Genomic DNA, 54,036 nt, shown 5'->3' with positions numbered 1-54,036 from the left:
AAAGATCGCGGCGTCCACCTCGCCGGACTTCGCCATCGCCAGCAGCTCGGCGCCCTTCGGGGCGCGCTCCGTCCATGGCGGATCCTGGCATTCCAGGACATGCGCGCCTTCGAAGGTGATCCAGCGCACGCTGTCCGACGCCACGCCCTGCAGGCCAGAAAGGCTGCCGCGCAGCCACATCGCCGTGGTCTGGCTGTAGGACCGCACGCCGACGCGCCGGCCCACCAGGTCCCTCGGCCCTTTCACGGGACCGTTCACACGGCACAACAGCGCCGCTTCCTGGAAGCGCGCGGCGAGCGTGACGGGGAGCAGCACCAGCGGCTTGCCATGGGCCTTGGCGATCAGGAAGGTCGCGATCGCCATCTCGCTGACGTCGTAGCGCTGTTCGCGGACCATTGGCGCAAAGGCGCGGTTCGGCACGGGCAGGTCGGCGAAGTCCAGCGCGACCGCATCCGACGCAATCGCGCCATCCAGCAGCGCCGCGGTGTGGGGGTACCGGCCGATCGCCGCCGTCAGGCGCAGCGTCACGCGCCGACCTCGCGGAAGAAGCGGTCCACGATGGCGTTGAACTCCGCCGCGCGCTCGAAATGGCCGGAATGGCCGGCCTTCGGCAGCATCACGGACCGCGCGCCGGGAATGGCGGCGGCCATCGGCGCACCCGGCAGGTCGAGAATGATGTCCTCCTCGCCCGGCAGGAAGAGCACGGGCGTCCTCGCCGAGGCGAACTCCGCGGGGTTGCGCGTGCGCAGCGCCCACAGCTTCGCGCGCATGGCTTCTCGATCCAGCCCCTGGGTCAGGCCGGCGATGTGGTTGTAGAGGTGGTGCAGCGCGGGCTGCTCCTGCGCCATGCGCTTGCCGGCCGCAGGGTTGATGCCGCGCGCCAGCAGCGCGGCGCGGCGCGTCTCGTGGTCGTTGGACGGGTGGGCGCCGGTCAGCTGGCGCGGATCGAGCGTGCCGGTCGTCGCGGCCAGCACCAGCGCCTTCACGCGGCCCGGCCGCATCAGTGCGTATTCGACGCCGGACCAGCCGCCCATGGACTGGGCGACGAAGCGGATGTCGCCGAGCTGCAGCCCATCCACCAGCGCCGCCACGTCGTCGGCGAAGAGCGTGGGGTCCGGCCCGTCCGCCGGCGCGGTGGAGGGGAAGAAGCCGCGATGGGAATAGGCGACGCAGGTGTAGCGGGTGGCGAAATGAGCGACCTGTTGCCACCAGGACATCAGCCCGCCGCCGAGCCCATGCGCGAAGACGATGACGGGGCCTTCGCCCGTGATCTCATAGGCGATGCGGCAGTCCGGGCGTTCGATGAAGCCTGCGCTGCGGCGGGGCGCCCGGTAGCTCATGCCAGCTGGTCCACGACATGCGGAAAGACCGCCTGGTAGCCCTCGCCGTACCTGATGGCCTTCTCGGAATTGCGCGCGGCCTGCGCGCCGCGCTGTAGCGCCACGCGGGTGTAGTACTCCCACAAATGCTCCTGGCCGGCCATGCACTCTATCGCTGCGCGCTTCTTCTCCCACACCGCATCGATACCGAGCAGCACGTCGGGTTTCCAGTTGCACTGCTCGGGCTGGTGCGGCTCGAACAGGAAGAAGGGCGGCGCGCCAAGCACCTTCTGGTGGGGGTTGTGGCCATGCGCCTGCGCCGTGATGCGCGCATTCTGCGCCCAGGCCGTCACTGACGGGTGGTCGTGGTTGTAGATGTCCTCCTTCGAATGGCTGAGGACGAACTTCGGGTGGATCGCGCGGTAGACGTCCACCAGGCGGAAGAAGGCCTCCTGCGTCAGGCCAATGGGATAATCGCCGAGGTCCCAGAACTGGATGTCATGCACGCCGAGAACCTGGGCGGCCTGCTTCGCTTCCTTCTCGCGTTCGGCCTTCACGCGCTCCAGCGTCATGCCCGGCAGCTTCCAGAGCTTGGCGCTCTCGCCCCGCTCGCCGTAGGACAGGCAGATGACGGTCACTTCCCATCCGCGCGAGGCGTGCAGCGCGATGGCGCCGCCGGCCCGCCAGACGAAATCGGCGGAATGGGCGCTGACGACGAGGGCGGTGTCGGGCATGGGGCTGGCTCCTCACTTCTGCGGATCGGTCTCACGCTGCCGGCCTGAAGCGGGCCGCCCGCGATCCGATCCGATGGCGGCGGGCACGCTCCGCCCTGTCGTCCTGGCCGCCGGGTTCTAGGCCGAGGGCGGTCCGCGTGTCCTATCGCATCTTCCGGCGGAGCTATCAGCCCCCGGCATAGCCGCCAAGACCGTCAGGGCAGGCGCTTCGCCATGAAGACCCGGTCGAAGCCGTCCTCCGTCCGGCGGGCGGTTTCGACGAAGCCGAGCCGGGCATAGAGGGCGATGTTGGATTCCATGCGCTGGTGGGTGAGCAGCCGGATCTCGGCCAGGCCGCGCCGGCGCGCCTCCGCCTCGGCGAAGTCCAGCAGCGCGCGGCCGAGTCCCTGGCCCTTCCAGGCAGGATCCACCGCGACATTGTCGAGCCAGAGATGGCCGGGCCCGTCCTGCAGCACGACGGCCCCGGCGATCACGCCTCCGCTCTCGAGCACGAAGGCCTCGCCGGCGGCCACGTGCGCGGCATAGTCGTCGTCCATCGGCGCGGGGCGGCGCCCGATCACGGCGAGCCAGGGCGCATAGGCCCGCTGCACCAGAGCGGCGACGGCCTCGGCCTCAGCCGCAACGGCGCGGCGGATCGCGCCTGTCAGGGCGCGCTCTCCGCGAGCCAGGCCATCGCCGCGTCCACGCCGCCAGGCGTGTGCGGCACGCCTTCCAGCCGCAGCCCGATCTCGGTCGCGGCCAGCGTGCCGAGGATCATCGGCTCGTTCAGGTCGCCGAGGTGGCCGATGCGGAATACCTTCCCGCCGAGCCGCCCGAGGCCGCCGCCCAGCGCGACGTTCATGGTGGCCACGCGGCGCCGGAGCTTCTCCGCATCGAAGCCCTCCGGCACCAGGATCGAGGTCACGGAATCCGAGACGCGTTCGGGCGAGAGGCAGAAAAGCTGCGGGCCATTGTTGCCGGACCAGTGCCGCACGCAGCGGCGCACCGCCTCGGCCAGGCGCGCGTGGCGCGCGATGACGTCGTCGAGCCCCTCTTCCTCGATCAGGCGGAGCGCTTCCTGCAGGCCGTAGAAGAGCGCGATCGGGACCGTGCCGATGAAGGATCGGTGGCGGCGCTGCAGCATGGTGGTCCAGCCGAAATAGTGCTTCGGCAGCCTGGACTTCGCATGTGCGGCCAGGCCCTTTTCCGACACCGCGGTGAAGCTGAAGCCGACGGGCAGCATCAGGCCCTTCTGGCTGCCGCCGACCGCGGCATCCACGCCCCATTCATCGTGCCGGTAGTCCAGCGAGCCCAGCGAGGAGATCGTGTCCACCAGGAACAGCGCGGGATGCCCGGTCTCGTCCAGCAGCGCGCGGATGCGCGGCAGGTCGAGCGTCATGCCGGTGGAGGTCTCGTTGTGCACGGCGCAAACCGCCTTGACGGCATGCGCGGCATCGTCGGCCAGCGCGGCGCGCAGCGCGCCGTAGTCCGCGCCGCGGCGCCAATCGGCCGCCAGCGTCTGCACCTCGATCCCGAGATCGGCCGCCATCTTCCCCCAGCTTTCGGAGAAGTGCCCGGTCTCGATCACCAGGATGCGGTCGCCCGGCGACAGCAGGTTGGTCAGCGTCGCTTCCCAGGCCGCATGCCCCGAGCCCGTGTACATGAAGAGATGCTGCTTCGTGCGCAGCACGCGCTTCAGACCATCGATGCAGGCGTCGTAGACCGCAAGGAAGTCCGGCCCGTTGAAGTCCACGGTGTGGTGGGTAACGGCGTGCTGGATGCTGTCCGGGATGTTGGTCGGGCCCGGATTGGCGAAGAAATGGCGGCCACGCGGCTTCATCGGGAGAATCCTGGACGTTTCGTCTGTTCTCTCATCAAGCGCCAAGTCAGTCCACCTTCACGTTGGCGGCCTGCACGACGCGGCGCCACTTCTCGGTCTCGCTCACGATGAAGGCCGTGAAAGCGCGGTGACCCAGGAAGGTCGGCGTGAAGGCCTGGTCGGCCAGACGCGCCCGAAAGTCCGGCTGGTCCAGCACCTTCGCGACTTCCTGCTCGATGCGGGTCACGATCGGCTCGGGCAGGCCGCGGGGGCCGAGCAGGCTGATCCAGCCCACGGATTCATAGCCCGCCACACCCTGTTCAGCGATCGTCGGCACATCGGGGAAGAAGGGGGAGCGCTGGGCGGAGGTGACGCCGATCGCGCGCACGCGGCCCTGCCGCACGACCTCCGTCACCGCGGCCAGCGTGTCCGACATTAGCGGCACCTGGCCCGCGATCAGGTCGGCCAGCGCAGGGCCCGATCCGCGATAGGGCACATGCGTCAGCTGCGTGCCCGTCATCGTCGCGAAGAGCTCCATGTTCAGGTGCTGCGTCGTGCCATTGCCGGAGGAGGCGTAGAAGATCCCGCCAGGATTCGCCTTGGCGCGCGCGACAAGGTCCTGGATGGACCGAACGGGGAAGTCGTTGTTCACGACGAAAAGCTGCGGGACGGAAGCGATCAGGCAGATCGGCGTGAGGTCGCGCGTGGAATCGTAGCCGAGGCGCGGAAACAGGCTCGGCGCGATGGTGGTCGGGCCGCTGCCGCCCATGACGATCGTGCTGCCGTCGGCGGGCTGCGTGACCGTGTACTCCATGCCCACCGTGCCGCCGGCGCCGGCGCGGTTCTCCACCACGACGGGCTGGCCGAGCAGCGGCTGCAGGCGCTCCGCCAGCAGGCGCATCAGGATGTCGCTGCCCTGGCCCGGCGGGAAGGGCATGACGATGCGCAAGGGCCGCGTGGGCGTCCAGCCTTGCGCCAGCGCAGGCAGCGCGAGCGTCGAAAGCCCCGCGGCCAGGATCGTGCGGCGTGAGGTCATCGCATCGGGCTCCAGCTCTGCTCCAGCAGCCGCAGCCAGTTGCCGCCGAGCAGCTTGAGGATCGTCTCGTCCGCCCACCCCCGCCGTATCATCGCGGCGGTGATGTTCGGGATGTCGTGGATGCGCTGGATGCCGCGCGGCTTGCTGATCTTCGCCGTCGCGAATTCCGTCAGGCTGCGGGCGTAGCCTTTGTCGCGGCTGGCATAGACCTGATACGGACCGGGCCGCGCGTGATCCAGGCTGAAGTCGCATCCGAGCCCGACATGGTCCTCGCCCACCAGCGCGATCACATGCGCAATGGCGTCGAGATAGTCCTCCACGCTTGCGTCGTTGCCCGCCCGCAGCCCCGGGGCAAAAAGGCTGATGCCGATGATGCCGCCGCGATCCGCGCAGGCCCTGAGCAGCGCGTCGGTCTTGTTGCGCGGCACGTCGTGCAGCGCGCGCGGCAGGACGTGGGAGATGCACACCGGCCGCCTCGACCAGGCGACGACGTCGAAGCTCGTCTTCTCCCCGACATGCGACAGGTCGACCAGGACGCCGACGCGATTCATCTCGTGCACGACCTCGCGCCCGAAGCCGGTCAGGCCGGAATCCGTCAGTTCGAGGTAGCCCGCGCCCGAATAGTTCTGCGTGTTGTAGGTCAGCTGCATGATGTTCACGCCGAGCTCCTTGAAGAGCCCGATGTCTTGCAGCCGGTCCTCGATCGGCGAGGTGTTCTGCCAGCCGATGCTGATCCCCGTGCGGCCTTCCGCCTTGGCGGCGTGGATGTCGGCTACCGTCTTCACGGGTCGCAGCAGGTCCTCGTTCTCCTCCAGCATCCGCTTCCACTGCGCGACGTTGTCGAGGCCCCCGCGCAAATCCTCCCACAGCACCGAGGCGCAGTTGACCGCGGTGACGCCGCCGGCGCGCATCTCTTCAAAGATCTTGCGGCTCCAGTTGCAGGTACTGAGGCCGTCGAAGACCACCGCGCGCGCATGCAGCACGGCGGCGCGTGCCATGATCGCGGGGTCCTCATGCGCCAGCATCATGCGGCCGCCTTCGCCAGCGCGCGGTCCACGAAATCCAGCCGGTCCTGGCCCCAGAACAGCTCGTCCTTCACGACGTAGGTCGGCGTCCCGAAGATGCCGCGCCGCTCGGCCTCCGCCAGGTTCGCGTGCCACTGCGCGACGTGCCGCGGCAGGGCGGGGTCGCGCACCAGCGCGGCGCCCTCCTCGCCGACCGTGGCGCGGGCGAGTTCCTTTAGCGTCTCGACATCCGCGATGTCGCGTTCCTCTGCCCAGAGCGCGCGCTGCACGGCGAAGGTATAGGCCTGCGCATCCAGCCCGGCTTCCTGTACGGCGATGACGGATTGCGCCGCCGTCTCGATCGTGCGGCAGGGGTAGAAGCGCGGCGTGAGATTCAAGGGCATGCCGAGATGCTCGCGCCAGCGCGCGAGTTCCAGCGCGTGGTAGTGCTGCCGCGGTTGCGCGCGCGTCCGCAGCGGGATGCCGCCATTGGCCTCGATCACGCGGATCGGGCGCAACACGACGCGTGCGCCGTGCCTCGCCGCGATCTCCCGCACGCGCGGCGCGCCGAAATAGGCCCATGGCGAGGAGATCCCGTAGAACACCAGAAGCTCAGGCGGCTGCGTCATTGTCCAATCCTATGGGCCCCTCCCAGGGCCTCCATTCGTCGCCGAGCAGTTCGGGCGTCGCATAGGCGTCGAAGGCCGCCGCGATCTTCGCGCGGTCCTCGACGAAGAGGCTGCGCGCCATCGCTTCCGCCAGGCGACGTGGGCCGTCGCTGACCGAGGGGATGCCGCTGGTCAGCTTGCCGTGCGACAGCACCGCGGGAAAGGTGAAGCAGGCGAGACGCTCCAGGCCAGGGCACGCCCCCGGCGTCCGCTGCTGGAACTCGAAGCCCGCGCCGAGATCGGGCGAGGCCGCGAGGCCCGGATCCTCCTCGCCCGGCGGCGGCGTGTAGCTGTCTGCCCATGTCCTGATGTGCGGCGCGATCAGCGCGAGCTCGGGCCGCGTCTCCGGCGCAATGGCGAAGCCGGTGGCGAGGATCAGGAAGTCGAACCGATCCACGCTTCGCGGTGTCGTCACGCGCAGCGCGCCGGCTTCCTCCCGCGCGTCCAGAATCGGGCTCGAGAAATGGAAGCGCGCATTGGTGTACCGCGACACCCGCAGCACGGATTGCCGCGGCGCCGGCAGTTGCGCGGCATTCGCGATGCGGAAGAAGCGCCACTTGTCCTCTTGCGGCAGCGCCATGAAGCCATGCGCCATGCCCTTGCTGCCGATGCCGGTGAACTTGTCGACGCGCGGCATCTCCACGCGGCGGATCAGCAGGTCGACGGACGCCGCGCCCGCTTCCAGCGCGCAGGCCGCGTTGTCCATCGCGGAGGCGCCTGCACCGATGACTGCGACGCGCTTGCCGCGCAGCGCGTCCATGTCGATGGGCTCGGACGAATGCGCCCAGAAGCGGCGCGGCAGGCGCGCGACCACTTCGGGAACCGCGGGCCCGCCCAACCCGTCGATGCCGGTCGCGAGGATCACGCGACGCGCGCGAAAGGTGCCATGCGCAGCGGTCTCGACCTCGACTGGCGCGTCGCCGCACGGCCGGATCAGCGTGACCTCCACGCCGTTCGTCACGGGCAGGTCCAGCACGCGGCGATACCAGACCATGTAGTCCATCCACATCGCGCGCGGGATGCGCTCCATCGCGTCCCATTCGGCGCGGCCGAACTGCGCCTCGAACCAGGCGCGAAACGTCAGCGAGGGCACACCGAGCGCCGGCCCCGCGACCTCCTTCGCGGTGCGCAGCGTGCGCATGCGCGCGGTGGTGACCCATGGTCCCTCGGTGCCGGCCGGCGCGCGGTCGAGGATGGCGAGGCGCGTGATGCCGAGGAAGCGCGCCGCGGCCGCCGCGACGAGGCCGTTGAGGCCGGCGCCGATCACGAGGACGTCGTGGACGCCGGGCTCGCCTTCGGGGACCCAGGGTTTCGGCGGAAGGTTGAGGAGGAGGAGATCGTTGCGGAGCCTCGCCTCCAGCGCGGGGAGGCCGATGGCGTCCTCGGGCGGGGCGGGGGGCGTCATGAGGGGTAGGCTAGGCGCGGTGCTGCGGTGCGGGAAGGGGCCGTGGGTGAGGGCCCCCCCTCCCTGCCTCCCCCGCAACCGCGGGGGAGGAGAAGCAGGGAGAGCGGGGTCGCTAGACCGCCGTGCCGCCGATGGTCAGGCCGGTCATCTTCAGCGTCGGCTGGCCGACCCCGACCGGCACGCCCTGGCCCTGCTTGCCGCAGGTGCCGATGCCGGGGTCGAGGCCCATGTCATTGCCGACCATCGCGACCTTGGTCAGCGCGTCCGGTCCGTTGCCGATCAGCGTCGCCCCCTTCACCGCCGCGCCGAGCTTGCCGTCCTCGATCAGGTAGGCCTCGGAGGCGCTGAACACGAATTTTCCCGAGACGATGTCCACCTGGCCGCCCCCGAAATTCACGGCGTAGATGCCGCGCTTCACGCTGGAGATGACCTCCTTCGGGTCATGCGCGCCGCCCAGCATCACGGTGTTGGTCATGCGCGGCATGGGGATATGCGCGTGGCTCTGCCGGCGGCCGTTGCCGGTCGGCGCGACGCCCATCAGCCGCGCATTCTGCCGGTCCTGCAGGTAGCCCACCAGGATGCCGTCCTCGATCAGCGTGGTGCGGCCTGAGGGCGTGCCCTCGTCGTCCACGGTCAGAGATCCGCGGCGGTCCGGAATGGTGCCGTCATCCACCACCGTCACGCCGGGGGCGGCGATGCGCTGGCCGAGCAGGCCGGAAAACGCGCTGGTCTTCTTGCGGTTGAAGTCGCCCTCCAGCCCGTGGCCGATCGCCTCGTGCAGCAGGATCCCCGGCCAGCCCGGGCCGAGCACGACCTCCATCTCGCCCGCCGGCGCCGGCACGCTGTCGAGGTTCACCACGGCCTGGCGCAGCGCCTCGTCCACCGCGGCCTTCCAGCTCGCCTCGTTCAGCACGCGGTCATAGGCGAAGCGCCCGCCGGTGCCGAAGCTCCCGGTCTCGCGGCGGCCGTTCGATTCCACCACGACCGAGACGTTCATCCGCACCAGCGGCCGCAGGTCGCCGACGCGCCGGCCGTCGGGGCGCAGGATCTGCACGGCCTGCCATTCGCCGGTGATGGACGCCATCACCTGCTTCACGCGGCTGTCCTTCGCGCGGGCATAGGCGTCGATCTCCTGCAGCAGCGCGGTCTTGGCCGCGAAATCCATCTGCGAAAGCGGGTTCAGCTCGGAATAGAGCTGCAGGTTGGTCGCGCGCGGCGCGACGTCGAGCGTGCCGGAATGGCCGGCCGCGACCGCCTTCACCGTCTCCGCCGCGCGCGCCAGCGCGGCCTCGCTGATCTCCGCGGCATGAGCATAGCCCGCGGCCTCGCCGGCCACACTGCGCAGGCCGAAGCCGCGCGTGGCGTCGAAGCTGGCGGAACGGATGCGCCCGTCCTCCAGGCTGATCGCCTCGCTCTCGCGATGTTCCAGGAACAGCTCGCCATCCTCCCCGCCCGCGGTCGCCTGGGCGACCAGGCGCTCGGCCGCGTCGCGGTCGAGGGAGGAGAAGAACAGCGTGTCGGTGGCGGCCAGCGCGTCGGTCATGAAAGTCCCCGGATGGAAGTCAGGCAGGCAGCGGGCCCGCCATCGCCGGCGCGGCCTTAAGCAGCACAGATGGGAAGCGCAGCAGCGCCACGGTACCCGGACCCTGCGCATCCTCCAGCGTCAGTGTTCCCCCCAACGCGGTCGTGAGCGCGCGCGCTAGGTGCAGGCCGAGACCCGATCCCTGGAAGCGCCGGGACAGCGCATTGTCCACCTGGGTGAAGGGCTCGAAGACGCGCTCGCGCAGTTCGGGCGCGATGCCGATGCCGGTGTCGGCGACGCGGATCGAAAGCCCCGCCGCGTCGGCCTCGGCCGAGACGGTGATGCAGCCGCCATCGGGGGTGAACTTCAGGGCGTTGGACAGCAGCTTGTCCAACACCTGGCGCAGCCGCAGCGGATCGCCGCGCAGCTGCGGCAGCGACGCCGGGATGGTGGTGGACAGCGCCAGGCCGCGCGCCGCCGCCGTGGCCTCCACCGCGGCCACGGCCTCGCGCAGCACCGCGTCGGCCACGAAGGGCTCGCGCGCGGTCTGCAGGGCGCCGGTCTGGCTGCGCGCGACGTCCAGGATGTCGTCGACGAGCTGCAGGAGGTGCCGCCCCGCCTCGTTCACCGCGGCCGCGTAATCAGCGACGCGGGTGCGGTCCTGTTCCGTCGCGATCGCCTCGGAGAAGCCGATTACGGCCGCCAGCGGCGTGCGGAGCTCGTGGCTCATCGTGGCGAGGAAGCGCGACTTCGCCTCCGACGCGGCCTCCGCCGCGGCGCGCGCGCGCTCCAGCTCGGCGCGGATCGCGCGGTCCTCTGTGACGTCGCTGTAGGTGATGACGAAGCCGCCATCGGGCGAGGGCTCGGACACGATATCAACCTGTCGCCCGTCCGGCCGCACGCGGCTGTAGTGCTGCGTGCGCGTACGGTCGCTGGCCTTCAGCCACGTCGCCATGTCGGTCGTCATCTCGCCGCGGGCGACCTGCTCGTCGAGTAGGTCGTCGATCAGCCGGCCCGGCGCCAGCTCCTCCAGCGGGACGCCGGTCAGCTCGGCAGTCTTGGCGTTGCGCGCCTGCACGCGCCGGTCCGGCCCATAGAGGATGATGCCGTGGCGCATCGTCGCCAGCATCGCATCCTGCATGGCGGCGCGGCGGCGCAGCTCGGCCTCGGCCTGATGGAGCGCGGTGACGTCGCTGTAGGTCACCACGAAGCCGCCATCCGGCGTCGGGTCCGACAGGATCTCCACGATCCGTCCGTCCGGCAGGTCGCGCTCGTAGCGCTGCTGGCGGCGCCGATCGAGCGCGAGCGCCTGCTCACGCTGCGCCGGCGTCAGCGCGCCATGCGCGACCTGCAGCTCCACCAGCTCGGTGAAGGAGCGGCCCTGGCTGATCAGCGTCTCCGGGACGCCGGTCAGGTCGCTGGTGCGGCTGTTCGCCGCGATCAGCCTTTCGTCGGGGCCGAACAGCGCGATTCCGTGGCGGATGGCGGCGAAGCTCGTCTCCAGCTCGACCGCACGCCGACGTAGCGCTTCCTCCGCGCGGAACAGCGCGGAGACGTCGGAGATGATCACGACATGGCCGCCATCGGGCAGCCGGGCGGAGCGGCTGGTGAGCGCCTGTCCGTCGGGGCGGATGCGCGTGATCGGCTCGGCGCCGACGGGGTCCGGGGCCAGGCGCCGGGCGAGCAGCGCCGCCGCTTCCTGTTCCAACATCTCGCCCGCGGCGACGCGTCGCGCCATCACCTCGTGGACGGTCTCGCCAGGGCGCACGGCAGCGTCGCCCAGGATGCGGCCATAGGCAGCATTGGCCAGCCGCGCACGGCGGTCGGGGCCATAGACCACCACGCCGTCCGGCAGCGATTCCAGGACGGAATCCAGGACCTCCGCCCGTTCCCGCGCCGCCTGCTCGGCACGGTGCAGAGCGGTCACGTCGGTGATGACGGAGACGAGGCCCCCATCGGGCAGCGGTGCGACTCGCACGGCGATGACGGTGCCGTTCGGCCGCTGGCGCACCACCTCCTCCGTCCCGCCGCCGCGCAGGGCGCGCTGCGCGGATGGCTCATAGGGACTGCCATACTCGCCCGCGGCGGCGCGGCGTGCGGTCAGCTCGTCGAGGTGGTCGCCGATGGCCGCCGGCGCGCCCTCCATGATCCGCTGATAGGCCGCGTTGAACATCGTCACGCGACCGTCGGGGCCGAAGACGCAGATGCCGTGCGGCATGGCGGAGACGATGCCGTCCAGCAGTGCGGCGCGCTGCCGCGCCGCTTCCTCGGCGCGGTGCAGGGCGGTGATCTCCGTGAAGACCGAGATCATGCCGCCATCCGGCAGCCGCGCCACCTGGCTTTCGAGAACCGTGCCGTTCGGCCGCTTGCGCCGCACGGTCCCGGCCGCGGCCCCCGGGGCGAAGCGGGCGACGAAGCGCGCAGCGGTCTCCTCATCGTACTCGCCGTCGCGCAGGCGTCGCTCGACCACTTCCTCGAGGGTTTCGCCGATGCGCACCGCGCTACCCTCCATCAGCCGGCCATACGCCGCGTTGAAGCGCTGCGCGCGGCGGTCGGCGCCGAAGATGCACACGCCCCAGGGCAGCGCCTCCAGCACGCCGTCGAGCAGCGCGGCGCGGCGCGTCGCCTCGTCTTCCGCGCGCTTCAGGGCGGTGACGTCGTCCACCTCCACCACGAAGCCGCCATCGGGCAAGGGGTGGCTCTCGAAGCGCAGCACCTCGCCGCTCGGCCGCTCCCGCGTGCGGGTGGAGCGACGGCTGCGGTCGCGCTCCATCCGCTCCGCCATCTCGGCGGCCGCGTCGGCATTGAGAAACTGGCCGCGCGCCACCTGGGCCGCCAGCAGATCCTCGTGCGACATGCCCGGCCGCAGCGTGCCGAGCGGCAGGCCCGTCAACGTCTCGAAGGCGCCGTTCACCAGGCGGATGCGATGCTCGCTGTCATAGGCGACGATGCCGCCGCTGAGGTGCGACAGCACCGTCTCGGCCATGCGCGCGCGCGCCTGCGCCTCGGCCTCGGACTGCATGAGGCCGGTGACGTCGTGGACGGCGCTGACATAGCCGCCCCCCGGCAGCGGGACCGACACGACCTCGCGCACGGTCTGGCCGTCCGCCGAGCGCAGCCGGCGCAGCGCCGGCCGCGTGCGGTCGAGCGCCAGGGCAGCGGCGACATGTGCCTCTGGGTCGCCCGGCCCGAGCAGGCCGCGATAGGCGAGAAGACGATAGAATTCCTGCTGCGGCGTGCCGGGCGGCATGCCCCCGCACCCGGCCAGGCGCCACAAGGCCGGGTTGGCGAGCAGCAGGCGCTGGTCGGCATCCACGATCGCCACGCCGTGTGGCAGCGCCTCGATGGCAGCCAGCAGGGCGGCGTGTGAGGTCATTTGCGGATCGGCCGCAATGCGTGCAGCGCGACCAATGCGGCCGTCAGCACCAGCACGGCCGTGGCCTGGTGCAGCGTGCCGAGGCCGACCGGCACGACATGCACCAGCGTCGCGACGCCCAGTGCGTATTGCAGCGCGACCGCGGCGCCGAGCGCCATCACCGCGCGGCGCGCGGATCCCGGAGGCAGGCGCTTCAGGCCGGCCCAGACCGCCCCGCCGGCGACCAGCACGGCGAGCGTCGCAAGGAGACGATGGTTGAACTGCACGGCCGCGATATTTACAGCGAAATTCTTCCAGACCGGTGAAAGATCCAGATAGCCCTCCGGCACCAGCCGCCCGTCCATGAGTGGGAAGGTGTTCCAGGTGAAGCCGGCGCGGGTCCCTGCCACGAAGCCGCCGGCCAGCATGGCCGCGGCGACGCACCAGCAGGTCACAAGCACCATGCCCCTCACGGGCCGCGAGGACGGCGCCGCATCCGGCTCCGGCCGCAGCAGGCCGAGCGCGGTCCAGAGCAGCGCGCCATAGATCAGCAGCGCCAGCCCCAGATGGATCACCAGGCGATAGGGCGAGACGGCGGTCCGGTCGGCCTCGAAGCCGGAGGCGACCATGTACCACCCCACCGCGCCCTGCAGCCCGCCCAGCGCCAGCAGCCCGAGCAGCCGCGGCTTGCAGCCCGGGGGGATCCGCCCGCGGACCCAGAACCAGACGAGGCCCGCGACGAAGGCCAGCCCGATCAGCCGGCCCCAGAGCCGGTGGATCCACTCCAACCAGAAGATCTCCTTGAAGCCTTCCAGCCCGAAGCCGGCATTCACCAACTGGTACTGCGGGATGGTGCGATAGAGGTCATAAAGCCGGTTCCACTCGGCCTCGCTCATCGGAGGCAGGGCGCCCGACAGCGGCGCCCACTCCATGATGGAAAGGCCCGAGCCGGTCAGCCGCGTGGCGCCGCCGATGGCGACCATGGCCCAGACCATCCCCGCGACGCCGAGCAGCCACCAGGCGACGGCCCGCGCATCGCGGCGGGACGGGCGCTCGTCCTCCGGCAGGGTCAGGGTGCGGACGTCGAAAGGCATCATCCTATAATAGGCATCGGGGTCGGCGCTGCCACAGCCTCGCGTTCGGGGCTGGCCCGCTGGACGCGCGTGCGCCCCCCTGCTACCCCGCGCCGCATGGCCCCCGACCTTCCGCCGGGGCCGGACCGGCCAACCAGCGCCGACCCGGCGCCGCCGGCGACGATCCTGCCGGATACGCCGCTTCTCTCGGTGGTGATCCCGATGCGCAACGAGGGGCCGAACGTGATCCCCCTCATCGAGGAGATCGCCGCGGCGCTGGCGGGCACCGCGCATGAGGTGGTCTGCGTGGACGACGGCTCCTCCGACGACACCGGGGCGCGGCTGCTGCAGGCTGCCTCGCGCTTCCCCGTGGTGGCGCTGCGCCACGCGCGGTCCTGCGGGCAGTCCGCCGCGGTGGTCAGCGGGGTCCGCGCGGCGCGCGCCGAGTGGATCGCGACGCTGGACGGCGACGGGCAGAACGACCCCGCCGACATCCCGAAGCTCTGGTCCCGCGCGCGGGCCGAGGCGGGAGCGGTGCTGGTGGCGGGCCACCGGGTCAGCCGCAAGGACACCGCGGTAAAGCGGGTCACAAGCAGGATCGCCAACCGCATCCGTGCGCGGCTGCTGGGCGACGCGACGCCCGACACGGGCTGCGGGCTGAAGGTGTTTCGGCGCGCGCTTTTCCTGGATCTGCCCCGCTTCGACCACATGCACCGCTACCTGCCAGCGCTAGTGCTGCGGGCCGGCGGGCGGGTGGTGAGCGAGCCAGTGAACCACCGCCCGCGGGTGCGCGGCGCGTCCAACTACGGGACCCTGGACCGCCTGCTGGTCAGCGTCTCCGACCTGATGGGCGTGATGTGGCTGCAGCGGCGCTGGAAGCGGCCCGCTGCCGAGCGGCTGACGCCGCCGGCGACCGAGCGGCTGACCGCGCCGCCTCGGTAGGGACGGCGATGGCCGAGGATCCGCGCCGTCGCCGCCAGGCGCTGCTCAAGCTCCTGCTCATGGCGGGTGGGCTGCTCGCGGCCGGGGCGCTGCTGCGCGAGATGGGCGGCGTGCCCGGCACGGCCTGGGTGGACGGCACGATCCGCGACGAGGGCATCTGGGGCGAGACGGTCTTCGTCGCCGTCGGCGCCGCGCTGACCGCGGCCGGGGCGCCGCGGCAATCCATCGCCTTCCTCGGCGGCTATGCCTTCGGCACGGTGCTCGGGACGGTCTTCGCCCTGACGGCGCAGATGCTGGGCTGCGCGGCGGCCTATGCCTGGGCGCGGCTGGTCGGGCGGCGCTGGGCGGAGCGGCGGCTCGCCGGCCGCTTCGGACACCGGCTGCGCCCGCTCCGCGACGTGCTGGCGGGCAGCCCTTTCCAGGCGACGCTGGCGCTGCGGCTGCTGCCGGTCGGGAACAACCTCGCGCTCAACCTGCTGGCGGGGATGACGGCGCTGAAAGCGGTCCCGTTCCTCGCGGCCTCGCTGGTCGGCTACCTCCCGCAGACCGTCGTCTTCGCGCTGCTGGGCAAGGGCATCCGGGTGGAGGGGGCGTGGCAGCTCGGCCTAGGTGCCGTGCTGCTGGCGGTGTCCTTCGGCCTCGGCGTCTGGATGTGGCGGCGGCACCGCGCGGCGCGGGCGCTGGAGGGTGGCTAGCCGGCCGGCGCCCTGACCTCCGACGCGCCGAGCGGGCGCGCCGCCTCGATCAGCGTCGCATTCCCCAGCGTCACCTCCGCGATCGCCCGCAGCGCGTCGCGCGTGAAGAAGGCCTGGTGGCCGGTGACGAGGACATTCGGGAAGGTCAGCAGCCGCGCCAGCAGGTCGTCGCCCAGGATCTCGTTGGACAGGTCCTCGAAGAAGACGTCGGCCTCCTGCTCGTAGACGTCGATGGCGAGGCCGCCGAGCCGGCCGGTCTTCAGCGCCTCGATCGCGGCCTCGGCGTCGATCAGCCCGCCGCGGCTGGTGTTCACCAGGATCAGGCCGGGCTTGGCCAGGGCCAGGGTTTCCGCGCGGATGATGTGGTGCGTCTCCGGCGTCAGCGGGCAGTGCAGGGTGATGATGTCGGATTCCGCGGCGATGCGTTGCGGGTCGGCATAGGTGACGCCGAGCGCCAGAAGCTCGGGGTCAGGGCGGACGTCATGGGCCAGGACGCGGCAGCCGAAGCCCGCGGCCAGGGCGCGGGCGACGAGGGCGCCGATCTTGCCCGTGCCGATCACGCCGGCGGTGCGGCCATGCAGGTCGAAGCCCAGCAGGCCCTCGAGCGCGAAGTTGCCGTCGCGCGTGCGCTGGTAGGCCCGGTGGATGCCGCGCACCAGCGACAGCAGCAGGCCGATCGTGAACTCGGCGACGGCATGCGGGGAATAGGCGGGCACGCGCGCGACCGCGATGCCGAGCCGCTCCGCCTCCCGGAGGTCCACGTTGTTGAAGCCGGCGCAGCGCAGCAGCACGGTGCGCGTGCCGCCGGCATGCAGGGCCTGCAGCACCGGGGCGGAGACGACGTCGTTGACGAAGACGCAGATGGCCTGCGCGCCGGCCGCGAGCGGCGCGGTCTCCGGCGCCAGGCGCGGCTCTAGATAGGCGATGTCGTGCCCGTCATTGGCCGCCTCAAAGGACCGGCGGTCGTAGGGCTTGGTGCTGAACATCGCGATGCGCATGCCGGGTCCTTCCGCGTCGGCCAGGCCTCGGCGGCCCGCGGCCCCGGGCGTGCGCCTGGCTCAGTGCAGCCTGAACTCGCCCCCGGCATAGCGCAGCTCGGCCGGCTTGATGAGGGCGGCGGAGGCGACGCGGACGGAATGCAGCGGGGCTTCGATCTCGCGCTTCCAGAACTCCAGGAACCGGCCGAGCTCGGGGAAGCGTGGCGCCAGGTCGTGCTTCTGCCAGATGAAGCTCTGGAGGACGCCCGGGTGGTCGGGCATGTGGTAGAGCAGCTCCGCCGTGGTCAGCCGCCAGTCCGGCAGCAGGGGGAAGCGGGCGAGGGGTTGGAGGCTGCTGAGGTCCATGCGTGTTCCCGTCCAGTGGCGATCAGAGACGCGTGATGGTTCCCTTCACGTTCCCGTTCCGGCGAGGCGGACTCGCCCGAAGGGGTGGGAAGCATGCCATGACGCTTTGGGGACAACGCAAGAAAAACATTAGGGTTCAACGTGTTAGCACTCGCACTACTGGAGTGCTGCCGACGCTTGACGCCGGCGCGAGCCTGGCCTAGATCGCTGGCACTCCTCTGGGGGGAGTGCTAACGGGCGCCGGAATGGGCCCCTTGGCGGCGGCCCGACGGCCGGCGGATCGACGATCAGCCACCCGAAAGCCGCGTATCTCCGGAAGAGCTTGCCACTGTTTGGAAGCACAGGAGAGGTAACGCAATGAAGTTCCGTCCCCTGCACGACCGCGTTCTCGTTCGCCGCGTGACGGCCGAAGAGAAGACCGCGGGCGGCATCATCATCCCCGACACCGCCAAGGAAAAGCCGCAGGAAGGCGAAGTCATCGCCGTCGGCTCCGGCACGCTGAACGACAAGGGCGAGCTCCGCGCGCTCGACGTCAAGGCGGGCGATCGCATCCTGTTCGGCAAGTGGTCGGGCACCGAGGTGAAGCTCGATGGTGAGGAGCTCCTGATCATGAAGGAGTCCGACATCATGGGGATCCTCGACACCCCTTCCGTCGCCAAGGCGGCCTGAGGCCACTCCGCGAGGAGCGCGGGGGTAGGCCCCCGCATCTCAGGCTCGTCACCACCGACACACAGAATTAGGGAACGGAAAAATGGCTGCTAAGGACGTCAAGTTCGGCGCCGGCGCGCGTGAGCGCATGCTGCGCGGTGTCGACATTCTTGCTGATGCCGTGAAGGTCACGCTGGGCCCGAAGGGCCGCAACGTCGTGATCGACAAGAGCTTCGGTGCGCCGCGGATCACCAAGGACGGCGTGACCGTCGCCAAGGAGATCGAGCTGGCCGACAAGTTCGAGAACATGGGCGCCCAGATGGTGCGCGAAGTGGCCTCGAAGACCAACGACATCGCCGGCGACGGCACGACGACGGCGACCGTGCTCGCCCAGGCGATCGTGCGCGAGGGCGCGAAGTCGGTGGCCGCCGGCATGAACCCGATGGACCTCAAGCGCGGCGTGGACAAGGCCGTCGCCGAGGTCGTGAAGTACCTCGAGAGCAACACCAAGAAGATCACGACCTCCGCCGAGGTCGCCCAGGTCGGCACGCTGTCGGCGAACGGCGAGGCCGAGATCGGCGAGATGATCGCCAAGGCGATGGAGAAGGTCGGCAACGAGGGCGTCATCACGGTCGAGGAAGCCAAGAGCATCCAGACCGAGCTCGACGTCGTCGAGGGCATGCAGTTCGACCGCGGCTACGTCTCTCCGTACTTCATCACGAACGCGGAGAAGATGATTGCGGAGATGGACAACCCCTACATCCTGATCCACGAGAAGAAGCTGTCCGGCCTGCAGCCCATGCTGCCGCTGCTCGAGTCCGTCGTGCAGTCCGGCCGTCCGCTGGTGATCGTGGCCGAGGACGTCGAGGGTGAGGCTCTCGCGACGCTCGTCGTGAACAAGCTCCGCGGCGGCCTGAAGGTCGCGGCCGTGAAGGCGCCGGGCTTCGGCGATCGCCGCAAGGCGATGCTCGAGGACATCGCGATCCTCACGGGCGGCCAGGTGATCTCCGAGGATCTCGGCATCAAGCTCGAGAATGTGACCCTCAACATGCTGGGCAAGGCCAAGACCGTCCGCATCGAGAAGGAGAACACCACGATCGTCGACGGCGCCGGCGCCAAGGAAGAGATCCAGGGCCGCTGCGAGCAGATCAAGGCGCAGATCGAGGAGACCACCTCGGACTACGACCGCGAGAAGCTGCAGGAACGCCTGGCGAAGCTCGCCGGCGGCGTGGCGGTGATCCGCGTCGGCGGCTCCACCGAGGTCGAGGTGAAGGAGCGCAAGGACCGCGTCGACGACGCGCTGCATGCGACCCGCGCCGCGGTCGAGGAAGGCATCGTGCCGGGCGGCGGTGTCGCCCTGCTGCGCGCCTCCACCAAGCTCGGCCACCTCAAGGGCCTGAACAACGACGAGCAGGTCGGCATCGAGATCGTGCGCCGCGCCATCCAGACGCCGCTCAAGCAGATCGCCGAGAACGCCGGCAAGGACGGCGCGGTGGTCGCGGGCGAGATCCTGCGCAACGACGGCGCGTCCTTCGGCTACGACGCCCAGAAGGACGAGTACAAGGACCTCGTCGCCGCCGGCATCATCGACCCGACCAAGGTCGTGCGCACGGCGCTGCAGGATGCGGCCTCCGTCGCGTCGCTCCTGATCACCACCGAGGCGATGATCGCCGAGCGGCCCGAGAAGAAGGCCCCCGCCGGTGGTCCCCCGGGCGGCGACATGGGTGGCATGGACTTCTGATCCTTCCCGGGATCGGAGGCAGAAGGGGGCGGGCCGCGAGGCCCGCCCTTTTTCGTTCCCGACATGCCCGACCGGCACGGTTCCGCGACATTGACTGACAAACGCGTGACCTGCCGCTTGCGTCTTTGACTTCGCTTCCAGCGGGGACGCAGTGTCGCGGCAACCTCGCGTACCGGCTTGCCGTGCCTGTCGGGCGACCACCGCCCGCTTCGCTCCAGGTCTCCGCCGCGTGGTCCCCGTCCGGGCGATCGGCGTCCGGACCCAATCGGTTGAGGAGCCCGGGTCGCATGGCGATCGGCACCGTGAAGTGGTTCAATGCAACGAAGGGCTTCGGCTTCATCGTCCCCGAGGATGGCGGCAAGGACGTGTTCGTGCACATCACCGCCGTCCAGAAGGCCGGTTTCCAGGGCCTGAACGAAGGCCAGAAGCTCAGCTACGAAGTCGCCATGGAGCGCGGCAAGGCCGCCGCCACCAACCTCCGCCCGGTCTGATCGCGCGCCCTTCGGCGCACCCCACCGTCCTCCCCCGCCAGCGGGGGAGGGTCAGGGTGGGGGTGCTACGTCAGCGACTGACTCGCGCCGCTACCCCGCCCGCGTCGTCTGCACGAAGACCCGCCGCGCCCCGGCCTCCCGCAGCGCCTGTTCCGCCCGCGACCGCGTCCCGTCATCCGGCGCCTGCAGCCCGATCACCGGCCCCTCCGCCCGCGGCGGCTCCATCGCCCCAGTGCCGGCGGCATCGCCGGATTGCGGCGCCACCGCGTTCGCCACGGGCTCGCCGACCGCCGCGGTCGCGGCCCCAGCGGCGACCGCCGCCACCATCGCCGGCAAGGCCGCACCCCCCGTCGCGATCACCAGCCCCGCCGCCGCCATCGACGTCGCAGCCATTGCGGTGCCTACCTGCAGCTGCCGCTGGTTGCGGATATCGGCACCCTTGGGGTCGACGTCCGGCGCATCCACCTGGCCCTCGTTCGCCGCATGATCCGACGACACGCCGGTCTCGGCCGGCATCTCGTCGTGCCGCCGTGCCCCGGCCTCGCGCAGCCTGGCCAGCGCGGCGTCCTTCGCCGCCTCGTCCGCGAACTCGCCCCACACCACCGGCACCGCCAGCGGCGTCTCGTCCCGCTGGCCTGTCCATTGGCTGCTGTCCACCGTGATGGCCATCTCGACGCCCTCCGCTATGCTCGCGGGGTCAACGCCCGATGCGGCGGCCGTTTCCGTCAGGAGCTTCCGTGTTCGACCTCGCCGCCCTGGAAGACGCCGCACGGCTCGTCCACTCGGTCTTCCCGCCGACACCGCAATACGCCTGGCCGCTGCTGGCCGCCCGCACCGGCGCCGAGGTATGGGTCAAGCACGAGAACCACACGCCGACCGGCGCCTTCAAGGTGCGCGGCGGCCTCACCTATTTCGACGCGCTGAAGAAGGAAGGCCGGAACGTCCCAGGCGTGATCTCGGCGACCCGCGGCAACCACGGCCAGAGCCTCGCCTATGCCGGGGCGCGCGCCGGCATCCCCGTCACCATCGTCGTCCCGCGCGGCAACAGCACCGAGAAGAACGCCGCCATGCGCGAATTCGGCGCGCGGCTGATCGAGCACGGCGAGGATTTCGACGCCGCGCGGGAGGAGGCCCAGCGCCTGGCGCAGCGCGACGGCGTGGTCTTCGCCCCGTCCTATGCGAAGGAGCTCGTGCTGGGGGTCGCGACCTATGCGCTGGAACTGTTCCGCGCCGCGCCGAGGCTCGATGCCCTCTATGTCCCGATCGGGCTCGGCTCCGGCATCTGCGGCTGCATCATGGCGCGCGACCTGCTGGGCCTGGCGACCGAGATCATCGGCGTGCAGAGCACCGAGGCCGACGCCTACGCCCGCAGCGTCGCCGAAGGCCGCCTGGTGACGGTGCCGAGCGCCAACACGCGCGCCGACGGCATGGCGACGCGCATCCCCGACCCGGATGCGCTGGCCCTGATCACGAAGGGCGCGGCGCGCATCCTGACGGTGACGGACGACGAGGTCGCGGCGGCGATCCGCGCCTATTGGCAGGACACGCACAACCTGGCCGAGGGCGCGGGCGCCGCGCCGCTCGCCGCGCTGCTGCAGGAGGCGGGGCGGATGCGCGGCCGGCGCGTCGCCACCATCCTCTGCGGCGGCAACATCGATCTCGCGCTGTTCCGGTCCTGGGTGCTGGGCGCGTAAAGAACGCATGCCGCGCCAATCCGTTTGCCCCGCGCAGACGGGAGGCGCGCGGCGCATGAAGATCCACCACCTCGACCTGGGCCCGGCGCGGCCCCTCGGCGGGCGGCTGATGGACGGGGTCAGCCCTGGCCCTGTCGCGCGCCTGACCTGCCACTGCCTGCTAATTGAGACCAACGACCACGGCCTGGTGCTGGTGGACACCGGCTTCGGCCTGCGCGACGTCATGCGTCCGACGCCGCGCCTGCCCGGCTGGAACATCGCGCTGCTGCGCCCGCGGCTCGATCCCGACCGCACGGCGATCCGGCGCATCAAGGCGATGGGCTTCCAGCCGCAGGACGTCCGCCACATCGTCATGACGCATCTCGATTTCGACCACGCCGGCGGCCTGGTGGATTTCCCGCACGCCACCGTCCACCTGACCGCGGCCGAGGCCGAGGCCGCGACGGATCGCCGCAGCTGGCTCGACCGCGCGCGCTGGCGTCCCGCGCAGTGGGGCGACACGGCGCGCTGGCACACCGTCGAGACGCGGCTCGGCACGCGGGGATCGGGCAGCGGCGAGACCTTCTTCGGCCTGCGCAACGTGCGTGAGATCCAGGGCCTGCCGGACGACATCCTCTTCGTGCCGCTGCCCGGCCACACGCCCGGCCATGCCGGCGTCGCGGTGAAGGGTCCCCGCGGCTGGCTGCTGCATGCCGGCGACACCTATTTCAACCGCGCCGAGGCGCATGGCGCGGGCTTCGCGCCGCCCCTGCTCGCGGCCTATGAGCGGATGATGGCCGCCGACGCGCCAATGCAACGCGACAGCCTGCTGCGCCTTCGCGCCATGCTGCGTGCCCCGGATGCCGACGTCGCGGTCTTCTGCACCCACGACCCCGTGGAGTTCGCCGCCATGGCCGCCTGGAGCGAAAGCGACTACGCGCCGCTCACCGCGCAGCGCCTCGCGGCCTGACGTCTTCACCTCCCCTCCCCCGCTGTTGCGGGGGAGGGTTGGGAGGGGGCACTCTTGCGCACCAACAAGGCCGCGCCGAGAACCCATGCCCCAGCTCATCACCAAGGGCCACCGCCAGCTCGTGGACGAGGCGAACGCTCTTGTCGAGGAGATCGACATCGATGAGGCGAAGTCGCTCTATGCGCGCGACGACGTCGTCTTCGTGGACATCCGCGACATCCGAGAACTCGAGCGCGAGGGCCGCGTCCCCGGCGCCTTCCACTGCCCGCGCGGCATGCTGGAATTCTGGATCGACCCGGCCAGCCCCTACGCCAAGCCGACATTCCAGCAGGACAAGCATTTCGTCTTCTTCTGCGCCGGCGGCCTGCGCAGCGCGCTCGCCGCGCGTGCCGCCCAGGAGATGGGCCTGAAGCCCGTCTCCCACATCAAGGGCGGCTACGGCGCCTGGCGCGCCGCGGGCGGCGCGACGGAGCCGCTGCCGCCGAAGAAGCCGAGCGCCTGATGAAGATCCCCGCTCTTCCGTTCACCGTCACGGACTGGTCGGCCGTCGAGCCCACGACGCATCCCGGCGAGACTGGCCAGGCGCTGTGGCGCAGGCTCGACGTCGGAGACATCCGCGTGCGCCTGGTCGAGTATTCGCCGGGCTACCTCGCCGACCATTGGTGCGACCGCGGCCACGTCCTGTTCGTCGTGGCGGGCGAGCTGCACACGGAACTGCGCGACGGCCGCCGCTTCGTCCTCAAGCCCGGCATGAGCTACCAGGTCTCGGATTTCGGCGATGCGGCGCACCGCTCCTCCACGCCGAATGGCGCGACGCTCTTCATCGTGGACTGACCCAGCAGCGCCGCGCGCTCGCGCCGGAACAGCGCGGCCAGCGCCTCGGCCAATGCGCGCACCGGGCGGCTCGCCGCGAGGTCCTCGTGGATCACCAGGAAGGCGTCCTCGTCCAGCTCCGGCAGCTCGGCCACGCGGCGCAGGCCGGGCGTCGCATCCGCCGGCTGGCAGGGCAGGATGGCGACGCCGAGCCCCGCCGCGCAGGCCTGCAGGCGCAGCGGCGTGTCGTCCAGGATCGCGGCCGGCGGGCGGTCGCCCAGGATGCGGCGCAGCGCCGCCGCGGTGCGCGACTGCTCGCTGCGCGCAACGCCGATGATCGGCAGCGCCGAAAAGTCCGGCACCGTGCCCGTCGGCACCAGGGTTTCCGCGGCATAGAGCGCGATCCGCACCGTCGCGAGCCGCCGGATCACCAGCTTCCCCTCGGCAGGCGGCGTGCGCATGCGGATCGCGATCTCCGCCTCGCGCCGCGCCAGGCTCAGCACCGCGCGGGACGGCAGCAGCGAGATCACCACGCCGGGCGTCGCCGCCATCAGCGCCGGCAGGTGCCGCGTCAGCATCAGGCACATGGACGCCGTGGTGGTGACGCGCACCGTCTCGACCGGCCGCGCGGCGGTGGCGCGGCGGACCTGGTCGGCGGCTTCCCGCATGCCGTCCAGCGCGGCGGCGACGGCCTCGCCTCGTGGCGTCAGGCGCACGCCGTCGGGTCGTCGCTCGAGCAGCTTCTCGCCGATCCAGGCCTCGAAGGCCTCGACGCGGCGACTGACCGTCGCGGCGCCGAGGCCGAGCCGTTGCGCGCCGCGGCGCCAGCTTCCGGCCTCGACCACGGCGGCGAAGGCCTTGGCGTCGTCCCAGGAGAAATCCTTCATCGCGGGGCAGTGTGGCGCGCGAGCCCCTACCGATCCAGCGCGCGGCTCGCGGCGAGCAGCAGGCGGAGGTCGCACCAGGGCGGGACGCGATCGGCCGGCAGGGCGCGCGCTGGCGGGACCAGGGCGTGGCTGGCATAGACGGGCCGGCGCAGCGACCGCAGGAGGGGCTGCAGCGGACCGGCGGCGCGCCCCGCCACGGCGTCGCATTGCGCGGCCAGGCGCCGTGCGACGACAGCCGCGCTGCCACCCTGGGTCAGCGCGGCGCTCAGCATGGCCTCATGCAGCGGCAGGTGGCCGGCCCGCAGCAGATCCGCCGCGGCGCAATCGGGCGCCTCGCCCAGCAGCACCAGCATTCCGGGTTGCGCCCGCATCGTCCGCTCCTTCGTCGTGCAGCGGAGGATGCGCCCCCCGCGCGAGCGGGACGTAGCGCCAGGAGGGGAACGCGGCGTTCCGATCCTGGCGCGGGTTCTCAGTTGATCGCGAAGCAGTAGAACAGGCCGCCGCCTCCGACGCGGGCCAGATCCGCGCTGCTGCAGCCCGGCGTGCCATGGGATGCGTTCCAGGACCGCGGCGCCGGACCCGGCGTGCCATCGCGGTCGTGGTGCCCAACCATCGCGCTGCCCTCGGCGCTGCTCGTCCAGTTGCGGCAGGTGCGGTCCTCGTTGCCGGCGAAGGCGGTGCCGTCGGCCTGCGATCCCGTCAGCATGTCGTGCAGGGTGCCGAGGTTCGGGTTCGGCTTCTCGCTACGGCCGTTCAGCACCTCGCCCCGCTCGCTGAGCGCGGTCTGCTGGTTGAGGTTGTTGCTGTCGCTGTGCAGCTCCGCGACGCTGCGCGCGATGACGGCGCCGCGTGCGTTCGTCCAGGGCCCGTTGCCGATGCGGTCGCGCGCATTCACCGCGCCCGCGCCCTGCGTCGAGAGATAGGCGCGCCAGGTGCGGCTGCCGGCGCCGGCCGCCGCGGCCAGCTGCTGGCAATGCGCATCCGCACCCGCCAGGCCGCCGAGATCACCGCCGCGGCCCGAGCCGACCGAGGTCACGAAGAAGGTCATGGCCGATGGATTTGGCGCGGGCGTCTGCGCATCGGCCGCCACGCCGACAAGGAGAACGGCAGCCGCCGCGACGGGCAGCTTCCAGCTTGGACGCATGCGGGTTTCCCCCCAATGAGTGGGACGATCCAGGGACTGTTGCGGCGTAGCGCGCCGGCTGCCACGTAATCCATCGTGACGAGCTACAGGATCTGGAAGCGCGCCTTCGCCGCGCGCTCGATCGCGCCGGCGATCAGCCGGTCCATGTCGAGCCCGATGCGCAGGTCCTGCAGGAACTGCAGCTCCTCCTGCGTCGCATCCCCGTCCGCGGCGCAGACTTCGCAGGCCAGCAGGTAGGCGGTCTCGCGCAGGCGCATCGGCAGCGCGTCGCGCAGCAGCGTCATGGCCTGGTCGAGGCCGTCGGTGCGGTTCAGCAGCTTGGCCACGGCGTCGGTGACGGTCTCGATCTCGCCGGCGTGGAAATCGGCGAAGACCGGCATGTCGCGCACGCAGCGGTTCATCATCGCGAGCTCGGCATCCGACATCGGGCCATCCGCGACCGACATCAGCACCATGGCGCAGACCAGGGCTTCCTGGGCAGTGAAGCGGGCGATCGGGGCCTCGCGGGTCGGCATGGCGTCGTCCTTCGTCCTCGTGCCTTTCCCTCGCCCGGCGCCGGGCGAGGGTCAAGCCGCGCGCGCGTCACGTCTCCGGCGTGCCGTCCTCGGCGTCGCGCGCGGCGTCGAGAAGGCCGCGCAGCCGCCGCAGCGTGGGCAGGGCGGCGAGCATCTCCGCCTCCTCCAGCCCGGCGGCGAGCGGGGCGACCGCCGCCGTCGCGGCGGCGACGCCCGCCTCGCGCGCCGCGCGCCCGGCCTCTGTCAGGAAGACGAGCTTGCCGCGTCCGTCGCGGGGATGGGGCCCGACCCGCACCAGGCCGCGCGCCTCGAGCTTCTGGATGGTGTTGGTCATGGCGGGCTTCTCGACCTGCACGGCGCGGGCGATGCGCGCCGGGCTGCGCCCGTCGCCCAGCCGGACTAGGTGGTTCAGCACGACGAAATGGCTGGCGCGCAGCCCGTCAGGCAGCACGCGCTCCAGCCGGTGGCGCGCGAGGTGCTCGATGATCGAGATCTCGTTCAACAGGGCGAAGAGCGGCGGATCGCCGCCCTTCCCCATTGGCGTGTCAGACGGCACGGATCCGGGTTTCCACCGGCCACCGTGGCGTCGGCGGCACCGGCGCAGCATAGCCCAGGCGGGCGAGCATCTGCACGGTCGCGCCATCCGGTGCGAGCGCGCCGTGCATCTCGGCATAGGGGCCGGCGACCTCGGGGAATTCCTGCAGCGCCTGGCTGAGGGGATGCACCGAAAGACCCGCCGCCGTTGCGGCCAGGTTCACCCGCAGCCAGTCCCGCCCGGCGGCGAGCTGGTCGGCCCGCCCGCGGCCCGTGGTCAGCCAGACATAGGCGGGCGTCGCGGCCAGCATGGGCGCGTAGCGCTCGATCATGAACCGGTAGCCCGCGCCGCCCGGCAGCATCGACTCCCGCGTGATCTGGCCGGCGGCGACACCCTCCTCGATGCCGGGGCCCCAGACGCTGATGCCGTCGGGGTTCGCGGCGACGCCGGTGCGGCCGAAGCGCATGAGGTTGACGCTCTCGAGATGCGCGGCCTCGGTCGTGGCCTCGATCTGCCAGGATCGCCAGGCGATGTCGCGGATCGTCGCGACCCGATCGGGGTCGGTCGTGCCGCCGAAGCGGACCGGCGCGGCGACCACGCGACCGAGCGCGGCCAGGCTCTCCGCCGCCACGGGGCGGGCGGTGTCGTAGGGCCGCTTGGCGGAGCGGCGGGCGGCCGCCTGGCGGAACAGCGGGTCGGGCGCCGCGCTGCCCGGGGCGCCGAAGCGGAGGATGGCGACCGGGCGGCCATCGAGGCGCGGGCCGGGCTCACCTTCGGGGAAGGGCGAGACGGCGACCGCGCGGCCTTCCTCCGCCGCGGCCAGACGGCAGAGCTCGGCGAAGGCGCCGAGGCCGATGGTGATCTGCCGGTCGAAGGGATCGGTCACCGGCAGGCGCCGGTCGAGGTCGCAGCGCAGCACGACCGTGTCCGGCGCCGCGGCCGGTAACTCGGCGATCCAGGGCTGGCGGTTGTGCGGGTTGGGCGCGAGCACCGCCCAGGAGAGCGCGCGGATGCGCGGGTCGGGATGGGCGGCGGCGCGCGGCGCCTCGGCCCAGGGCGCGAGGGGATCGGGGTCGGCGGCGCGCAGGACGGTGACCCCGCCGAGCGGGACCAGGGCGAGCGCGCCGCTGGCGGCGCGGAGAAGGGAGCGGCGGGGGAGGCTCATCGGTGGGATCCTGTTGTTCGTCTTCGAACTACATACTTTGACATCGAACGATATGCAAGGCCTTTTTCTTCCCTCTCCCCGGCGCGCTAGCCTCGGGCGGCTGGGAGGACCGCATGGCCGATGCGAGCGGCGGATGCCTATGTGGCGCGGTGCGCTTCCGGGTCGGGCTGCCCAGCAACTGGGTGGCGCATTGCCACTGCTCGCTCTGCCGACGGGCGCACGGCGCGGCCTTCGTCACCTGGATGTCGGCGGCCGTGGACAGCCTGACCCTGCAGGAAGGGTCGGAAGCGGCGCTGCGCTGGCATGAATCGAGCCCCGGCGCGGCGCGCGGCTTCTGCCGGGATTGCGGGTCGCCGATGCTGTTCCGGTCCGAGGCCTGGCCGGCCGAGATCCACGTCGCCGCCGCCGCGCTGGACGATGGTCCTGACCGCGCGCCGCAGGTCCATGCATTCTGGGACACGCATGTGGCCTGGGCCAGCGTGGACGGTGATCTGCCGACGCGGACCGAAGCCGAAATCCGCGCCGCGATCGCCCTGCGTCAGGGCTGAGCCAGGAAGGCGCGCGTCTCCTCCACTGCGTCCTTCAGCCCGCAGCGCCGCACGATCACCCCGTCCGGCAGCCCCGCGAGCAGGCGCGAGGGCGCGCGGGCGTCGAGTAGCACGAAGACGCCCTTGTCGTCGGCGCGGCGGATCAGCCGGCCGAAGGCCTGCCGCAGCCGATGCCGCGCGATCGCGTCGTCATGCGCCTTGGGCCGGCCCTCGCTCAGATGCAGCCGCCGTTCGCGGTGCAGGATGGTGGGCCGCGGCCAGGGCACGCGGTCGAAGACCAGCAGCCGCAGCGACCGGCCCGGCACGTCCACGCCGTCGCGCATGGCATCGGTGCCGAGCAGGCAGGAATGCTCCTCCGCCCGGAACACGTCCACCAGCGTGCCGTTGTCCATGGCGTCCACATGCTGCGCGTAGAGCGGGATGCCCGCCTCAGCCAGCGGCTCCGCGATGCGGGCATGCACTTCGCGCAGGCGGCGCACCGCGGTGAAGAGGCCGAGGCCCCCGCCGCCCGCGGCGAGGAACAGCGCGCGATAGGCGGCCGCGATCTGGCCGAATTCCTCGCGCGCGACGTCGGTGACGACCAGCGCCCGGGTGCGCGCGCCGTAGTCGAAGGGCGAGGGCACCGCCGCGCGGATCACCGGCGCGGCGAGATGCGGCACGCCGGTGCGCGCCTCGGCCTCGCGCCAGGCATTGTCGGGATCGTCCGCGTCGTCGCCGGTGTCGCGCAGCGTCGCCGAGGTGATCAGCACGCCATGCGCGGGTGCGGCGACCGTCGTCGCGAAGGGCTGGGTGGGGTCGAGGTGATGGCGGAACATGCCGGCGTCCACTTCCCGCCCCTCGCGCCGTTCCAAGGCGAACCAGTCCACCATGTCGGGCCGCGTGCCCGGTGCGCGCGGGGGATCGGCGAGCGACTTCAGCATCGCGCCCCAGGCCGTCAGCGGCATCAGCCCGCGCCGCTCGATCCCACGCACCGCGGCCTCGATGCGGATGCGGTCGCCGACCTCGAGATCCTCCGCCTCGTCCTCAAGCCGGGCGCTGAGCCGGTCGCGCAGGACGATCAGCGGCGCGTGCAGCCGCGCGAAAGCCTCCGACAGCTTCCGTGCGGCTACCGGCACCTCGGGGTTCAGCGGGTGGACGTCGCATTCCGCGCCGTAGCCGGCATCGCTCTCCCTGATGCGGGCGAGCACCTGACGGCGGACGGCGTGCAGGAATTCCTCCGTGCCGCCGCGCGGGTCGTTCTCCGCCAAGCGCGAGGGCCAGCCCGGGCCGGGCAGGGCGCGCGCGGCCTGCAGCACTTCCTCGAGCGGCATGAGCAGGTCGGGCCGGTCGCCGATCAGCTCCTCCATCCGCCGCGCAAGCCCCCGCGCGCGGGACCGCCCGCCTTCGGCGCCGAGCAGCCAGCGCCGCAGCTCCGCGGTCTCGCCGCCCGTGAGGTCGGCACTGAACGCCGCGTCCGCCGCGTCGAAGAGGTGATGGCCCTCGTCGAAGACGATGCGCAGCGGCTTGCCGTCCTCGCCGCCGCCGAGCGCGGCCTGGATCATCACCAGGGCGTGGTTGGCGACGACGAGCGTGGCGGATTTCGCGCGGCGGATCGAATGCTCGACGAAGCACTGCCTGTAGTGGCCGCAGGCGGAATGGACGCATTCGCCGCGCCTGTCCGCCAGCGGCCAGACCGCGTGGTGGCCGAAGAGCTCGCTCAGCCAGCCCGGGAAGTCGCCGCCCATGAGGTCGCCGTCGCGCGTGAACAGCGCCCAGCGCGACACGAGCGCCAGCGGTAGCAGCATCCCCGCCATCTGCGCCGCGCCCGTCTGCTCCTCGAGGTTCAGGAGACAGAGGTAGTTCTCGCGTCCCTTGCGGACGACGACGCGGCGGCGCCGGTCGGCGGGATCGGGGTAGAGGCGCGCGGTCTCCTGGTCGATCTGGCGCTGCAGGTTGCGGGTGAAGGTGGAGATCCAGACCGGCGCGCCGTTGCGCTCCGCCCAGAGCGAGGCGGGCGCGACATAGCCGAGCGTCTTGCCGGTGCCGGTGCCGGCTTCCGCCAGCACCAGGTTCGGCAGGCCGCGCGCCTCCCGCGCCTGGAAGGCGCCGGCGACGGCGGAGGCGTAGTCGGATTGCTGCGGGCGCTGCTCCGCATCCTCGCCGAGGATCTCGGCGAGCCGCTGGCGCGCCTCGGTGGGCGTGATGGGCTGGTGGGCCGGTGGCGGGGGGGGGGCCTCGTCCTCCCATTCCGGCAGTCGGCGCCACACCTTGAGCGCGTCGAGGCTCGGCCGCGCATCGGCCTGGCCGAGGGCGGCGAGGACGCTGTCCGCCCAGGGCCAATGGATCTCGGCGCCGAGCTTGGCCGCGAGCTGCCCGGCGTCGCGGTTCAACGGGTTGTTCCGGGTGCCGGCGAGGTGCCGCAGCAGGTCGGTCGCGAGCTCCGGCAACAGCGCGGCCGCGGCCTCGTCGTCTGCCGGCGGCTCGCGATCGAGCGCGATGGCCAGCCCGCGCGGCGTCGGCGCCGCGGGCTGGCCGGGCCGGCAGAAGGCCAGCAATTCCAGCAGGTCGCAGGCGGGCATGGGTGGCAGCCCGAGCCGTTTCCAGGTCGCGGGCGCATGGACCAGCAGGGGCGGCGGGCCCTGGCGCAGGCGCCGCCCGATCTCGCCGGCCGGGAGGGTGAGCAGTTCGCCATCGGCGGTCAGCAGCGCCCCACGCCCGAACCCCGCGACCAGCGCCGGCGCCTCGGGCAGCAGCAGGCGGGGCTGGCGGGTGGGGGCCGCGGCGCGGGGCTGGGTCACGGAGGCAATCTGGCCCGGCTGGTCACGCGAACAAAGAGGGAAACGGTCGCGCCGGCGTTCCGAAGTGGCGGTGCCGAACCCGTGACCTGAATCGTTCAACCGATCGGTTGACTGTCGCGGCTCGATTCCGTATTCTCAACCGCATGGTTGAACATCAGCCCGATCGCCTGGACGCCGTCTTCCACGCCCTTGGCGACGCCACGCGCCGCCGGATGCTGCGCGACCTCGCGCAGGGCGAGCGGAGCGTCGGCCAGCTCGCCAGCCCCTTCGCGATCTCGCTCGCTGCCGCCTCGAAGCACATCAAGGCCCTGGAGCGCGCGGGCCTGGTCCGCCGGGAAGTGCAGGGCCGGACGCATCTCTGCCGGCTCGAGCCCGCGTCGCTCGCCGCCGCCCACCAATGGCTCCGCTACTACGAGCGCTTCTGGACCGACCGCCTGGATGCGCTCGAACGCCTCCTCCGTGAGGAGGACGCCCGCCAACCCCCAACCCGCGAAGGAGACGACCGATGACCGAGACGGTGATGCTGGACGCCTATGGCACGTTGACCGAGCCGACGACGCTGACGATCCAGCGCCATCTGCCAGGCCCGATCGAACGGGTCTGGGCTTACCTCACGGATGAGGATCTGCGCCGGAAGTGGTTCGCTGCCGGTGCGATGGAGCTGAAGGCCGGCGCGCCCTTCGAATTCGTGTGGCGCAACGACGAGCTGACCGATCCGCCGGGCAAGCGACCGGAGGGATCCAGTCCGGAACACCGGATGACCTGCCATATCATCGAGGTCGATCCGCCGCGCCGCCTCGCCTTCACCTTCGGCCAGGCCGGAGAGGTCGCGATCGACCTTGAGCCGGTGCGCGACCGGGTGCTTCTCACCCTGGTGCATCGCCGCCTGCCCGACCGCGGCACCATCCTCAAGGTCAGCCCGGGCTGGCATGGCCACCTCGACGTGCTGGCGGCACGGCTGGCGGGCGAGCAGCCCGCGCCCTTCTGGGACAACGTCGCGCGTCTGCGGAAGGAATACGAGGCGCGGCTGCCGGGCTGACGCAGACCAGCCGCTCCGCCCGGTCCCGCCGGGCGGAGCGCGCCGGGACTACGCCGCCGCCTTCGCCTTCAGCGCCGGCACCAGCTCCGCGATCTGAACCGCGTTCAGCGCGGCGCCCTTCAGCAGCTGGTCGCCGCAGACGAAGAGGTCGAGGCCGTGGTCGCCGAAGACCAGGTTCTGGCGGATGCGGCCGACCTCGCAATCGTCCTGGCCCGTCGCCGTCAGCGGCATCGGGTAGGCCTTGTTGGCGACGTCGTCGACCACCTTCACGCCCGGCGCCTTGCGCAGCACCTCGCGCGCCGCTTCCGGCGTGACGGGCTTCTCGGTCTCGATCGTGATCGCCTCGGCATGCACCCGCATGGTCGGGATGCGCACCGCGGTGCAGGACACCGGCAAGTCGGGCACGCCCATGATCTTCCGCGTCTCCCAGACCACCTTCATCTCCTCCTTCGTATAGCCGTTGGGCTGGAAGGCATCGATGTGGGGGATGACGTTGAAGGCGATGGGGTGGGCGAAGACGTCGTTCTGCGCCTTTTCGCCCTCGACCAGCACGCGCCGCGTCTCGCGCTCGAGCTCGGCCATGCCCTCGGCGCCGGCGCCGGAGGTCGCCTGGTAGGTCGAGACGATCACGCGCCTGATCCCGAAGGCGCGGTGCAGCGGCGCGAGCGCCACCACCGCGATCGCCGTCGTGCAATTCGGGTTTGCGATGAGACGCGCATTGCCCACCGCGTCCGCATTCACCTCCGGCACCACCAGCGGAACGTCGTCGTCCAGCCGGAAGGCCGAGGAGTTGTCCACCACCGTGACGCCGGCGGCGACCAGCGCCGGGGCGTGCTGCTTGGCGAAATCGCCGGACACGGCAAGCAGAGCAAGATCCAGGTCCTTCGCCTTGTCGGGCGTGAACTCCTCGATCGTGATCTCGCCGAAGGGCGTCTTCACGCGCGTGCCAGCGCTGCGGCCCGAGGCGAAGAGGCGGAGTTTCGTCACGGGGAAGCGACGCTTGCCCAGGACCTCCACCAGCTCCTTGCCTACGGCACCGGTTGCGCCGATCACGCCGACACGCATCGTCAGGCTGCTCCTCTGACCCAGGAAGGGGCCGCACGCATAGCGCGGAAACCCAGGCGGGACCAAGCCTTTGAGCCAAGCGCGCGCAACGATCCTGACCCGCCCCAGGGTCGCTTGGCGCGCCGCCGGGGTCGCCTGCCCCGGCTTCGCTGCCTATAACGCCGGGACCTGCCGAACGAGGACCGCGCCTTCCCCATGTCCGACACCGCCGACTATGCCGCCGTTCGGGCCTGGCCCTTCGAGGAGGCCCGCAAGGTCGCCGCCCGGGTCGCCGCCTCCGGCAAGGGCTCGGCGCTGTTCGAGACGGGCTACGGCCCCTCCGGCCTGCCGCATATCGGAACCTTCGGCGAGGTCGCGCGCACCACCTGGGTGCGCAACGCCTTCACCCGGCTGACCGGCCTGCCCTCGCGCCTCGTCGCCTTCAGCGACGACATGGACGGCCTGCGCAAGGTCCCGGACAACGTGCCGAACAAGGAGATGCTGGCCAGCCATCTCGGCAAGCCCGTCACGGCGATCCCCGATCCCTTCGGCACGCATGAAAGCTTCGGCCACCACAACAACGCCCGGCTGCGCGCCTTCCTCGACCAGTTCGGCTTCGAGTACGAATTCGCCTCGTCCTCCGACTACTACAGGTCGGGCCGCTTCGACGCCGCGCTGATCCGCATGGCGGAGCGGCACGAGGAGGTCCGCCAGGTCATCCTGCCGACCCTCGGCCCCGATCGCCGCGCGACCTACTCGCCCTTCCTGCCGATCCACCCCAGGACCGGAGTCGTCATGCAGGTCCCGATGGAGGAAGTGCACCCCGACCGCGACGAGCTTGTCTGGACCGACCCCGCGACCGGCGAGCGCTTCGCGACCCGCATCACGGGCGGCCATTGCAAGGCGCAGTGGAAGGCGGACTGGGCGCTGCGCTGGCATGCTCTCGGCGTGGATTACGAGATGTCGGGCAAGGACCTGATCGACAGCGTGCGCCTGTCCGGCCAGATCTGCCGCGTGCTCGGCAGCGAGCCGCCGGTCGGCTTCACCTACGAGCTCTTCCTCGATGAGGAAGGCACGAAGATCAGCAAGTCCAAGGGCAACGGCCTGTCCATCGAGGAATGGCTGCACTACGCGCCGCCGGAATCGCTGGCGCAGTTCATGTACAACCAGCCGCAGCGCGCCAAGCGGCTCTTCTTCGACGTGATCCCGCGCGCGGTGGATGAATACGTCCAGAACCTCGACCGCCTGCGCACGGCGCCGAGCCCTGACAACCCCGCCTGGCACATCCAGAACGGGCCTACCAACGACCCGGGCTCGCCGATCTCCTTCACGATGCTGCTGAACCTCGCCAGCGTCATCAACGCCGACAACCCCGAGATGCTCTGGGGCTTTCTCCAGCGCTACGCGCCCGGCGTAACGCCGGAGAGCCACCCTCTGGTCGCCCGCCTGGTGGAGCGCGCCGTCGCCTATTACCGGGACCGCGTGGTGCCGGAGAAGCGGCACCGCCCCGCGACACCGGCCGAGGCCGAGGCGATGCGCGCGCTGGCTGCCATGCTGCGCGACCGGATCGAGGACCTGGAACGCCTGCCTCCGGACGAGCGCGCCAAGGCGATCCAGGACCTGGTCTACGACGCCGGCCGCCGCGAGCCGTTCCTGGAACCCGCGAAGGATGGCGGCCGCCCCGGCGTGTCGCGTGCCTGGTTCAACGCGCTGTATCAGGTGCTGCTCGGCCAGCCCGAGGGCCCGCGCTTCGGCGGCTTCGTCGCGCTGTACGGCATCGCGGGGACCATCGGCCTGATCGAGACCGCGCTCGCGCGGGATCCCGCCGCGGCATGAACGGGCTGTTCGAAAAGCCCGCTCCACCCACACGGGGGAGAGGGTTGGGTAAGGGGGGCGTGCCGGGCACGGAACTCGCGCACGGTCCTGCGCGTCCCCCTCACCCAACCCTAGCCTGCGCGTTGTCGGCTGAAGCCGAACGCTCCGGCGCCGACGCCGTGCGTCGCCCCCCCATAAGCGGGGGAGAGGGCGTTTCCAGCGGCAACCGCCAGCCCGCGGCCCGCGCCGCATGAAGGCCCTCCTCCCCGTCCTCAAGAAGCACGGCATGACGGTCTTCGGGCTCGTCCTGCTCGCGGCCGCGATCTACGTCGTGCAGAAGGAGTTCCGGACGCTGTCCGTCGGCGACGTCCGCCGCGCGCTGGAAGCGATCCCGCACGCGACGCTCTGGCTCGCCATCGGCTGGACGCTGCTCGCCTACGCCGTGCTGACGATCTACGACCGGTTGGGCAGCGTCTATGCCGGCTATCCCGTCAGCTATGCCCGCACATCGCTCGCCTCGTTCTGCGCCTACACGCTGGCGCACAACCTCGGCTTCGCCGCGGTGTCGGGCGCCGCCGTGCGCTACCGCTTCTACGCGGCCTGGGGGTTGCCGCCGCTGGCCATTGCCAAGGTCGTGGCCTTCACCAGCCTGACCTTCGGCCTCGGCGCGATGGTGCTCGGCGGCATCGTGCTGGTGATCGAGCCCGAGGTCGTGCCCGGCCTCGGCGACCATGTCCCGCACATCGTCATGCAGGTGCTGGGCGTCATCTGCTGGATCGTCGTGCTGGCCTATGTGACGATGTCGCGCATCCGCAGCCACGTGGTGATCCTCGGCCACCACATCGACCTGCCGGGCTTCCGCATGGCGGTGGCGCAGGTTCTGCTCGCGACCGTGGACGTCGCGGTGACCGCGATGATCTTCTACGTGCTGCTGCCGAAGGCGGATGGCCTGACCTTCCTGCATTTCCTCGGCATCTACATCGCGGCCTACATCGCCGGGATCGCGGCGAGCCTGCCGGGCGGCATCGGCGTCTTCGACACCGCCATCCTGATCGGCCTCGCCCCCTGGCTCGGGCCGGCGGAAGTCATCGGCGCGCTGCTGGTCTTCCGGCTCTACTACTACATCGTGCCGCTCTTCATCGCCGGCGGGATGTTCGCGGCGTTCGAGGTCGCGCAGCGCCGCGACGCACTGGCCCGCTGGAGCGCCGAGCAGCGCGTTGCCGGCGCGCTCGAGGTGCCGGCGATCGCGAGCCTGGTGGGGCTGGCGGGCACGGTGCTGGTCTTCATCGGCGCGCTGCCGGCGCGCGGCAACCCGATGGTGGAATGGGCAGGGCCCGAAGCCGCGGTCGGGTCCCATTTCGCGGCCTCCGTCGTGGGGTCGCTGCTGCTGGTGATGGCCTATGGGCTGCTGCGGCGGCTGACGATCGCCTGGGGCTTCGGCATCCTGCTGCTGCTGAACGGCATCGTGATCTGCATCCTGCGCCAGGAATCGGTCTGGCTGATCGGCGCCTTCGGCGTGGTCGCCGCGCTGCTGGCCGCGATGCGCAGCGCCTTCTACCGCGACGCCCGCCTGATCCGGGAGCCGCTGGCCACCGCGTCGCTCGTGCCGCTGGTCGTCGTCGCGCTCTGCGCCGTGCTGCTGGCGAGCGTGTCCTATGGCGGGCGCGTCGCCGACGAGAGCTGGCTGCATGTCGTCTTCTCGCCGCTCGCGCCGGACAGCCTGCGCTTCACCGTCGGCATCGCCGGCGTGCTGCTGCTGGTCGCCATGGCCCGCCTGCTGCGGCCGGTGAAGCTGCGCCCCGCGCCGTGGAACGAGGAGACCCGCGCAAGGCTGCGCGCGCTCGGCGCCCGCCCGCCCGATGCCGCGGACGGCGCGGTCTTCGGCGAGGCCGGGCGCGCCGGCTTCGCCTTCCTCCATCGCGACGGCATCTGGATGGCCTTGGGCGATCCCGTGGGCGAGGAGCGCGACCGCATCTCCGCGATCTGGCGCTTCCGCGACATGTGCGAGCGCGCCGGCGTGGACGCGGCGTTCTGGCGCGTCACGCCCGCGCTGCTGCGCTTCTACGGCGACATCGGCCTGACCGCCTTCCCGCTGGCGGCGCCCGCGCCGGGCGAGCCGCAGCGCTACCTGGCGTGCCGGGCGGAGAAGGATCTGGAGAAGCTGCTGGCCCTGCTGCCCGCGGCCGAGCCGATGGCGCGGGCGGCGCGCTGAGGGCCTCTCAGCCAAGCGCGCGGAGAGCGCGCCCGGCGCCTGAAGGCATGATCACTGACTGGCCCAGACGATCCGATGCATGAACTGCAGCTCGTCCAGCCCGAAGGTGTAGCCGGGATGCGCAGGGTTCAGGCTCGCGAGTTCCACCCGGCGCGCGCTCTGCCGCAGCAGCTCCTTCGCCATCACCTCGCCCTTGCGCGTGCGCACCACCACGCGGTCGCCCCGGCGGACCGGTGCGCCGGGGCTCACGATCACCACGTCGCCGTCGCGGAAGACCGGCTCCATCGAATCGCCGCTGATCTCGAGCGCGTACGCATTGGGGTCCGGCACGTCGGGGACCGAGATCTCGTCCCAGCCGCCGCCCACGGGATAGCCGCCATCGTCGAAGAAGCCCTCCGACCCCGCCTGCGCCAGGCCGATCAGCGGGATGCGGCGCCCCGGCATGGCCCGCCCCCGCGGCAGCGCCGGGGCTCCGGTGACGAGCGAGGCGAAGCCCTCGATCCCCGTACCCGTGGCCTGCAGCACCTTGGCGACGCTCTCGGTCGAGGGCCAGCGCGCCCGCCCATCCGGCCCTGTGCGCTTCGAGGGGTTGAAAGCCGTGGGATCCAGCCCCGCCTTGCGGGCCAGGCCGCTGGCGGACAGGCCATGCTCGGCCGCCAGCGCGTCGATCGCCCGCCACACATCCTCGTGCCGCATCATGGAAGCAGGTCCCCGTTTCCGACTCGAACCGAGCCGGTGCGAATCGCTGGGCATCACATCCTAGGTTTCGAGTCGCTTGGCAATAGGAACTTCTGCCTTGCAACCGGAGGTGGAAAGCGATAGCGTCCATCCGTTCCTGATTTGTTCGGGTAAGAGGAGGGAGCCCCCCATGCCCATCGCCCCCGGCCGCAGCGCCGTCCTGGCCAGCCTGTCCAAGGCCGAGCCCTTCGCCAGCGCCGACGAAGCCTGGTTCTGGACCATGGCGGCACTGATCGCCCGCCGCGACGGCGCCCGCCTGTCCGCCGCCCGCGGCAGCGTCATCCGCCCCTGCGAGCCCGACGACGTCGTGAAGTGCCTCGACCGGCTGTACCGGCAGCGCCGGATAGACCTCCAGCATGCGCGCATCATGCGGCTCTGGGGGGAACGCGGCACCGCCCCCAACGCGCGCTTCGCGTCGGAGCGCGGCGATCTCCGCCTGTGGCGCGAGGCGATGGAGCGGCTCGAATTCCCGCTGCGCCAGAAAGGCATCGTGTGCGGCCCGCGCGGCCTGTCGGCCGAGGCGCTGCCCAACGGCGCGCAGGTCATCCCCTTCCCCACGGCGCGCCCGTGAACCGCGTCAGCCATCGCCGCGCGGAGGCCGCGGCTGGCCAGCAGGTCTGGATCGCCTTCGGCGGCGAGGCCGACCAGCCCTGGCTGCGCCTGCTCCGCCGCGGCTTCCGCCATTGCTTCGCCGCCATCCTGGACGAGAGCGGCTGGACCGTGCTGGAGCCGCTGTCGGGCCGCCTGATGGTCGCGCGCCTGCCGGTCCCGGCCGCCTTCGACCTGCCCGGCTTCTACCGCCGCGCCGGCCTTGCCGTGCTCGGGCCCTTCGAGCCTGCAGCCGCGCGCGGTGCCTCCGCCCCCACCCTGATGCCCTTCACCTGCGTCGGGCTCTGCCGCGCGCTGCTCGGGCCCGGCGCGCCCTTCGCGCTGACGCCCTTTCAGCTTTTTCATGCGCTGGGTGGCGAATCTAGGAAAAAAATCTTGACGCGGCTTGGCGAAGCAGGCTAACACGGCTCTGCCACGGGGCGAATTGCGTCCCGCGGCGTTCCTCCTCCCCGGTTCCCGACTTCGAAGGCCCGTCCGCCCCCCGGACGGGCCTTCGCCTTTTCGGGACCCCTTTCCGCAGAAGGACCCGCGCATGGGTGGCATGTTCCGCGCACCGAAGCCGGTCGAGGTCGCCCCGCCCGCGCCCCCGGTCCAGGCCGTGACCGTCGCCGAGACCGCCGCGCAGGCCGACCAGGCCGCCGCCGACGCGGCGCGCGAGGCCCGGATCAAGGCGGTCGAGCGCGCCCGACGCGGCCTCGCCGGCACCGTCGCGACCTCCGATCGCGGCGTGCTCTCGTCCCTGCCGGCCTTCGCCGCGCGCAAGACGCTGCTCGGGGAGTGACCGGCATGGAAGCGGAGGAATTGCTGGCGCGGCACGACGCCGCGCTGGCGCGCCGCCGCCCGCTCGAGGCGGGCTGGCAGGATTGCTACGACCACGCTCTGCCCGCGCCGGGCGCGGCGCCGCTGTTCGACGCGACCGCGGCCGACGCCGCCGAACAGCTCGCGGCCTCGCTGCTCGCGGAGCTCGCGCCGCCCTGGTCGCGCTGGTTCGACCTCGCCCCGGTGCGGGAGAACGCCGACCCCGCCATCGCGCGCAGCCTGTCCGCGGTCGCCGAGACCCTGCAGGGCCATCTCGACCGGTCCAACTTCGCGCTGGAGCTCCACCAGGCCTTCCTCGATCTCGTGGTCGCCGGCACCGGCCTGGTCAGCATCGAGGAAGCGCCGCCCGGCGAGCCTTCCGCCTTGAGATTTCGCGCCGTGCCGCTGCGCGACGCCGTGCTGGCGGAAGGGCCGGGCGGACGGCTCGACACGGTCTTCCGCGCGCTGTCGCTGACGGCCGCCGAGATCCGCGCGCGCTGGCCCGGTGCCGCGCTGCCGCGGCGCCGCGACGAGGACGCCGAGGCGAAGCTGCGCGTGGTGGAGGCCGCCTGGCCCGATCCCCGCGCCGGCCACCGCTTCGCCGCGGTGCTCGCGCCCGACGACGGCGCGCCGGTGCTGCTGGCGCAGGGCGCCTTCGCGGAGAACCCCTTCGTCGCCTTCCGCTGGCTGAAGCTGCCGGGCGAGACCTATGGCCGCGGCCCCGTCGCCAAGGCCCTGCCGGACATCCGCACCGCCAACAAGGTGGTGGAGCTGATCCTGAAGAACGCGTCCATCGCGGCGACGGGCATCTGGCTCGCCGACGACGACGGCGTGCTGAACCCCTCGACCATCCGCCTGGTCCCGGGCGCGATCATTCCCAAGGCCGCGGGATCGGCGGGGCTCACGCCGCTCGCCGCGCCCGGCAATTTCGACGTCTCCCAGATCGTGCTGCAGGACCTGCGGACGCGGATCCGGAGCGCGCTGCTGGCGGACCGCATCGCGGCCGACGAGAAGACGCCGATGACGGCGACCGAGGTGCTGGAACGCTCGACCACCGCCGCAAGGCTGCTGGGCGCCACCTATGGCCGCCTGCAGGCGGAGCTGCTGACGCCGCTCATCGCGCGCTGCCTGGCCGTGCTGCGCCGGCGCGGCGAGGTGCCGCCCGTGCTGGTGGACGGACGGGAGGTGCGGCTGGTCTACGCCTCGCCGCTCGCGCGCGTGCAGGCCCGTGCCGACGCCGCCTCGACGCTGCTCTTCCTGCAGGCCGCCGCGTCGCTCGGCGGGGAGGCTGCGGCGACGGTCGATCCCGCCGCCGCGACGCGCTGGGTTGCCCGCACGCTCGGCGCGGCACCGGAGATCCTGCGGCCGGAAGATCCGGCCGCCGCCGAAACCCCGAACCAGGAGTGATCGCATCATGGCCGAGGATCTGCTCGCCCCGCCGACTGCGGATCAGAACGAACTGCCGCAGACCGGCGATATCCCGGAAAAATTCCGGGATTCAGCTACCGGCGCGCTGCGCGTGGACCTGCTGCTGAAATCCTACCGCGAGCTCGAGCGCATGCTGTCCCGGCGCGCCGCACCGGGGCCCGAGGCGAGCCCGGAGGAGATCGCGCGCTGGCGCAGGATCCTCGGCGTGCCCGACAGCCCCGAGGGCTACGAGATCAACCCACCCTGCGAGCTCTGCGGCCCCGACGCCGAGGTCAACGCGAAGCTGCACGAGGCCGGCTTCACCGCGCCGCAGGCGCAGCTGGTCTACGACCTCGCGGCGCAGCGGCTGCTGCCGCTGATCGCCGAGGCCGCCGCCGAGTTCGAGGCTGGCAAGCAGCGCGAGAAGCTGCATGCCGAGTTCGGCGGCGAGGACCGCTTCCGCCAGGTCGCGCCGCAGATCACCGCCTGGGGTCGCGCCAACCTGCCCGACGCGGTCTTCGCCGCGCTGTCCACGACGGCCGAGGGCGTGATCGCGCTGCATCGCATGATGGCCGGCAAGGAGCCGCCGCTGTCCCGCGACGCCGCCGCCGACGCCGCGCCGAGCGAGGCGGAACTGCGCAAGATGATGCGCGACCCCCGCTACTGGCGGACGCGCGACCCCGCCTTCGTCCAGCGCGTGACGGAGGGCTTCCGGCGGCTGGTCGGAAGTCAGGGAGGGTAACGACAGCCCCCTCCCCACCCCTTCCCCGCAACAGCGGGGGAAGGGGCTAGCAGCGCGTCCCACTTAGCCCACTCCCGCTCCACTTAGCCCTCCCCCGCCGTTGCGGAGGAGGGTTGGGAGGGGGCTGCTGCAACCTTTTCCCCTCGGCGCCTCCCGCTTCTCCCCGCGGTCGAGGCGCCGATCGCCGCCGCGCGACACCAGGCGCGGCGGCACACGGGGCGGGTGGCGCGGGTCCGCGATGCGGATCCCCACCCGCCCCGACCACTTCGCCCGCCGCCAACCCCGACACGGGCCGGCCGGGCCTCAGCGCCGCGATCGTCGCCCCACCAGGCCAACGACGACCGCGCCGCATCCAGCGCAACACGACAGACAGGGACACCCCATGCCCACGACCACCCAGATCGACGCCGTCTTCACCACGCAGTTCCAGTCCGAGGTGAAGGAGGCCTATCAGCGCCAGGGCTCCAAGCTGCGCCCGACCGTGCGCAGCAAGACCGGCGTGACCGGCACCTCGACGCACTTCCCGAAAGTCGGCAAGGGCACGGCCGCGGCGAAGACGCGCAACGGCACCGTGCCGGTGATGAACCTCGAGCATGCGCAGGTCGAGTGCATCCTGCAGGACTACTATGCCGGCGACTGGGTCGACCGGCTCGACGAGCTCAAGACCGACATCGACGAGCGCAGCGTGATCGCCAATGCCGGCGCCTATGCGCTTGGCCGCAAGACCGACGAGCTGATCATCGCCGCCTTCGACAGCGGCACGAAGGAGGCGATCGGCACGGCGTCGGGCACCACCGACAGCGATGGCCTGACCAAGGCGAAGGTGCTGCTCGCCTTCGAGATGCTGGGCGCCGCCGACGTCCCCGACGACGGCAACCGCTTCGCGGTCGTGGGCTGGAAGCAGTGGAGCCAGCTGCTGCAGATCGACGAGTTCGCGTCGTCCGACTACGTCGGCGCCGACGAGCTGCCCTGGCGCGGCACGCAGGCCAAGCGCTGGCTCGGCGCGCTGTGGATGCCGCATTCCGGCCTGACCAAGTCGGGGTCGCTGCGCTACTGCTACTTTTACCACAAGACCGCGCTCGGCCACGCCGCCGCGGCCGAGGTGCAGACCGACGTCACCTGGCACGGCGACCGCGCCGCGCATTTCGTCGCCAACATGATGAGCCAGGGCGCGGTGCTGGTAGACGACACCGGCGTCGTGCGGATGCGCGCGGCCGAATAGCTGCGGATGCGCGCCTTCGAATAGCGGGCGCATCCCCCTCCGACCCTCCTTCACTTCCCCCTCCCCCGCAGTTGCGGGGGAGGGATGGGGAGGGGGCCGGAAGACAAGCGCCCGCTGATTCTCGCACCCCCACCCAACCCTCCCCCGCTTGCGGGGGAGGGCTTCTTGCGCGGAACCCCCTCATGTCCCTCACCGCCCTCGCGCTCTGCTCGCGCGCGTTGCTGCGTCTCGGCGCGCAGCCCATCGCCTCGCTGACCGAGGGCACCGCCGAGGCCGAGGTCGCCGCCAATCTCTATCCCGGCATCCGCGACGCGCTGCTCTCCGCCCATCCCTGGAGCTTCGCCACCGGCCAGGCCGCGCTCGCGAAGCTCTCCGCCGCGCCCGTGGCCGATTTCGCGTCCGCCTTTCAGCTGCCGCCCGGCTTCCTCCGCGTGCTGTCGGCCGGCGGCGCCGGCCGCGGGCAGGGCATCGCATACCGCCTCCATGAAGGCCGCCTGCATGCCGACGCCGACCAGGTCACGCTGACCTATGTCTTCCGCCCGGACGAGAGCAGCTTTCCCGCCTTCTTCGCCGCCGCCCTCGTCGCGCGCCTGGCCGCGGAGTTCTGCCTGCCGCTGACGGAAAGCGCGACGCGCGCCGAGGTACTGTTCCGCCTCTCCGAGCAGGAGCTGCGCGCCGCGCGCCTGACCGACAGCCAGCAGGACACGCCGCGCGCGATCGACAGCTTCCCCCTGGTGGAGGTGAGGCGCTGATGCCCTCTGCCACCCGACGCCTCAAGACCAGCTTCGCCGCCGGCGAGCTCGCGCCCGAGCTGCTCGGCCGCGGCGACCTCCGTGCCTTCGAGAACGGCGCGCGCCGCCTGCGCAACGTCGTCATCCAGCCCACCGGCGGCGTCGCGCGCCGCCCGGGCCTGCGCCATGTCGCGACGCTGGACGGCCCCGCGCGCCTGATCGCCTTCGAGTTCAACACCGAGCAGACCTACCTGCTGGTGCTGACCGCGGGCCGCATGCGCGTCTTCATGGGCGATGCCGAGGTCGCCTCCATCGCCTCGCCCTGGAACGGGTCGCATCTCGCGCAGCTCGCCTTCACGCAGAACGCCGACACGCTGCTGGTCTTCCATCCGGAATGGGGCCCGCAGCGCATCACGCGGACCAGCCACACCGACTGGACGATCGCCGACTTCCTCTTCACCCCGCCGCCCTTCCACGCCTTCCACCCCGGCACGTCGCTCACCCCGGGCGGCACCTACGGGACCATCGCGATCGCCGCCAGCGCACCGGTCTTCCAGCCCGGTCACCTCAACGCCTATGTCCGGCTGAACCAGCACCGCGTCATCATCCGCAGCATCTCCGATCCCTGGAACGCGACGGGCGATGTCGAGCAGCAGCTGCCCGACACCAACGCGACCACGGACTGGGACGAAGCGGCGTTCAGCTGGGCGCGCGGCTGGCCGGTCTGCGGCTGCTTCCACCAGGCGCGGCTCGCCATCGGCGGATCCCGCGACCTGCCGAACCGGCTCTGGCTGTCGCGCACCGGCGATCTCCCGAACTTCGATCCCGGCACTGGGCTGGACGACGAGGGCATCGAGTTCGCGCTGTTGTCCGACCAGGTGAACGCGATCCGCGGCCTCTTCGCCGGGCGCCACCTGCAGGTCTTCACCTCCGGCGCGGAATGGATGGTCAGCGGCGATCCCCTGACGCCGGGCTCGATCCAGCTCAACCGCCAGACCCGCGTCGGCAGCGCGGTGGACCGCATGGTCCCGCCGGTGGACGTGGACGGATCCACCGTCTTCGTCGCGCGCAGCGGCCGTTCGGTGACGGAGTTCGCCTACACCGATGTCGGCGACGCCTACCAGGCGAACGACCTGGCGTTGGTCGCGCGGCATCTCGTGAAGAAGCCGGTCTCGATGGCCTATGACCAGACGAGGCGCCTGCTGCACATCGCCATGGAGGATGGCGGCATCGGTACGCTGACGCTCTATCGCGCCGAGCAGGTGATCGCCTGGACGCGGCAGGAGACCGCGGGCGCCTTCCGCGCGCTCGCCGAGACCGAGGACAAGGTCTACGCCGTGGTCGAGCGCCTGGGCAAGTACCGGCTCGAGCGCTTCGACCCGACGATCGGCCTCGACGCCGGCCTGTCGGGGGATGCCGCGACGCCGCGCGACCAGTGGTCGGGGCTCGATCACCTCGAAGGCCAGGCGGTCGCGGTGCTGGCCGACGGCGCGCCGCGCGGCACGGCGACGGTCGCGGGCGGGCGCATCCTGCTCGATCCGCCGGCGACGGGCGTGCAGGCGGGCCTGTCCTTCGCCCATGTGATCGAGCCGCTGCCCGCGCAGCTCGCGACCGGGGCGGGCGTCGGCGCGGCGCCGCTGCGGCTGGTCTCGGTCACCTTCCGGCTGCTCGATACGCCGGCCTTCTCCGTGGATCTCGGCCGCGGCGCGCAGCCCGTGCCCTTCCGCCGCTTCGATACCGCGCTGCTGGACGCCGCGCCGCTGCCCTTCACCGGCGACGTCACGCTGCGCGCGCTGGGCTGGCGTCGCGATGCGCTGGCGCCGCTCTGGCGCGTGGAAGGCGACGCGCCGCTGCCGGTGACGCTGCTGTCCGTGACGACAAACACAAGGATGAATGATTGATGGCCCAGATCGCCCCCATAGCGACGCTGGTCGGCACCGGCATCTCGCTCTACGCGGCGTCGCGCCAGGCCTCGCAGCAGGCCGCGCAGGCGCAGAACCAGGCGGCCAACGCGCAGGCCGCGCAGCAGGCCGCCGCGCAGCAGCAGGCCGTGCAGCAGGCCGCCGACCAGCGCGCCCGCGACGCGCGGCTCGCCGGCACGCTCGCCTCGGCGCGCGCCAGGCTCGCGGCCGGGGGTGTCACGCCTGACGACGGCTCGGCCAAGGCGCTGACCGCCGGCATCGAGGGCGACGCCGCAGCATCGCAGGCGAGCTCCGACGCGGTCTTCGCCGCGCGGCTCGCTGCCGGGCGGCGCAGCCTGCTGACCGACAGCGGCTCGCTCACGCCCTGGCTGCGCGCGGGTAACGGCTTCGGCACGGCGCTGAGAAGCCTGCTGGACTGACGCCAGCCCCCTCCCCAGCCCTCCCCTGCAACAGCGGGGGAGGGAGCAAAAGCAGCAGGAGCTCCCCATGGCCGAGCACATCCGCATCGGCGACGTCACGCCGCGCGTGCAGTATGTCGGCGACGGCGTCCGGACCGACTTCCCCTTCCCCTTCCCGATCTTCGACGCCGAGGACCTGGAACTTCGCCTCGGCCCCGTGGTGATGACCGGCGGCTTCAGTGTCACCGGCGCCGGCGCCACGGAAGGCGGCCACGCCATCCTGTCCAGCCCGCCGGCCGCCGGCACCGCCGTCACGCTGCGCCGCCGCGTCACCGTCGCGCGCAACACCGATTTCCAGGACAACGGCCTGCTGCGCGCGCGCATCCTGAACGACGAGCTCGACCGCATCGTCGCCGTGCAGCAGGAACTGCGCGACGACGCCACCGCCGCGCTGCGCCAGGATCCCTCCGAGATCGGCGGGCGCATGACGGTCCCGCTGCGCCCGGCGCGCGCGAATCGGCTGCTCGGCTTCGATTCGAACGGCGATGCCGTGGTCTTCCCCCGCGATTCCGGCCTGGTCACCGCGCCCTATCCCGGCGCCGTACCCCGCACCGCCGAGGACAAGCTGGGCGAGCGGCTCTCCGCCCGCGACTTCGGGGCGCGCGGCGACAACGTCAGCGACGACGGTCCCGCCCTGCAGGCCGCGATGAACGCGGCGGCCGCGTCGGCCAAGACGCTGCTGCTGACGGAGGGCAGCTACCGCACGCTGAGCCCCCTGACCCTGCCGGGCGCCGCGGCGGGCCTCATCATGCGCGGCCGCATCGTCTATGCCGGCCCCGCCGGCCAGACGGCGCTGACCATCGGCGACGGCGGCACCGCGCGCAACGCCAACAAGATCGTCACCGGCCTGACCGTCGTGCGCGCCACGCAATCCGACTGGTCGAGCGAGGCCGATATCGGCGTCGTGCTGCGCAACTTTGACGCGTCCGTGGTCGAGGTGCGCGAGGTCACGGGCTTCACCATCGGCCTGCGCACGCTCGGCGACGGCCGCGGCTTCGAGGACTCGACCCTCTTCATGGGCCGCATGCTGAACAACAAGATCGGCCTCGACATTCACACCGCGACGGCCGGCGCCTGGAACACCTCGATCCGCTACTATGGCGGCCACTTCGCGGTCGGCAGCACGGTGAACGTCACGCAGGACCGCTTCGGCATCCGGCTCTCGGCCGAGCCTGGCGCCTATGTCGCGCACAACCGCCACATGTTCGACGCGCCGAATTTCGAGTTGAACGCGAGGGACAAGCCCATCACCGGCATTCCCTTCCTCTGCGAGGTGAACAGCCGCGCGATCATCGCGCGCGCGCTCCGCATGGAAGGCTGCACCGGCCCCGTCGCGCGCCACACCGCGGGCGCGCAGGACCATGTCTACGAAGTGGCCTGGGCCAGCCAGGGCTACCAGGTCGACATCGAGCACACCGCGACGGCGACCAGGCTCGGCGGCGCGGTGCGCGCGCTGCACCAGGCCGCGCCGCATCGGGAAGCGACGCGCGAGGTGGCGTCCGTGCCGAGCCTGCGCGCCGCCGCGATCCGCTGGAACACGACCGAGATCGGCTTCGAGAGGATGGCGGTGCTGTCCACCAACCCGATGGGCACGCCGACGACCCTGCCCGCGCTGGTCTTCCCCGCGCTCGACAGCTTCACCCTGACGAACCGCGGCGTGATCCTGGGCGGCGGCCGCGCGATCGGCTTCGTGGTGGACACCAGGCTCTGCAAGGATTTCGCGCTCGGCGTGGACGCCGACAGCCCGCGGCTGATGGTGATGACCTTCGACAGCGCGATGAACCTGATGGACGACGGCGCGGGGCAGCTCGTGCTCGCCTCCGGCCAGTCCATCCAGTGGAACGCGGCGACTCGCTGGTGGCAGGGTGCCGCGGACATGGAGGATTCGACGCTGACGCGGTTGCAGGCGATCCGCGTCGCACCGTCCGTGGGGTACGCGGTGATCGGCGTCGCACGCCTGGCCGACGATTACGAGCTGCGCGCCTTCCGCCTGATGTGCGACCCGCGCCATTCGCCGGCGCTGCTCTACGGCCTGCCCGACCTGCCGCATGGCAGGCGCGAGCTGATCGCCGAGCAGGCCTGGGATCCGCCCTCGATCGTGGCCGGCGGCAGCGCGCAGACCAACGTCTCCGTGCCCGGCGCGCGCCCCGGCGACTTCGTGCAGGCCGCCTATTCGCTCTCGACCTCCGGCGTCGTGTTCCTGTCGCAGATCGGCGCGCAGGACGTGGTGACGGTGACGGCCTGGAACCGCAGCGGCGGCGCGGTGGACCTCAACCCTGGCACGGTGCGCGTCAGGGTGCTGAAGGCATGACGCGCGCCCGCAAGCCCGCCCCGCCGGTCGTGTCCGCCGCCGTCGCACAGGCGCTCCACGATCTCGCGAAGGACCAGCTGGAGCAGGACTATCTCGGCTTCGTCTCCGGCAGCACCGACCAGGATCCCAAGGCCTATCTGCAGCGCATCGCCGCCGCCAACGCGGCACTGGAATCCCTCACCCTGCTGGCAGCGGTGAACACCCCTGCGGGCGAGGACGCCGATACCGGCGGCGAGGCGGAACTCGCCACCGCCCGCGCCGCGATCGCTGACGAGAACAAAACGTGACCACAATCCCGGCGGACCTCCTCGAATTCACCTGGGTCTGGAACCACCGCGCCGGGCTCGGCACGCCCGCCCTGCATCGGCGCGTGCTGCGCTGGCTGGAAGCCCGCCTGGACGAGCGCGACCATCGCCTGCTGCTCATGGCCTTCCGCGGCGCCGGCAAGTCCACCCTCGTCGGGCTGTTCTGCGCCTGGCGGCTCTATCGCGCGCCGGAGACGCGCATCCTGGTCATCGCCGCCGACCACGCACTGGCCACCCGCATGGTCGCGACGGTTCGCCGCATCCTGGCGCGCCACCCGCTCTGCGGCGCGCTGCTGCCGCGCGGCAATGACGGCTCCTGGGCGGCGGACCGCTTCACGGTGGAACGCCACGCCGTGCTGCGCGATGCGTCGATGCTCGCGGCCGGCATCGGCGGCAACATCACCGGCGCGCGGGCCGAGCTCATCGTCTGCGACGACGTCGAGGTCGCGGGCAATTGCGACAGCGACGCCAAGCGCGAGGAGCTGCGCGACCGCCTGACCGAGGCCGAGTTCGTCCTGGTCCCCGGCGGCACGGTGCTCTTCGTCGGCACGCCGCACACCGCCGACAGCCTATACGCGGAAGCCGAGGGCGCCTTCCTGGAAGGCTATCGCCGCCTGGTGCTGCCGCTGCTCGACGCCAACGGCCTCAGCATCTGGCCCGAGCGTTTCCCCGACGCGGAGGTCGCGGCGCTGCGCGCGCGTGTCGGCCCGTTGGCCTTCCAGCGGCAGATGCTGCTGCAGCCCGTGGCGGAGGACGCCGCGCGGCTCGATCCCGCGCTGATCGCGCATTACGCCGAGGAGCCGGAATACCGCGAAGCCAACGGACGCGGCGTGCTGACGCTCATGGGCCGGCGGCTGCTGTCGGGCGGCGCCTGGTGGGACCCGGCGCTCGGCCGGCCGGGCCGCGGCGACGCCTCCGTGCTCGCCGCGACCTATGTCGACGGCGACGGCCGGCACTACCTGCATCGCCTGGCCTATGTCACCCACGACCCCGAGGCGGCGGAGGACCCGGCGACCCAGCAATGCCGCGCCATCGCCGCGATCGCGCGCGACCTGCTGCTGCCGGTGGTGCGGATCGAGACCAACGGCATCGGCGCCTTCCTGCCGGGGCTGCTGCGGCAGGAGCTGTCGCGGATCGGCTTCAACTGCACGGTGAAGGAGATCGCGAGCCGCGCGCCGAAGGTGACCCGCATCCTCGGCGCGCTCGATCCCATCCTCGCGGCGCGGAAATTGTCCGCGCATGAGAGCGTCTTCCGCACGCGCTTCGCGCGGGAGATGGCGGCCTGGCGCCCGGATGCCGCGAGTGCCCGCGACGACGCGCTGGACGCGCTGGCAGGCTGCATCGCCGCCGAGCCCGTGCGGTTTCCGTCCCTGCCGCCGCGCGGGCCGCGGATGGACTGGCGGGGGGCAGGCTAGGGCTCAGTGGCCCGACCACGCCCGTCCTTCTCCCTCCCGCGCTGTCGCGGGGGAGGGATGGGGAGGGGGCCTGACGCGCTACACCGCCTTCTTCAGTATCTCGACGCCATGCCGCGCCTCGCCCGCCGGCGTGATCGCGTACCGCCCGTCCTCGCGCGTCCGCGCCAGGCCCATCGCAGTCAGCCTCTCCAGGCAGGGCCCGTCCTTCAGCCCGGGCGGACGCCCCGGCGCGCCGACCAGCGTCAGCCGGTGCAGCGCCGATCGGCAGCAGGTCTCGAGATAGGGCTCGTTCCACATGGTTCCGGCGCAGCGATGCGAGGCCGGAAGTTTGGTCCCCCCGGGCGCGGCTTCAAGCCGCCCGGCCCCAGAAGGAGTGAACATCATGGCCGCGGAAATCCCGCCCGCGCTGGTCTCCGCGCTGGCCGACGCGCCGCTGGCGCTGGTGCTGCTGTGGCTTGTGGTGCAGCTGCGCCGCGACCTCGCCACGCGGCCCGAGGCGCCGCCCGCCACGCCGCCGCCGTCCCCTTCGGCCGAGTCCCCGCGGGAGGAGCTGTCGGCCTTCAAGCTCGAGGTCGCGCGCACCTATGTGCCGCTGTCGCTGATCCGCGACCTCGACGCCCGGCTGACGCGCCAGCTCGGCCGGCTCGAGGAGAAGCTGGACGAGGTCAGCCGCGCCGCCACCGCCGCCGCCGCCGTCTCGGCCCAGCGCGTACCGCAGCGCATCGGCTTCGGCCTGCGCGGCGGGGAGGACGAGGAATGACGCATACGCTGACCGCGCCGCGCGTCGCCGGCGCGACCGACATCCTCGCGCTCACGCTCTGGGGCGAGGCCGCCGACCGCCCGGTCCGCGCGATCGAGGCCGTGGCAAGCGTGGTCATGACCCGCGTGCGGCTCGCCGCCGAGCCCGGCGGCCCCGCGCGATTCGGCTTCGGCGTGGCGGGCGTCTGCCGCGCGCCCTTCCAGTTCGCCTGCTGGCATCCCGGCCATCCGCGCCACCGCGCCATCGCCGAATTGTCCGACGGCGCCGATCTCGGATCCTGCCGGCGCATCGCCGCCCGCGCGGTGGCCGGCGCGCTGCCCGACCCCACCGGCGCCGCCACGCATTATCACGCGGAGGAATTGCTGCCGCGCTGGGCGCTCGGCCTCACGCCGACGGCGGAGATCGGCGGGCTTGTCTTCTACCGCCTGGTCGCGTGATACCGCGTCACATGGAGAAGCTGGTCTACACCCTGGTCCGCGGCGCCGAGTGGCGGGAGGCGGAGCGCGTGGGCGAATACCGCGGCAGCGCCGATGATGCGCGCGACGGCTTCCTGCATTTCTCGACCGCCGCGCAGGTCAGGGAAAGCGCGGCGAAGCACCGGCGCGGAGAGGCGGATCTCTGGCTGGTGGAGGCCGACGCCGCACGGCTGGGCGACGCGCTGAGGTGGGAACCGGCCAGCGGCGGGAAACGGCCGGGGCTGTTTCCGCATCTGTATGGCCCGCTGCCGATCGGCGCGGTGCTGTCCGCGACGCGGCTGGTGGTGAAGCCTGACGGCACTCACGACTTCCCCGCGGGCTTCTGAGCCGCGCGCTCGCTCATCACGCAGGCCAGCACCACCACCGCCGCGCCCGCCACCGTCGGCCAGCCCGGCAGGTAACCCCAGATCGCGAGGTCGAAGCCCACGCTCCACACCAGGCCGGAATAGCCGAAGGGCGCGAGCCGCGCGGCGTCGGCATGCCGGAAGGCCTCGGCCAGCACGGCGGTCGCGACGCCGACGATCACGCCATTCGCCACCATCAGCGCCAGCGCCGCGGCATCCGGCGTGCGCCAGTTCACCAGGCCTGGCACCAGCATCACCGCGACGCCGAGCACCGCCGGCCAGACCAGCACGCGGGCCAGCCCGACCTCGCTCCGCAGCGACCGGTTCAGCACGAAGACCAGCGCATAGCAGATCGTGCCGGCGAAGGCCCAGGCATAGCCCTCGATCCCGCCGGCGGCGCCGCCGAGCAGCCCCGGCGCCAGCCCCATCGCGACGCCAGCGAAGCCGACCGCCACCCATCCCCAGGCCGCGCGCGGCACGGTCTCCCCCGTCAGCCAGGGCGAGAAGGCCAGGATGAAGAAGGGCGAGGTGAAGAAAACGAGGTAGCCTTCGCTCAGCGGCAGGGCGCGGAAGGCCATGAAGAAGCAGCCCGCACTGCCCAGCATCGCCAGCGCGCGGGCGAGATGCGTGCGCTTGCGGCGCGTCGAGAGCACCCCGCCCCAGCCCGGCCGCACCGCGCGCAGCGCGAAGACGACGGCAAGGATGGTCACGAAGCGGACCAGCAGCACCTGCCAGACGACGTAGCCCTCGGCCAGCGTCTTGCTGATGGCGTCGAGCAGGCCGAACAGCCCGATGCCGAGGAGCATGTAGACCGGGCCTGCCATCGGCGGCCTGATTGGGGCCGCCCTGGCCCGCGGTCAACACGGCTTCCCATCCCGGCCATGACCGGGCACAAGGCGGCCTCGCCATGACCCCCCGCATCGCCTCCATCCTGATGCCGCTGATGCGCGGCGTGGACCCCGAGCGCGCGCACGACCTCGCGCTGCGCGCGCTGCGCTTCGGACTGGCCGGCGCGGACCGCACGCCGGACGATCCGATCCTGGCCTGCCGCGTGCTCGGCCATGACCTCCGCAACCCCATCGGGCTCGCCGCCGGCTTCGACAAGTCGGCCGTCGCGATCGGGCCGCTGATGAAGCTCGGCTTCGGCATCGTGGAGGCGGGATCCGTCACGCCGCGGCCGCAATTCGGCAACCCCAGGCCGCGGCTGTTCCGCCTGGTCGAGGACCGCGCGGTCATCAACCGCATGGGCATGAACAATGCGGGCATCGCACCCTTCCGCGCGCGCCTCGCCGCCCTGCCGCGGCCGCGCCCGGCGATGCTCGGCGTCAACATCGCGATCAACAAGGAAGGCGCGGCGCCGCTGCGCGACTATCCCATGCTCTATGCCGAGGTCGCGGCGCTGGCGGATTATGTCGCGATCAACATCTCCTCGCCCAACACGCCGGGCCTGCGCGACCTGCAGGGCGAGCGGCAGCTGCAGGACATCCTCGCCGCCATGGCCGAGACGCGCGCCGCGCAACAGGCGAAGCCGCCGATCCTGGTGAAGATCGCGCCCGACCTGTCGCCCGCCGCGCTGGAACCGATCGTCGAGGCCGTCGTCACGCATGGCATGGATGGCCTCATCGTCGGCAACACCACCATCACGCGGCCAGGCCTGCGCAGCGCTCATCGCAGCCAGGCCGGCGGGTTGTCCGGGCCACCGCTGAAGCATCTCGCGACCGACGTGCTGAAGCGCGTGGCGTCGCTGTCGAAGGGGCGCAACCTGACCCTGGTCGGCACCGGCGGCGTCGCGTCCGGCGCCGACGCGCTGGAAAAGCTGCGCGCGGGCGCGTCCTTCGTGCAGCTCTACGCGGCCTTTGCGTATGACGGGCCGGCGCTGATCTCGCGCATCAGGCGCGAGCTCGCGGCGCTGCTGCGGCGCGACGGCGTGCGCAACGTCGCGGACATCGTGGGGGCGGACATCCGTTGAAGATCCTTCAGGGCATCGCGCCGCTCGCGGACCGCTATGACGGCTTCGTCTTCGACCTCTGGGGCGTCGTGCATGACGGCCGCAAACCCTATCCCGGGGTCGCGCATGCCCTCGGAGAACTCCGGGCGCGCGGCAAGGGCGTGGTGTTCCTGTCCAACGCGCCGCGGCGGTCGCATGTCGTCGATCGCCTGCTGACCAACATGGGCCTCGACCGCGGCCTCTGGGACGCGATCGTGACCTCAGGCGAGCTCGCCTGGCGCGCGCTGCGCGACCGATCGACGCTCGGCTACGGCCGCCGCGCGCTGCATATCGGGCCCGAACGCGATCTCTCGACGATCGAGGAGCTCGACATCGAGCTGACCGCCGATCCCGCCGCCGCGGAATGGGTGCTGAACACCGGCCCCGATCCCGAACGCGGCAATGGCGCGGTCGCGCCCTATCGGCCCATGCTGGAAGCCTGCGCGCACCGCGGCCTGCCGATGCTCTGCGTCAATCCCGACCGCTTCGTCATGGTGGGCGAGAGCCGCGTGATCTGCGCCGGCGCGCTGGCGGACCTGTATGTGGAACTCGGCGGCCCGCGCGCGACGGAGATCGGCAAGCCCGACCCCGCGGTCTATCCGCCGGTGATGGAGGCGCTCGGCCTGCACGACGTCGCGCGCGTGGTCGCGATCGGCGACAGCCCGCACACCGACCTCGCCGGCGCGCAGGCCGCGGGGATCGACGCGGTCTGGGCGCTGACGGGCCTGGCGGCCCACGCGCATGGCGAGGCGCCGGATCCCGCGGAACTCGCGCGCGTCGCGGCGGAAGAAGGCGTTACGCCGATCGCCGCGCTGTCGGAACTGCGGTGGTGAACGACGCCGCAGCCAGGCCGCGTCCGCCGGTCTGGCTGCTGGTCGCGATGATCGGCATCGGACCGTT

Annotated in this window: 58 protein-coding genes (2 of these 58 cut by a window edge); 32 read left to right on the top strand and 26 right to left on the bottom strand. The window is 71.9% G+C overall.

Annotated elements, in window-relative coordinates; translation table 11 throughout:
* From ACLF3M_RS17100 to ACLF3M_RS17045, 12 genes are all read right to left on the bottom strand, one after another.
* On the bottom strand, positions 1-528 hold the 5' portion of the coding sequence (locus ACLF3M_RS17100; protein WP_430658166.1) for an ABC transporter substrate-binding protein. It extends 330 nt beyond the left edge of the window; 528 of the gene's 858 nt are visible here — the first part of the coding sequence; it begins with the start codon at positions 526-528; its stop codon lies beyond the left edge, outside the window.
* Entirely contained in the window at positions 525-1,340 is an 816-nt protein-coding gene (locus ACLF3M_RS17095; RefSeq protein WP_430658165.1) for an alpha/beta fold hydrolase, read from the bottom strand. Before ACLF3M_RS17095 ends, ACLF3M_RS17100 begins: the two co-directional genes overlap by 4 nt.
* Entirely contained in the window at positions 1,337-2,053 is a 717-nt protein-coding gene (locus ACLF3M_RS17090; RefSeq protein WP_430658164.1) for a PIG-L deacetylase family protein, read from the bottom strand. The genes ACLF3M_RS17095 and ACLF3M_RS17090 overlap by 4 nt, the downstream gene beginning before the upstream one ends.
* 194 nt (positions 2,054-2,247) lie before the next feature.
* Entirely contained in the window at positions 2,248-2,643 is a 396-nt protein-coding gene (locus ACLF3M_RS17085) for a GNAT family N-acetyltransferase (RefSeq protein ID WP_430658163.1), read from the bottom strand.
* A 53-nt stretch (positions 2,644-2,696) separates the two neighbouring features.
* A complete protein-coding gene (locus ACLF3M_RS17080) occupies positions 2,697-3,872 on the bottom strand; it encodes a pyridoxal-phosphate-dependent aminotransferase family protein (RefSeq protein ID WP_430658162.1) in 1,176 nt (391 codons plus the stop codon).
* A gap of 46 nt (positions 3,873-3,918) precedes the next feature.
* The gene (locus ACLF3M_RS17075; protein WP_430658161.1) at positions 3,919-4,887 is read right to left on the bottom strand and encodes a Bug family tripartite tricarboxylate transporter substrate binding protein; all 969 of its coding nucleotides are present in this window, start codon (positions 4,885-4,887) and stop codon (positions 3,919-3,921) included.
* The gene (locus tag ACLF3M_RS17070) at positions 4,884-5,915 is read right to left on the bottom strand and encodes a dipeptidase (protein ID WP_430658160.1); all 1,032 of its coding nucleotides are present in this window, start codon (positions 5,913-5,915) and stop codon (positions 4,884-4,886) included. The genes ACLF3M_RS17075 and ACLF3M_RS17070 overlap by 4 nt, the downstream gene beginning before the upstream one ends.
* The gene (locus tag ACLF3M_RS17065; RefSeq protein ID WP_430658159.1) at positions 5,912-6,520 is read right to left on the bottom strand and encodes a 2-hydroxychromene-2-carboxylate isomerase; all 609 of its coding nucleotides are present in this window, start codon (positions 6,518-6,520) and stop codon (positions 5,912-5,914) included. Before ACLF3M_RS17065 ends, ACLF3M_RS17070 begins: the two co-directional genes overlap by 4 nt.
* Positions 6,504-7,964 carry an NAD(P)-binding domain-containing protein gene (locus ACLF3M_RS17060; RefSeq protein WP_430658158.1) on the bottom strand — a complete coding sequence of 487 codons (1,461 nt, stop codon included), beginning with the start codon at positions 7,962-7,964 and terminating at the stop codon, positions 6,504-6,506. The genes ACLF3M_RS17065 and ACLF3M_RS17060 overlap by 17 nt, the downstream gene beginning before the upstream one ends.
* Positions 7,965-8,076: 112 nt before the next feature.
* Positions 8,077-9,507: a metalloprotease TldD gene (tldD, locus tag ACLF3M_RS17055; protein ID WP_430658157.1), complete on the bottom strand. Its 1,431-nt coding sequence runs from the start codon at positions 9,505-9,507 to the stop codon at positions 8,077-8,079.
* A 19-nt stretch (positions 9,508-9,526) separates the two neighbouring features.
* Complete coding sequence (locus ACLF3M_RS17050; protein WP_430658156.1) at positions 9,527-12,862, bottom strand: PAS-domain containing protein; 3,336 nt, start codon at positions 12,860-12,862, stop codon at positions 9,527-9,529.
* Positions 12,859-13,935, bottom strand: a complete 1,077-nt coding sequence (locus ACLF3M_RS17045) for a COX15/CtaA family protein (RefSeq protein WP_430658155.1) — start codon at positions 13,933-13,935, stop codon at positions 12,859-12,861. The genes ACLF3M_RS17050 and ACLF3M_RS17045 overlap by 4 nt, the downstream gene beginning before the upstream one ends.
* 96 nt (positions 13,936-14,031) lie before the next feature.
* Between ACLF3M_RS17045 and ACLF3M_RS17040 the strand changes: the two genes are divergently transcribed.
* Complete coding sequence (locus ACLF3M_RS17040; RefSeq protein ID WP_430658154.1) at positions 14,032-14,856, top strand: glycosyltransferase family 2 protein; 825 nt, start codon at positions 14,032-14,034, stop codon at positions 14,854-14,856.
* An 8-nt stretch (positions 14,857-14,864) separates the two neighbouring features.
* Complete coding sequence (locus ACLF3M_RS17035) at positions 14,865-15,551, top strand: TVP38/TMEM64 family protein (protein ID WP_430658153.1); 687 nt, start codon at positions 14,865-14,867, stop codon at positions 15,549-15,551.
* Here ACLF3M_RS17035 and ACLF3M_RS17030 read toward each other — a convergent pair.
* Both ACLF3M_RS17030 and ACLF3M_RS17025 read right to left on the bottom strand, forming a co-directional pair.
* Positions 15,548-16,549: a 2-hydroxyacid dehydrogenase gene (locus ACLF3M_RS17030; RefSeq protein WP_430658152.1), complete on the bottom strand. Its 1,002-nt coding sequence runs from the start codon at positions 16,547-16,549 to the stop codon at positions 15,548-15,550. The genes ACLF3M_RS17035 and ACLF3M_RS17030 overlap by 4 nt on opposite strands.
* A 60-nt stretch (positions 16,550-16,609) precedes the next feature.
* Positions 16,610-16,894 (bottom strand): usg protein, encoded by a 285-nt coding sequence (locus ACLF3M_RS17025; RefSeq protein ID WP_430658151.1) that lies wholly within the window; start codon positions 16,892-16,894, stop codon positions 16,610-16,612.
* Positions 16,895-17,251: 357 nt separating this feature from the next.
* On the opposite strand from ACLF3M_RS17025, the gene groES reads away from it, so the two are divergent.
* From groES to ACLF3M_RS17010, 3 genes are all read left to right on the top strand, one after another.
* Positions 17,252-17,563, top strand: coding sequence for a co-chaperone GroES (gene groES, locus ACLF3M_RS17020; RefSeq protein ID WP_430658150.1), 312 nt, complete (start codon positions 17,252-17,254; stop codon positions 17,561-17,563).
* Between the two features lie 82 nt (positions 17,564-17,645).
* Positions 17,646-19,283, top strand: a complete 1,638-nt coding sequence (gene groL / locus ACLF3M_RS17015; RefSeq protein WP_430658149.1) for a chaperonin GroEL — start codon at positions 17,646-17,648, stop codon at positions 19,281-19,283.
* Positions 19,284-19,570: 287 nt separating this feature from the next.
* Positions 19,571-19,774 carry a cold-shock protein gene (locus ACLF3M_RS17010; protein WP_430658148.1) on the top strand — a complete coding sequence of 68 codons (204 nt, stop codon included), beginning with the start codon at positions 19,571-19,573 and terminating at the stop codon, positions 19,772-19,774.
* A gap of 90 nt (positions 19,775-19,864) precedes the next feature.
* Here the strand turns inward: ACLF3M_RS17010 and ACLF3M_RS17005 are convergent, their stop codons facing one another.
* Complete coding sequence (locus tag ACLF3M_RS17005) at positions 19,865-20,443, bottom strand: hypothetical protein (RefSeq protein WP_430658147.1); 579 nt, start codon at positions 20,441-20,443, stop codon at positions 19,865-19,867.
* Between the two features lie 68 nt (positions 20,444-20,511).
* On the opposite strand from ACLF3M_RS17005, the gene ACLF3M_RS17000 reads away from it, so the two are divergent.
* The 4 genes from ACLF3M_RS17000 (at position 20,512) to ACLF3M_RS16985 (ending at position 23,251) form a co-directional block, all read left to right on the top strand.
* A complete protein-coding gene (locus tag ACLF3M_RS17000; RefSeq protein WP_430658146.1) occupies positions 20,512-21,468 on the top strand; it encodes a threonine dehydratase in 957 nt (318 codons plus the stop codon).
* Positions 21,469-21,523: 55 nt separating this feature from the next.
* Entirely contained in the window at positions 21,524-22,417 is an 894-nt protein-coding gene (locus tag ACLF3M_RS16995; protein ID WP_430658145.1) for an MBL fold metallo-hydrolase, read from the top strand.
* A gap of 85 nt (positions 22,418-22,502) precedes the next feature.
* Entirely contained in the window at positions 22,503-22,919 is a 417-nt protein-coding gene (locus ACLF3M_RS16990) for a rhodanese-like domain-containing protein (protein ID WP_430658144.1), read from the top strand.
* Complete coding sequence (locus ACLF3M_RS16985; protein WP_430658143.1) at positions 22,919-23,251, top strand: DHCW motif cupin fold protein; 333 nt, start codon at positions 22,919-22,921, stop codon at positions 23,249-23,251. The genes ACLF3M_RS16990 and ACLF3M_RS16985 overlap by 1 nt, the downstream gene beginning before the upstream one ends.
* Here the strand turns inward: ACLF3M_RS16985 and ACLF3M_RS16980 are convergent.
* The 6 genes from ACLF3M_RS16980 to ACLF3M_RS16955 all read right to left on the bottom strand — a co-directional run bounded on the left by ACLF3M_RS16980 (position 23,173) and on the right by ACLF3M_RS16955 (position 27,476).
* The gene (locus tag ACLF3M_RS16980; protein WP_430658142.1) at positions 23,173-24,117 is read right to left on the bottom strand and encodes a LysR family transcriptional regulator; all 945 of its coding nucleotides are present in this window, start codon (positions 24,115-24,117) and stop codon (positions 23,173-23,175) included. The two genes, ACLF3M_RS16985 and ACLF3M_RS16980, sit on opposite strands and share 79 nt — an antisense overlap.
* A 26-nt stretch (positions 24,118-24,143) precedes the next feature.
* A complete protein-coding gene (locus ACLF3M_RS16975; RefSeq protein ID WP_430658141.1) occupies positions 24,144-24,488 on the bottom strand; it encodes a hypothetical protein in 345 nt (114 codons plus the stop codon).
* 98 nt (positions 24,489-24,586) lie between these two features.
* Positions 24,587-25,261 (bottom strand): hypothetical protein, encoded by a 675-nt coding sequence (locus ACLF3M_RS16970; RefSeq protein ID WP_430658140.1) that lies wholly within the window; start codon positions 25,259-25,261, stop codon positions 24,587-24,589.
* 83 nt (positions 25,262-25,344) lie between these two features.
* Complete coding sequence (locus ACLF3M_RS16965) at positions 25,345-25,776, bottom strand: tellurite resistance TerB family protein (RefSeq protein WP_430658139.1); 432 nt, start codon at positions 25,774-25,776, stop codon at positions 25,345-25,347.
* 67 nt (positions 25,777-25,843) lie between these two features.
* Positions 25,844-26,332: a MarR family winged helix-turn-helix transcriptional regulator gene (locus ACLF3M_RS16960; protein ID WP_430658138.1), complete on the bottom strand. Its 489-nt coding sequence runs from the start codon at positions 26,330-26,332 to the stop codon at positions 25,844-25,846.
* Complete coding sequence (locus tag ACLF3M_RS16955; RefSeq protein WP_430658137.1) at positions 26,322-27,476, bottom strand: Acg family FMN-binding oxidoreductase; 1,155 nt, start codon at positions 27,474-27,476, stop codon at positions 26,322-26,324. Before ACLF3M_RS16955 ends, ACLF3M_RS16960 begins: the two co-directional genes overlap by 11 nt.
* Positions 27,477-27,589: 113 nt before the next feature.
* Between ACLF3M_RS16955 and ACLF3M_RS16950 the strand changes: the two genes are divergently transcribed.
* The gene (locus ACLF3M_RS16950) at positions 27,590-28,024 is read left to right on the top strand and encodes a GFA family protein (protein WP_430658136.1); all 435 of its coding nucleotides are present in this window, start codon (positions 27,590-27,592) and stop codon (positions 28,022-28,024) included.
* Here the strand turns inward: ACLF3M_RS16950 and ACLF3M_RS16945 are convergent.
* A complete protein-coding gene (locus ACLF3M_RS16945; RefSeq protein ID WP_430658135.1) occupies positions 28,015-30,801 on the bottom strand; it encodes an ATP-dependent DNA helicase in 2,787 nt (928 codons plus the stop codon). The two genes, ACLF3M_RS16950 and ACLF3M_RS16945, sit on opposite strands and share 10 nt — an antisense overlap.
* 143 nt (positions 30,802-30,944) lie before the next feature.
* Between ACLF3M_RS16945 and ACLF3M_RS16940 the strand changes: the two genes are divergently transcribed.
* Positions 30,945-31,310: an ArsR/SmtB family transcription factor gene (locus tag ACLF3M_RS16940; protein WP_430658134.1), complete on the top strand. Its 366-nt coding sequence runs from the start codon at positions 30,945-30,947 to the stop codon at positions 31,308-31,310.
* Entirely contained in the window at positions 31,307-31,840 is a 534-nt protein-coding gene (locus ACLF3M_RS16935; protein WP_430658133.1) for an SRPBCC family protein, read from the top strand. Before ACLF3M_RS16940 ends, ACLF3M_RS16935 begins: the two co-directional genes overlap by 4 nt.
* 48 nt (positions 31,841-31,888) lie before the next feature.
* On the opposite strand, the gene ACLF3M_RS16930 is transcribed toward ACLF3M_RS16935, so the two are convergent.
* Positions 31,889-32,905: an aspartate-semialdehyde dehydrogenase gene (locus ACLF3M_RS16930; RefSeq protein WP_430658132.1), complete on the bottom strand. Its 1,017-nt coding sequence runs from the start codon at positions 32,903-32,905 to the stop codon at positions 31,889-31,891.
* 195 nt (positions 32,906-33,100) lie between these two features.
* Here ACLF3M_RS16930 and ACLF3M_RS16925 point away from each other — a divergent pair, with 195 nt between their 5' ends.
* On the top strand, positions 33,101-34,720 hold the full coding sequence (locus tag ACLF3M_RS16925) for a lysine--tRNA ligase (RefSeq protein WP_430658131.1): 1,620 nt from the start codon (positions 33,101-33,103) through the stop codon (positions 34,718-34,720).
* Between the two features lie 229 nt (positions 34,721-34,949).
* Positions 34,950-36,911 (top strand): lysylphosphatidylglycerol synthase domain-containing protein, encoded by a 1,962-nt coding sequence (locus ACLF3M_RS16920; protein ID WP_430658130.1) that lies wholly within the window; start codon positions 34,950-34,952, stop codon positions 36,909-36,911.
* A gap of 51 nt (positions 36,912-36,962) precedes the next feature.
* Here the strand turns inward: ACLF3M_RS16920 and ACLF3M_RS16915 are convergent, their stop codons facing one another.
* On the bottom strand, positions 36,963-37,607 hold the full coding sequence (locus tag ACLF3M_RS16915) for a S24 family peptidase (protein ID WP_430658243.1): 645 nt from the start codon (positions 37,605-37,607) through the stop codon (positions 36,963-36,965).
* A 172-nt stretch (positions 37,608-37,779) separates the two neighbouring features.
* On the opposite strand from ACLF3M_RS16915, the gene ACLF3M_RS16910 reads away from it, so the two are divergent.
* The 12 genes from ACLF3M_RS16910 to terL all read left to right on the top strand — a co-directional run bounded on the left by ACLF3M_RS16910 (position 37,780) and on the right by terL (position 49,569).
* On the top strand, positions 37,780-38,220 hold the full coding sequence (locus ACLF3M_RS16910) for a hypothetical protein (protein WP_430658129.1): 441 nt from the start codon (positions 37,780-37,782) through the stop codon (positions 38,218-38,220).
* Positions 38,217-38,660 (top strand): hypothetical protein, encoded by a 444-nt coding sequence (locus ACLF3M_RS16905; protein ID WP_430658128.1) that lies wholly within the window; start codon positions 38,217-38,219, stop codon positions 38,658-38,660. The genes ACLF3M_RS16910 and ACLF3M_RS16905 overlap by 4 nt, the downstream gene beginning before the upstream one ends.
* A 130-nt stretch (positions 38,661-38,790) precedes the next feature.
* Positions 38,791-39,039, top strand: coding sequence for a hypothetical protein (locus ACLF3M_RS16900; RefSeq protein ID WP_430658127.1), 249 nt, complete (start codon positions 38,791-38,793; stop codon positions 39,037-39,039).
* Positions 39,040-39,044: 5 nt separating this feature from the next.
* Positions 39,045-40,463 (top strand): portal protein, encoded by a 1,419-nt coding sequence (locus ACLF3M_RS16895; protein WP_430658126.1) that lies wholly within the window; start codon positions 39,045-39,047, stop codon positions 40,461-40,463.
* Between the two features lie 7 nt (positions 40,464-40,470).
* Positions 40,471-41,205, top strand: a complete 735-nt coding sequence (locus tag ACLF3M_RS16890; RefSeq protein ID WP_430658125.1) for a capsid assembly protein — start codon at positions 40,471-40,473, stop codon at positions 41,203-41,205.
* A gap of 382 nt (positions 41,206-41,587) precedes the next feature.
* Positions 41,588-42,427 (top strand): phage capsid protein, encoded by an 840-nt coding sequence (locus ACLF3M_RS16885; protein WP_430658124.1) that lies wholly within the window; start codon positions 41,588-41,590, stop codon positions 42,425-42,427.
* Between the two features lie 182 nt (positions 42,428-42,609).
* Positions 42,610-43,179 (top strand): hypothetical protein, encoded by a 570-nt coding sequence (locus tag ACLF3M_RS16880; RefSeq protein WP_430658123.1) that lies wholly within the window; start codon positions 42,610-42,612, stop codon positions 43,177-43,179.
* Positions 43,179-45,059, top strand: a complete 1,881-nt coding sequence (locus ACLF3M_RS16875; RefSeq protein ID WP_430658122.1) for a hypothetical protein — start codon at positions 43,179-43,181, stop codon at positions 45,057-45,059. The genes ACLF3M_RS16880 and ACLF3M_RS16875 overlap by 1 nt, the downstream gene beginning before the upstream one ends.
* Positions 45,059-45,499, top strand: a complete 441-nt coding sequence (locus tag ACLF3M_RS16870; RefSeq protein ID WP_430658121.1) for a hypothetical protein — start codon at positions 45,059-45,061, stop codon at positions 45,497-45,499. The genes ACLF3M_RS16875 and ACLF3M_RS16870 overlap by 1 nt, the downstream gene beginning before the upstream one ends.
* Before the next feature lie 67 nt (positions 45,500-45,566).
* On the top strand, positions 45,567-47,849 hold the full coding sequence (locus ACLF3M_RS16865) for a phage tail fiber protein (RefSeq protein WP_430658120.1): 2,283 nt from the start codon (positions 45,567-45,569) through the stop codon (positions 47,847-47,849).
* Positions 47,846-48,136 carry a hypothetical protein gene (locus ACLF3M_RS16860; protein ID WP_430658119.1) on the top strand — a complete coding sequence of 97 codons (291 nt, stop codon included), beginning with the start codon at positions 47,846-47,848 and terminating at the stop codon, positions 48,134-48,136. Before ACLF3M_RS16865 ends, ACLF3M_RS16860 begins: the two co-directional genes overlap by 4 nt.
* Positions 48,133-49,569: a phage terminase large subunit gene (terL, locus tag ACLF3M_RS16855; protein WP_430658118.1), complete on the top strand. Its 1,437-nt coding sequence runs from the start codon at positions 48,133-48,135 to the stop codon at positions 49,567-49,569. The genes ACLF3M_RS16860 and terL overlap by 4 nt, the downstream gene beginning before the upstream one ends.
* A gap of 78 nt (positions 49,570-49,647) precedes the next feature.
* Here the strand turns inward: terL and ACLF3M_RS16850 are convergent, their stop codons facing one another.
* Positions 49,648-49,866, bottom strand: a complete 219-nt coding sequence (locus ACLF3M_RS16850) for a hypothetical protein (protein ID WP_430658117.1) — start codon at positions 49,864-49,866, stop codon at positions 49,648-49,650.
* 85 nt (positions 49,867-49,951) lie between these two features.
* Between ACLF3M_RS16850 and ACLF3M_RS16845 the strand changes: the two genes are divergently transcribed.
* Genes ACLF3M_RS16845 through ACLF3M_RS16835 form a run of 3 tightly spaced genes read left to right on the top strand, consistent with a single transcriptional unit; the run spans position 49,952 to position 51,131 of the window.
* A complete protein-coding gene (locus tag ACLF3M_RS16845) occupies positions 49,952-50,329 on the top strand; it encodes a hypothetical protein (protein WP_430658116.1) in 378 nt (125 codons plus the stop codon).
* The gene (locus ACLF3M_RS16840; protein ID WP_430658115.1) at positions 50,326-50,766 is read left to right on the top strand and encodes a cell wall hydrolase; all 441 of its coding nucleotides are present in this window, start codon (positions 50,326-50,328) and stop codon (positions 50,764-50,766) included. The genes ACLF3M_RS16845 and ACLF3M_RS16840 overlap by 4 nt, the downstream gene beginning before the upstream one ends.
* 11 nt (positions 50,767-50,777) lie before the next feature.
* Complete coding sequence (locus ACLF3M_RS16835; protein WP_430658114.1) at positions 50,778-51,131, top strand: DUF952 domain-containing protein; 354 nt, start codon at positions 50,778-50,780, stop codon at positions 51,129-51,131.
* On the opposite strand, the gene ACLF3M_RS16830 is transcribed toward ACLF3M_RS16835, so the two are convergent.
* On the bottom strand, positions 51,107-51,973 hold the full coding sequence (locus tag ACLF3M_RS16830; protein WP_430658113.1) for a DMT family transporter: 867 nt from the start codon (positions 51,971-51,973) through the stop codon (positions 51,107-51,109). The genes ACLF3M_RS16835 and ACLF3M_RS16830 overlap by 25 nt on opposite strands.
* Positions 51,974-52,056: 83 nt before the next feature.
* Between ACLF3M_RS16830 and ACLF3M_RS16825 the strand changes: the two genes are divergently transcribed.
* The 3 genes in view from ACLF3M_RS16825 to ACLF3M_RS16815 are tightly spaced (each overlapping or abutting the next) and all read left to right on the top strand, a layout consistent with a single transcriptional unit that may run on beyond the window.
* On the top strand, positions 52,057-53,118 hold the full coding sequence (locus ACLF3M_RS16825) for a quinone-dependent dihydroorotate dehydrogenase (RefSeq protein ID WP_430658112.1): 1,062 nt from the start codon (positions 52,057-52,059) through the stop codon (positions 53,116-53,118).
* A complete protein-coding gene (locus tag ACLF3M_RS16820; RefSeq protein ID WP_430658111.1) occupies positions 53,115-53,969 on the top strand; it encodes a TIGR01459 family HAD-type hydrolase in 855 nt (284 codons plus the stop codon). The genes ACLF3M_RS16825 and ACLF3M_RS16820 overlap by 4 nt, the downstream gene beginning before the upstream one ends.
* Positions 53,966-54,036, top strand: the 5' end (the start) of a protein-coding gene (locus ACLF3M_RS16815; protein WP_430658110.1) for a multidrug effflux MFS transporter. 1,120 nt of this gene lie beyond the right edge of the window; only the first 71 of its 1,191 coding nucleotides appear in the window; the start codon lies at positions 53,966-53,968; its stop codon lies beyond the right edge, outside the window. Before ACLF3M_RS16820 ends, ACLF3M_RS16815 begins: the two co-directional genes overlap by 4 nt.

Origin of the sequence: Falsiroseomonas sp. HW251 (assembly GCF_050563545.1) — a bacterium.
Taxonomy (GTDB): Bacteria; Pseudomonadota; Alphaproteobacteria; order Acetobacterales; family Acetobacteraceae; genus Falsiroseomonas.
The sequence above is the reverse complement of the archived record's forward strand: the minus strand, read 5'-3'. Positions and strand labels throughout refer to the sequence as shown.

Bases quoted from the DNA above. Each gene is read 5' to 3' on its own strand.
- ACLF3M_RS16865 (WP_430658120.1), top strand. From the start codon at position 45,567: ATGGCCGAGCACATCCGCATCGGCGACGTCACGCCGCGCGTGCAGTAT.
- ACLF3M_RS17080 (WP_430658162.1), bottom strand. From the start codon at position 3,872: ATGAAGCCGCGTGGCCGCCATTTCTTCGCCAATCCGGGCCCGACCAAC.
- ACLF3M_RS16985 (WP_430658143.1), top strand. From the start codon at position 22,919: ATGAAGATCCCCGCTCTTCCGTTCACCGTCACGGACTGGTCGGCCGTC.
- ACLF3M_RS16925 (WP_430658131.1), top strand. From the start codon at position 33,101: ATGTCCGACACCGCCGACTATGCCGCCGTTCGGGCCTGGCCCTTCGAG.
- groL (WP_430658149.1), top strand. From the start codon at position 17,646: ATGGCTGCTAAGGACGTCAAGTTCGGCGCCGGCGCGCGTGAGCGCATG.
- ACLF3M_RS17045 (WP_430658155.1), bottom strand. From the start codon at position 13,935: ATGCCTTTCGACGTCCGCACCCTGACCCTGCCGGAGGACGAGCGCCCG.
- ACLF3M_RS17095 (WP_430658165.1), bottom strand. From the start codon at position 1,340: ATGAGCTACCGGGCGCCCCGCCGCAGCGCAGGCTTCATCGAACGCCCG.
- ACLF3M_RS16990 (WP_430658144.1), top strand. From the start codon at position 22,503: ATGCCCCAGCTCATCACCAAGGGCCACCGCCAGCTCGTGGACGAGGCG.
- ACLF3M_RS17030 (WP_430658152.1), bottom strand. From the start codon at position 16,549: ATGCGCATCGCGATGTTCAGCACCAAGCCCTACGACCGCCGGTCCTTT.
- ACLF3M_RS16930 (WP_430658132.1), bottom strand. From the start codon at position 32,905: ATGCGTGTCGGCGTGATCGGCGCAACCGGTGCCGTAGGCAAGGAGCTG.
- ACLF3M_RS17065 (WP_430658159.1), bottom strand. From the start codon at position 6,520: ATGACGCAGCCGCCTGAGCTTCTGGTGTTCTACGGGATCTCCTCGCCA.
- ACLF3M_RS16950 (WP_430658136.1), top strand. From the start codon at position 27,590: ATGGCCGATGCGAGCGGCGGATGCCTATGTGGCGCGGTGCGCTTCCGG.
- groES (WP_430658150.1), top strand. From the start codon at position 17,252: ATGAAGTTCCGTCCCCTGCACGACCGCGTTCTCGTTCGCCGCGTGACG.
- ACLF3M_RS16965 (WP_430658139.1), bottom strand. From the start codon at position 25,776: ATGCCGACCCGCGAGGCCCCGATCGCCCGCTTCACTGCCCAGGAAGCC.
- ACLF3M_RS17025 (WP_430658151.1), bottom strand. From the start codon at position 16,894: ATGGACCTCAGCAGCCTCCAACCCCTCGCCCGCTTCCCCCTGCTGCCG.
- ACLF3M_RS17060 (WP_430658158.1), bottom strand. From the start codon at position 7,964: ATGACGCCCCCCGCCCCGCCCGAGGACGCCATCGGCCTCCCCGCGCTG.
- ACLF3M_RS16880 (WP_430658123.1), top strand. From the start codon at position 42,610: ATGTCCCTCACCGCCCTCGCGCTCTGCTCGCGCGCGTTGCTGCGTCTC.
- ACLF3M_RS16995 (WP_430658145.1), top strand. From the start codon at position 21,524: ATGAAGATCCACCACCTCGACCTGGGCCCGGCGCGGCCCCTCGGCGGG.
- ACLF3M_RS17090 (WP_430658164.1), bottom strand. From the start codon at position 2,053: ATGCCCGACACCGCCCTCGTCGTCAGCGCCCATTCCGCCGATTTCGTC.
- ACLF3M_RS17070 (WP_430658160.1), bottom strand. From the start codon at position 5,915: ATGATGCTGGCGCATGAGGACCCCGCGATCATGGCACGCGCCGCCGTG.
- ACLF3M_RS16825 (WP_430658112.1), top strand. From the start codon at position 52,057: ATGACCCCCCGCATCGCCTCCATCCTGATGCCGCTGATGCGCGGCGTG.
- ACLF3M_RS16850 (WP_430658117.1), bottom strand. From the start codon at position 49,866: ATGTGGAACGAGCCCTATCTCGAGACCTGCTGCCGATCGGCGCTGCAC.
- ACLF3M_RS17050 (WP_430658156.1), bottom strand. From the start codon at position 12,862: ATGACCTCACACGCCGCCCTGCTGGCTGCCATCGAGGCGCTGCCACAC.
- ACLF3M_RS16870 (WP_430658121.1), top strand. From the start codon at position 45,059: ATGGCCCAGATCGCCCCCATAGCGACGCTGGTCGGCACCGGCATCTCG.
- ACLF3M_RS16900 (WP_430658127.1), top strand. From the start codon at position 38,791: ATGGGTGGCATGTTCCGCGCACCGAAGCCGGTCGAGGTCGCCCCGCCC.
- ACLF3M_RS16860 (WP_430658119.1), top strand. From the start codon at position 47,846: ATGACGCGCGCCCGCAAGCCCGCCCCGCCGGTCGTGTCCGCCGCCGTC.
- ACLF3M_RS16915 (WP_430658243.1), bottom strand. From the start codon at position 37,607: ATGCGGCACGAGGATGTGTGGCGGGCGATCGACGCGCTGGCGGCCGAG.
- ACLF3M_RS16840 (WP_430658115.1), top strand. From the start codon at position 50,326: ATGACGCATACGCTGACCGCGCCGCGCGTCGCCGGCGCGACCGACATC.
- ACLF3M_RS16885 (WP_430658124.1), top strand. From the start codon at position 41,588: ATGCCCACGACCACCCAGATCGACGCCGTCTTCACCACGCAGTTCCAG.
- ACLF3M_RS16895 (WP_430658126.1), top strand. From the start codon at position 39,045: ATGGAAGCGGAGGAATTGCTGGCGCGGCACGACGCCGCGCTGGCGCGC.
- ACLF3M_RS17005 (WP_430658147.1), bottom strand. From the start codon at position 20,443: ATGGCCATCACGGTGGACAGCAGCCAATGGACAGGCCAGCGGGACGAG.
- ACLF3M_RS16980 (WP_430658142.1), bottom strand. From the start codon at position 24,117: ATGAAGGATTTCTCCTGGGACGACGCCAAGGCCTTCGCCGCCGTGGTC.
- ACLF3M_RS16970 (WP_430658140.1), bottom strand. From the start codon at position 25,261: ATGCGTCCAAGCTGGAAGCTGCCCGTCGCGGCGGCTGCCGTTCTCCTT.
- ACLF3M_RS16830 (WP_430658113.1), bottom strand. From the start codon at position 51,973: ATGGCAGGCCCGGTCTACATGCTCCTCGGCATCGGGCTGTTCGGCCTG.
- ACLF3M_RS16940 (WP_430658134.1), top strand. From the start codon at position 30,945: ATGGTTGAACATCAGCCCGATCGCCTGGACGCCGTCTTCCACGCCCTT.
- ACLF3M_RS16890 (WP_430658125.1), top strand. From the start codon at position 40,471: ATGGCCGAGGATCTGCTCGCCCCGCCGACTGCGGATCAGAACGAACTG.
- ACLF3M_RS16920 (WP_430658130.1), top strand. From the start codon at position 34,950: ATGAAGGCCCTCCTCCCCGTCCTCAAGAAGCACGGCATGACGGTCTTC.
- ACLF3M_RS16955 (WP_430658137.1), bottom strand. From the start codon at position 27,476: ATGAGCCTCCCCCGCCGCTCCCTTCTCCGCGCCGCCAGCGGCGCGCTC.
- ACLF3M_RS17040 (WP_430658154.1), top strand. From the start codon at position 14,032: ATGGCCCCCGACCTTCCGCCGGGGCCGGACCGGCCAACCAGCGCCGAC.
- ACLF3M_RS16875 (WP_430658122.1), top strand. From the start codon at position 43,179: ATGCCCTCTGCCACCCGACGCCTCAAGACCAGCTTCGCCGCCGGCGAG.
- ACLF3M_RS16845 (WP_430658116.1), top strand. From the start codon at position 49,952: ATGGCCGCGGAAATCCCGCCCGCGCTGGTCTCCGCGCTGGCCGACGCG.
- ACLF3M_RS17010 (WP_430658148.1), top strand. From the start codon at position 19,571: ATGGCGATCGGCACCGTGAAGTGGTTCAATGCAACGAAGGGCTTCGGC.
- ACLF3M_RS16910 (WP_430658129.1), top strand. From the start codon at position 37,780: ATGCCCATCGCCCCCGGCCGCAGCGCCGTCCTGGCCAGCCTGTCCAAG.
- ACLF3M_RS16935 (WP_430658133.1), top strand. From the start codon at position 31,307: ATGACCGAGACGGTGATGCTGGACGCCTATGGCACGTTGACCGAGCCG.
- ACLF3M_RS17035 (WP_430658153.1), top strand. From the start codon at position 14,865: ATGGCCGAGGATCCGCGCCGTCGCCGCCAGGCGCTGCTCAAGCTCCTG.
- ACLF3M_RS16835 (WP_430658114.1), top strand. From the start codon at position 50,778: ATGGAGAAGCTGGTCTACACCCTGGTCCGCGGCGCCGAGTGGCGGGAG.
- ACLF3M_RS16975 (WP_430658141.1), bottom strand. From the start codon at position 24,488: ATGCGGGCGCAACCCGGAATGCTGGTGCTGCTGGGCGAGGCGCCCGAT.
- ACLF3M_RS17075 (WP_430658161.1), bottom strand. From the start codon at position 4,887: ATGACCTCACGCCGCACGATCCTGGCCGCGGGGCTTTCGACGCTCGCG.
- tldD (WP_430658157.1), bottom strand. From the start codon at position 9,507: ATGACCGACGCGCTGGCCGCCACCGACACGCTGTTCTTCTCCTCCCTC.